Origin of the sequence: Rathayibacter sp. AY1C6 (assembly GCF_002931535.1) — a bacterium.
In the GTDB taxonomy this organism is placed as follows: Bacteria; Actinomycetota; Actinomycetes; order Actinomycetales; family Microbacteriaceae; genus Rathayibacter.
On the sequence record NZ_PSWC01000025.1, the window covers coordinates 1 to 53,427 of the forward strand.

The following is a 53,427-nucleotide window of genomic DNA, read 5'->3' on the forward strand; positions in this document are numbered from 1 at the left end:
TGACGACGAAGGAGGAATCCGCCCGATCGAGCACCGCCCAGCTCACCGCCGAATCGCGTTCCAGCGATTCGCCGTAGCGGTACGCTCCCCGCTCCACGAAACGCCCCACCTCGTACAGCCGACCGCGGAGCGGATGACGACGAAGGAGGAATCCGCCCGATCGAGCACCGCCCAGCTCACCGCCGAATCGCGTTCCAGCGATTCGCCGTAGCGGTACGCTCCCCGCTCCACGACACGCCCCCACCTCGTACAGCCGACCGCGGAGCGGATGACGACGAAGGAGGAATCCGCTCAGTCGAGCAGCAGCGCCGGTTCCTCCAGCACGCTGGCGACGTCGGCGACGAAGCGGCTGACCACGTCGCCGTCGACGACGCGGTGGTCGAAGGAGCCGCCGACCGTGGTGACGAAGCGGGGGCGGACCTCGCCGTCGACGACCCAGGGCTTCTGCTTGATCGTGCCGAGGGCGATGATCGCGACTTCGCCGGGGTTCAGGATCGGGGTGCCCGTGTCCATCCCGAAGACGCCGATGTTGGTGATGGTGATGGTGCCGTTCTGCATGTCGGCGGCGGTGGTCTTGCCGTCGCGGGCGTCGAGGGTGAGCTTCTCGAGGGCCTGGGCCAGTTCGAGGAGGCTCATCGACTGGGCGTCCTTGACGTTGGGGACGAGCAGTCCGCGCGGGGTGGCCGCGGCGATGCCGAGGTTGACGTAGTGGCGGACGACGATCTCGGTGTCGGTCCAGGCGGAGTTGACGGTGGGGTTGCGGCGGACGGCCCAGATGATGGCCTTGGCCATGATGAGCAGCGGCGAGACCTTGACGCCGGCGAAGTCGGGCGAGTTCTTGAGGCGCTTGACGAACTCCATGGTGCGGGTCGCGTCGACGTCGACGAAGACGCTGACGTGGGGCGCGGTGAACGCGCTCGTCGACATCGCGGCGGCGATCGCCTTGCGGACGCCGCGCACGGGGATCCGCTCCTCGCGGTCGTCGCCCCAGGCGGGGGTCTGGATGTTGCGGAAGACGCTGGCCTGGGAGGCGTGGCGGATGACGTCGTCGCGGGTGACCTCGCCGGCGAGGCCGGTGGCCTGCACCTCGAGGAGGTCGACGTCGAGGTCCTTCGCGAGCTTGCGGATCGGCGGCTTCGCGATGACGGGGAGCGCGGCGGCGGCCGGCACGGAGGCGGGCCGGGCCGGGGCCGTCGGGCGGGCGGCGGGCGCGGCGGCCGAGGCGGTGGCGCCCGGTCGGCGGCGGCGGGTCTGGACGTGTCCGCCGGCGGTGCCGTAGCCGACGAGCGCGGCTCCAGAGCCCTCGCCCGGCTCGGTGGTGGAGGGCGAGGGCGTCGCTCAGGCGGGCGGCGACGCGGGCGCCGCGGACGCTGGTGCCCTGGGGGTCCAGCGGCGGGCTGACGACGGCGGCGCCGAGGCGACCGGGAGCGGAGAGGACGAGGGCGCCCGAGACGCTCGACTTGGCGGGGACGCCGACCGCGCGCATCCAGCGGCCCGAGCCGTCGTAGACGCCGCACGTCGCCATGACCGCGACCACGTCGCGGGCGACCGAGGCCGGCACGACCCGCTCGCCGGTCCCCGGGTGCACGCCGCCGAACGCGAGCGTCGCGCCCATCGCGGCCAGGTCGCGGACGTCGACCAGCACGGCGCACGCCCGGGCGTACGCGGAGACGGCGTCGTCGGCGCTGCGGTGCAGGGTGCCCTCCGCGCGCATCAGGTGCGCGAGGGCGTGGTTCCGGTCGCCGAGGAGGTGCTCGTCGGCGGCGACGCTCTCGTCGACGGAGAGCGGGCGGCCGGCGAAGGCGGAGAGGCCGCGGAGGATCCGCTCGCTCCGGCCGTCGGCGTCGCCGCCGTCGACCAGGGCGGCGGTCAGCAGCGCTCCCGCGTTGACCATCGGGTTCGGCGGGCGCCCGGTGCCGCTCTCGAGCTTGAGGGCGTCGAAGGCCTCGCCGGTGGGCTCGGTGCCGACGCGGTCGAGCGCGTCACCGCCGGTGTCGAGGAGCGCGAGCGCGAACAGGAACGGCTTCACGGCCGACTGGATGCTGAACCGCGACTCCGCGTCGGCGCTCGCGCGGACGGACCCGTCGGGCAGGACGAGCGCGATCGCGCACAGACCCGGGTCGGCGTCCGCGAGCGCGGGGATGCTGTCGTCGACCTCGCCCCCGTCGTCCGGCAGCACCTCCCGGCGCAGCGCCTCGAGGTCGAAGGCCAGGGGATCGGGGAGGGGGCTCATCCGTCCACTCTGTCAGGGCGGGGAGCCCGTCGCGTCCCGGGCCTCAGACGAGCCCGAACTCCGCGTCCAGCGCGTCCAGCTCCGCGGCGAACGACGCGCGCAGACTCTCCTTCTCGGCGGCGGGCAGCCAGGAGGCCTCCGCTCCGGTGAGCGCCATCTCGCGCAGCTGACCGGCGGTCGCGCCGATCGGGCCGGCGGCGAGGCGGTACTCGTCGGCGAGCGTGGTCGGGAACATCCCGGGATCGTCGGAGCACGGTACGACCCGCAGTCCCGCGTCCAGCATCGCCCGGATGGACGCGCGCCGCCAGGGCCGCCAGGAGCGGCGCGAGGTCGTCGAGGCGACGGTGAACACCACGCCCTGCTCGCGGACGCGCTCGACGACGGCGGGGTCCTCGAGGACGAAGTAGCCGTGGTCGATCCGGTCGCAGCCCAGCAGATCGAGGCAGGTCGTCGTGTTGGCCGCGGTCGGGGCGTGCTCGGAGGAGTGGGCGGTCCGGCCCAGGCCGGCCTCCCCGGCGAGGCGGTAGGCGTCGGCGAAGCGCTCGGGCGGACCCGCCGTCTCGAGGTTGTCGAGCCCGATCCCCGCCACGTACTCGTGGGGGTGGCGGACGACCTCGCGGACCAGCTCGAGCGCCTCCTCCCCGCTGCGGCCCGCGGCCTGAGCCGGGACGGTTCCCGACGGGACCCGCGGGTCCGCGCGGCTCCGGGAGGCCGGACGCGGTCCCGCGGGTGGGGCGCCGCTACGCCGTGAGCGCGACCGCCGTCCACGAGACGGGCGGGAGGGTCAGCGTCAGCACGCCGTCCTCGAGCGTCGCCGGGGCCTCGCGCAGGCGCACGCGGTCCTGGTCGTCACGCGTGTTCTTCGCGTAGGGGTCCTCGTCGAACAGGGCCACCGCCTCCGCGATGCTCGAGACTCCGAGGCCGCTGACGTCGACGGTGACCTCGATCGGCTCCGTCTGCGAGCGGTTCACCAGGAAGACGGCCGCGCGGCCCTCGTCGACGGTGGCGACGGAGTCGATGAGCGGAGCGTCGCCGTGACGGGCGGTCGAGTAGGTCCCCGCGTCGATCCGGGGGCGCAGCACCGAGCCGGAGGCCAGGCGCGCGGTGGTCGAGAACGGGAAGAACGTGGTCTGGCGCCACGCGGCTCCGCCCGGCTCGGTCATGATCGGCGCGATCACGTTGACGAGCTGCGCGAGGGAGGCGGAGGTGACCCGGTCGGAGTTCTTCAGCAGCGTGATCATCAGGTTGCCGAGGACGACGGCGTCGGCGACGGAGTAGACGTCCTCGAGCAGGCGCGGGGCGTAGGCCCACTCGCGGGTGCTCTGGTCGCCCTCGGCGTCGGCCTTCTCCTTCGCCTGCCACTCCTCGAGGTACCAGACGTTCCACTCGTCGAAGGAGAGCTTGATGTCCTTCGTCTTCTTGAGCTTGAACTTCACGTGGTCCACGGTCGCCGCGACGGTGGCGATGAAGTACTCCATGTCGAGGGAGGAGGCGAGGAAGGAGCCGAGGTCTCCGTCGTACTCCTGGTAGTAGGCGTGGCACGAGACGTACTCGACGTCGTCGTACGCGTGCTCGAGGACCACGCGCTCCCACTCGCCGAAGGTCGGCATCGACGAGCTCGACGAGCCGCAGACGACCAGCTCGAGCGAGGGGTCGGCGATCTTGAGGGCCTTGGCGGTGCGGGAGGCGAGCTTGCCGTAGTCGTCAGCGCTCATGTGGCCGACCTGCCAGGGGCCGTCCATCTCGTTCCCGAGGCACCACATGCGGATGTCGTAGGGCTCGGTCCCGCCGTTGGCGATGCGCTGGTCGGCGAGAGCGGTGCCGGCCGGTCCGTTGGCGTACTCGAGGACGTCGAGCGCCTCGAGGACGCCGCGGGTGCCGAGGTTGACGGCGTACATGATCTCGCTGCCGGTCAGCTCCGCCCACTTCGCGAAATCGTCCAGCCCGACCTCGTTGGTCTCGAGCGAGTGCCAGGCCAGGTCGCGGCGGCGGGGGCGCTCGGAGCGCGGGCCGACGCCGTCCTCCCAGCGGTAGCCCGAGACGAAGTTGCCGCCGGGGTAGCGGATCGTCGTGGTGCCCAGCTCCTTGACCAGCTCGACCACGTCGAGGCGGAACCCGTCCTCGTTCGAGGCGGGGTGGCCGGGCTCGTAGATGCCGTCGTACACGCAGCGGCCGAGGTGCTCGACGAACGAGCCGAAGAGGCGCGGAGTGACGGGGGCGACGACCGCGGCGGGGTCGAGGCTGATGCGCGCGGTGGCGGCGGGGGCGTCGGTCATGAGGGCCTTTCGGGCTTCGGGCTCCCGCAGCGGGCTCGGCGGCGAGCGGTCTTTCTAACGTTGTACACGATGGTCCGCCCCGGCTCGGCCGCTGTCAAGAGCGGCACGGGCCCCTCCTGCCTCGCTGCTCGCCGCTGCCGACGGCGGCAGACCTCTTCGGGCGTCGCGTCTCCCCGCCGCCGCTCAGCGCACCTGTGCTCGACTGGGCGGGTGCCCTCCTCCGATGCCGTCACCGACGCCTGCTCCGAGCTCGCCGACCGCGCCGACGCCCTCGCGGCGTCGCATCCCCGCCCGCGGGCGTTCCTCGCGGCCGTCGCGAAGGACGTCGCCGGCATCCGCAGTGCCCCGCTCGGCGCCCTCGACCTGGCGCACGGCGGCCGCAACCGGGTCCGGGGGAAGGGCTTCCGCCGCCCCTACGACGACGGCACCCGCGGCCAGGCCCGCCACTTCGCCGGCGTCGCGGGCGCCACGCTGTACCTCGGCGGCCCGCTCGCGCACCTGTTCCTCCGCACCGTCGGCGGCGACGTCCGCGGCTCGGCCGACGACCGGCTGACGACGCGGGCCGTGGAGTGGAGCCGGCTCCTCCGCTGCGGCGAGCTGGCCGTCGCGGACGCGGGAGCGTGGATCCGCCGCGAGATCTGCGGCAGCGGGACCTGCGCCTAGGCCCCGGCCGACGCCCGTCCGACGGCCGGGTCCTCCGCGATCGGCCGGCCCGCGGTCGACTCCCGGGCGACCACGGTGAACGCCGCCTCGTAAAGCGTCCCGGGGCCGGTGCGGGTGCCCTCGATCCGGGCCTGCAGCACCTCGACCGCGGTGCGCGCGATCTCGTCGCGCCCCGAGTCCACGGTGGAGAGGCTGGGGGAGGAGTAGCCCGCCTCGTCGATGTCGTCGAAGCCGATCACCGCCACCTCCTCGGGCACGCGGACCCCCGCCTCCTGGAGCGCGCGGACCGCGCCGAGCGCGAGGGTGTCGTTGAGTGCGAACACGGCGTCGAAGTCGAGCCCGGAGGCGAGCACGCGGCGCATCGCCTCGGCGCCGCCGGAGCGCCGCCACGGGCCCGAGACGCCGATCATCCGCTCGTCGTAGGCGATGCCGGCCTCGGCGAGCGCGGCGCGGTAGCCCTCGAGGCGGAGCGACGCCGAGCTGACGGCGGCGTCGGGGTGGGTCCCGAGCGCCACGATCCGGCGCCTTCCGGAGGCGAGCAGGTGCGCGGTGGCCGCGTGCGCCGCCGCGGTGTTCTGCATGGTGACGTGGTCGACCAGCCCGGTGAAGATCCGCTCGCCGAGCAGCACCAGGGGGAAGCCGACCGCGAGCGCGTCCTCGTCGGCGAGGCCCAGCGGGCTGAAGAGCAGGCCGTCGGTGAGCTGCCGGCGCTCGCTCGCCAGGACGCTCCGCTCGCGCTCGGGGTCGCCGCCGGTCTGCTCGATCAGCACCGTCAGGCCGCGCTCGTCGGCGGCGCGCATCACGCTGTCGGCGAGCTCGGCGAAGTAGGGGAGGCTCAGCTCCGGCAGGGCGAGGCCGATCACGCCGGTGCGGCCGCGGCGCAGGCTCCGCGCGGAGAGGTTGGGGCGGTAGCCCAGTTGCGCGATGGCCGCCTGCACCCGGGAGCGGGTGGCCGGGCGCACGTGCGGATAATCGTTGATCACGTTCGAGACGGTCTTGATCGAGACGTCGGCGGCGCGGGCGACGTCGTGCAGCGTGACGGCCACGGTCCTCCCTCCGCTCGGCCCTCACGCTACCCCGGGGCTCCGCTCCGGCCTGTCGCGGATCGACGCCGGGGCGGCGTGCGGGCGGGGCGCGCCGCCGGAGCAGGACGCGCCCCGCGGCCGATCAGGTGTACCAGCTGGGCTCGGGGACGGTGTCGAGCAGGGCGAAGACGCCGACCTCGCGGCGCTTGTAGGGCAGCGGATCGTGCAGGGAGTGGGTGCGGAGGTTCCGCCAGTAGAGGTCGAGTCCGACCGAGCTCGCGGAGGCGCGGGCGCCGGTCAGCTCGAAGACGCGGGTCGCCGTCGCGAGGCCGTCCTCCACGATCCGCGCCTTGGCCGCGGCGATCCGCACGGCGATCTCGCCGCGGCGCCGAGGCGTCAGCTCCTCGCGCGGAGCGTGCAGCGCGGCCGAGAGCGCGGCCCCCGTCGCGTCGATCAGCGCCTCGTCGGCCCAGAGCCGGGACTGCAGGTCGCCGTATCCCTCGAGCACGTACCACTCGTCGCCGGCGCGCTCCTTGTCGTCGCCGCCGTACGGCCAGGCCCGGGTGCGCTCGCGGGTGTACTGCGCCGCGCGCTCGAGAGCTCCCTGCGCGATGCCGAGGTAGAACTCGGCGAAGACCTGCTGGATGACGGGCACGTTGAGGGTGTTGTAGACGAGCGGACGGTAGACCCTGTCGACGAAGCCGGCCGCGGCCGCCCACGGCACGCGGACGCCGCGGATCTCGACGGAGCCGGACTCGGTGAGCCGCTGGCCGAGGCTGTCCCAGTCGCGGCCGAAGACGATCCCCTCCTGATCGGTGGGGACGATCGCGAAGAGGTGGGTGTCCGTCCCCTCGAGCACCCCCTCGAGCACGGTCAGGTCGCTGACCACGCCGCCGGTCGAGAACGACTTGCGGCCGGTGAAGACCAGCTCGTCGCCCTCCTCCCGCACGGTGAGGTCGGAGTCGCGCGGGTTCACCGCGCCTCCGTAGAGGAGGTCCCCCTCGGTCGCGAGCTGCTCGACCGCGATGATCTGCTCAGGGGTCCCCACGAGGCGGGCCGCCCAGGCCCAGAGGTAGTGGTAGCCGAGCAGCTGGCCGATCGAGCCGTCGCCGCGCGCGACGGTGCGGACGACGCGGAGGGCGGTGGTCCACTCCTGGGCACCGCCGCCGTGCTCGGCGGGCCCGAGCAGCGTGACGAGGCCGGCCGCCTTGAGCAGGGCGACCTCGGCGAAGGGGGCGGCGCCGGCGCGGTCGCGCTCGAGGGCGTCGGTCGCGAGCACGGCGGCGACCTCCTCGGCGCGGACGAGCCAGGCGTCAGGGGAGTCGGGCCGGGGTGCGGCCGACCAGTGCTCGGCGGCGGCGTCGATCGTCGTCGCGGCGTCGGCGCCGGCGGTCGTGGGTGCGGTGGTGGTCACGGTGTCCTCGTCTCGTCGGGGGCGGTGTGCAGCGACTGTGCCAGGGGCGAGGTGTCCGGAGCGAGGCGTATGTCGCCCCGTGTCCGCGTGTGTCCGCGGATGACCGGCGGGCGCCTCCGCACGATTTTGACAATCGTTATCAATAGCCGTTAGCGTGGGGGCACCCGCCCGGCCCCTGACCCAGATCGGCTCACCGTGAAGACCCGCCTCCTCGCCCTCACCGCCCTCCTCGGCGGCACCGCGCTCGCCCTGAGCGGCTGCTCCGGAGCGGGCAGCGCCTCCGACAGCTCCGCCGCCGCCGCCGCGGGCGGGCCCGTGAAGGTCGTCGCGTCGACGAACGTCTACGGCGACCTCGTCTCGAGCATCGGCGGCGACCTGGTCGAGGTGACCAGCATCATCGACAGCCCGGACAAGGACCCGCACGAGTACGAGGCCACCGCCCGCGACCAGCTCGCCGTGTCCGGCGCGACCCTCGTGATCGAGAACGGCGGCGGCTACGACCACTTCCTCGACACCATGATCAGCGCGGCCGGCACCGAGGCCCCCGTCATCACGGCCACCGTGATCGCCGGCCTGGAGGACGTCCACGACCACGCGGAGGAGGAGGAGTCGGAGGGCGGGCACGAGCACGCGGAGTTCAACGAGCACGTCTGGTACGACCTCTCGGTGATGAAGGAGGTCGCGGGGCGGATCGGCGACGAGCTCGCCGCGCTCGACCCCGACAACGCCTCCGCCTACTCCGCCAATCTCGCCACCCTCGACGAGGGGCTCGACGCCCTGATCGCCCGCGAGGGCGAGCTGAAGGGCGCGCTCTCCGGCCGCTCCATCGCGATCACCGAGCCCGTCCCGCTGTACATGACCGATGCGCTCGGCCTGACCGACGCGACTCCCGAGGCCTTCAGCGAGGCGGTCGAGGAGGGCACCGACGTCCCCGCGACCACGCTCCAGGAGACGCTCGCCCTGTTCTCCGGCGAGGCCGTCGACGCGCTGATCTACAACGAGCAGACCGAGGGCGCGCAGACGGACGCGGTGCTCGACGCCGCGAAGGCCGCCGGGATCCCGGCCGTCCCCGTCACCGAGACGCTGCCCGAGGGCGACGACTACATCGGCTGGATGACCGCCAACCTCGACGCGATCGAGGGAGCCCTCTCCCAGTGAGCCACGACTCCCCGACCAGGCCCGTCTCCCCGGAGGCGGGCCCTTCGGCGTCCGTGCTGCGGCTGCGCGGCGCCGGCCTCCGCTTCGGCGACCGCGAGCTGTGGAGCGGCGTCGACCTCGACGTGCGCGCCGGCGAGTTCGTCGCGGTGCTCGGCGCGAACGGCTCCGGCAAGACGAGCCTCCTGCGCGCGGTGCTCGGCCAGCAGCAGCTGAGCGCGGGGGAGCTGCAGGTGCTCGGCGAGCCCGTGCACCGCGGCAACCGGCGCATCGGCTACATCCCGCAGCAGAGGCTCGCCGACGAGGGCACGCCGCTGCGCGCGCGCGATCTGCTCGGGCTCGGGATCGACGGCCACCGGTTCGGCCTGCCCCTGCCCTCCCGCTCCCGGCGCGCGGCCGTCGACGCGCTGCTCGAGGCCGTCGGCGCCACCGCCTTCGCCGACGCCCCCATCGGCAGCCTGTCCGGCGGCGAGCAGCAGCGCGTCCGCGTCGGCCAGGCGCTCGCGGGCGACCCGGCGCTCCTGCTCTGCGACGAGCCGCTGATCGCGCTCGACCTCGCCCACCAGCGCGCGGTCAGCGAGCTGATCGACCGGCACCGCCTTGAGCGGAACCTCGGCGTCCTCTTCGTCACGCACGACGTGAATCCGGTGCTCGGCATGGTGGACCGCGTGCTCTACCTCGCCGGCGGCCGGTTCCGGATCGGCACCCCCGACGAGGTCCTGCGCTCGGAGGTGCTCAGCGAGCTCTACGATGCACCCGTCGACGTGATCCGCGCCCGGGGCCGGGTCATCGTGGTCGGCGCCCCCGACCACTCGCACGTGCACGAGCACGAGGAGGGGCAGTCGTGACGGACGTCTGGTCGCAGATCTTCGACTTCTCGGACTACGGAGCGCTGCTGTCGCTCCTGATGAACTCGGTGATCGCCGGCGCGGTCCTCGGAGTGGTCGGCGGGCTCATCGGCGTCTTCGTGATGTCGCGCGACATGGCCTTCGCGGTCCACGGCATCAGCGAGCTCTCGTTCGCGGGGGCGTCCGCGGGGCTGCTGCTGGGCGTCGGCGTCGTCGAGGGATCGATCGTCGGCTCGCTGATCGCGGCGGTCCTGATCGGCGTGCTCGGCTCGCGCGCCCGCGACCGCAACTCGATCATCGCGGTGCTGATGCCGTTCGGACTCGGCATCGGCATCCTCTGCCTGGCCCTCTACCCGGGCCGCAGCGCGAACAAGTTCGGCCTGCTCACGGGTCAGATCGTCGCGGTCGACGACCCGCAGCTCGGGTGGCTGATCGGCATCTCGGTGGTCGTCCTCGTCGGTCTCGCGCTGATCTGGCGCCCCCTCACCTTCGCGAGCGTCGACGCCGACGTGGCGGCCGCGCGCGGCATCCCCACCCGGGCGCTCTCGATCGCGTTCATGCTCCTGCTCGGCCTCGCGGTCGCCGTCTCGGTGCAGATCGTCGGCTCGCTGCTCGTGCTCGCGATCCTGGTGACGCCGGCGGCCGCGGCGCTGCGCCTCTCCGCCTCGCCGGTGGTCGTGCCGCTGCTGAGCGTGCTCTTCGCCGTCGGCGCGCTGGTGGGCGGCATCCTGCTCGCGCTGGGCGGATCGATCCCGATCAGCCCCTACGTGACGACGATCTCGTTCGCGATCTACGCGGTCTGCCGGATCATCGGCCGGAAGGGCGTCCGGCGCTCCCGGCTCGCCGTCGGCGGGGGGCGGTAGCGTGGCCCGGGACGTGCGGAGTGGAGGTGGTCCAGTGGTCAAGCGCAACACGTGGCAGCGCGAGGCGGTGCGCGAGGCCCTCGGGCGTCGCGAGGACTTCGTCAGCGCCCAGGGCCTGCACAGTGCGCTGCACGCCTCCGGCTCGCCGATCGGGCTCGCGACGGTCTACCGCGCGCTCTCGGACCTGGCCGTTGAGGGCGAGGCCGACTCGCTGCAGTCGCCCGAGGGCGAGAGCCTCTACCGCGCCTGCACGCCGGGGACGCACCACCACCACCTGATCTGCCGCCGCTGCGGGCTGACGGTCGAGATCGCGGCCGACGAGGTCGAGGAGTGGGCGCGCTCGGTCGCGTCGCAGAACGGATTCACGGACGCGCACCACGTCGTGGACGTCTTCGGGCTCTGCGCGGCCTGCACCACGGAGCTCGCCGAGGCCTGAGGCCGGTCCGGCCGGGAGCCCGTCCGCGGGCGACCGTCGATCCTGGTCCGGCTCAGGCCGGGAGGAACACGCCGATCGACCGGTCCTTCACCACGGAGCCGGCGGGCAGCACCCGCCCGCTCATCGCGAGGTAGACGCCCGGCGGCAGCAGCTGCACGGCGGCCACCGCGGTGCCGAGGTTGAACGCGGCATCGCTGTCGAGCATCCGTGCGGGCTGCATCGCGCCGGTGAGGACGACCACCCGATCGCGGACGACGCCGAGGGCCTCGGCCGTCGCGGTCATCGTGTCGGTGCCGTGGGTGAGGACGATCCGATCCTCCTCGGCGGCGAGCACCCGCTCGCGGATGAGGGCCCGATCGGCGTCGTCGAGCTCGAGGCTGTCCTTGGCGAGGACCTCCTCGACGCGGAACTCGAGCGTGGTGAGCACCGGGGCGAGCAGGCGCGGCACCATCGGGGCGCCGATCTCGAGCTCGCCCGCGAGCGAGTACTCCTTGTCGACGGTGCCACCGGTGGTGAGGACGAGGATGCGGTCAGTCACGCGATCAGACTAGGCGCCGCCTCCGACACCGGCACGTTCGTGCGCAGTGGCCGCGCCACGGCGGCGACGGCGGCCCGCATCGGGAACGATGGAGGGCATGACATCCTCCTCCCCGTCCCTCCTCCGCACCGGCGCCAAGGTGCTCCTCGGCTCCGCCCTCCTCTTCGCGGGGGTGAGCCACCTCACCCGCAAGCGGGAGGAGTTCCAGGCGCAGGTGCCCGAGTGGGTGCCGCTGGACAAGGACGCGGTCGTGCTCGCCTCGGGCGTGGTCGAGATCGGCCTGGGCGCCTCGCTGGTGCTCGCGCGCCGACGGGCGCCGCTGGTCGGAGCCGCGGCCGCCGCCTTCTTCACCGCGATCTTCCCGGGCAACGTCTCGCAGTGGGTGACGCGGACGAGCGCCTTCGGCCTCGACACCGACCGCAAGCGCGCCGTGCGCCTCGCGTTCCAGCCGCTGCTGGTGGCGTGGGCGCTCTGGTCGACCCGTCGTCCGCGGGGCTGATCCCTCTCATCGGATCCCGCTCGCCGGGCGGCACGACGCCGGCCGTGAGCGCGTGCCGCCCGCCGCCCGCCTCGGAGCATCCCCCTCAGCCGCCGCCCTGCTGCGCCTCGGCCAGCAGCGGCGCGAGCAGCTCCTCGATCCGGCGCCGCGCCCCCTCGGCGTCGCCTGCGGCGATCGCCTCGACCAGCTCGGCGTGCTGCCGGGCGTGCACGTCCTCCTCGCCGACGACGTCCTCCTCCAGCACCGACTCGAACATGCCGGTGAGGCCGTCGTAGAGCTCGACGAACAGGTCGTTGTGGGTCGCGACGACGACGGCCCGGTGCAGCGCGGTGTCCGCGGCGATCCGCTCGGCGAGCTCCGGCGCCTCCCACGAGCGGGCCCGGCGGGCCAGCAGGGCGCGGAGGGAGGCGACGTCCTCCCCGGTGCGGCGCTCGGCCGCCAGCGCGGCCGTCGCCCCGTCGATCGCGAACCGCAGCTCGAGGCCCTCCCGGCGGGCGGCGCTCGGGATGCGGCGGCGCAGCGATTCGGCGAGCTGCGAGCGCGCGGTGACGAACGTGCCGCGCCCCTGCTCCCGCCGCACGAGGCCCGCCTGCACGAGGGCCTGGACGGCCTCGCGGACGGAGTTGCGTCCGGCGCCGGTCCAGCGGGCGAGCTCGGCCTCCACCGGGATCCGCTCGCCGACGGCCCAGCGGCCGGAGCGGATCTCCTCGTGGAACAGCGCCGTGACGTGGTCGATCACGCTCTCGCGCTGGAACGGCGCCGCGGGGCTAGACTCGCCAGGATTCATCCCATCATCCTATCTCTCGGGGACTCCATGACCGCAGCACCGATGCTCCGCGCCACCGCCCTCCTGGCCCTCGCCGCCATCGCGATCACCGCGCTGAACCTCCGCACCGCCGTCACCGGCTTCAGCCCGCTGCTCGACACGATCGGCGCCGATCTCGGCTTCGGGCCCTCGCTCTACGGGGCGCTGGGGACGATCGTCACCGCCTCCTTCGCCGTCTTCGGCTTCGTCGCCGCGGCCGTCTCGCGCCGGATCGGCCTGGAGCGCACGCTCGCGATCGCGACGCTGGTGACCACACTGGGCATCGCCCTCCGCGCGCTCAGCCCGAGCCCGGTCGCTCTGGTGCTCTCGACCGTCGTCGCCTTCGCGGGCGTGGGCACCACGAACGTGCTCATCGTGCCGATCGTGAAGCGGTACTTCGCCGAGCGGATCAAGACGGTCAGCTCGCTCTACCTGGCGCTGCTGCAGGTGGGCCAGTTCGTCGCTCCGCTGGTCGCGGTGCCGCTGGCCTCGACGGCGGGGTGGCGCTGGGCGATCGGGATCTGGGCCGTGATGACGGCCGCGGCCTGCCTGCTCTGGGCGGCGCTCGCGGCCCGCGGAGGAGGCGGGGCGGCTCCGGCCGCCGCCGGCGGCCGCGTGGACGGGGCGTGGCGCACGCCGCTGCTCTGGGCGATGGTGCTGATGCTCGGGGTGACCGGTCTGCACACCTACGGGATCATCACCTGGCTGCCGACGATCCTCGTCGACGCGGGCGCGGATCCGGCGCAGGGCGGGGCGCTGCTGGCGCTGTTCTCGGTGTTCGGCCTCGCCGCCGCCTTCGTGGTGCCGCCGCTGACTCTCGGGATGCGCAACCCGGTCGTGGTCGTGGTGGTGTGCTGCGTGCTGCTCGCCGTCGGCTACGCGGGCCTCGTCGTCGCTCCGCTGGAGGGTGCCGTGGCGTGGGTGGTCTGCCTCGGGCTCGGCGTCAGCACGTTCCCGATGACGCTGACGCTCGTGAACGCGCGGACGCGGACGACCACCGGCTCCTCGACCCTCTCCGGCGCCACGCAGGGGCTCGGCTACGGGCTCGCCTGCCTCGGTCCGCTGCTGATCGGCGTGCTCTACGAGGCGCAGGGGGACTGGAGCGGCGCGTACGCGCTGCTGTTCGCCGGAGTGGCGGTGCTGCTGGTCAGCGGGATCGTCGCGTGCCGTCCGCGGTTCCTCGAGGACGAGGCGGCGCTCCGCCGGGCCTGAGCGGCGGCGCTCAGCGCGACGCGGCCGGAGCGAGGGCGGAGACGATCCGCCCCAGCCCGAAGCGCCAGGCGCTCTCCACGTCGCCGCCGAGGGTGAAGGCGCCGGTGATCTCCATCCCGATGAACCCCGTCGCCCAGGCGGTCAGCGTGCGCGCCGCCTCGAGGGCGTCCTCCTCGCCCGCCAGCTGCGCGGTGAGGTCCAGCAGGCGGGCGCTCGCCGCGTCGCGGTACTCCTGGGCGGTGACGGGCGTGCCGGGAGCGGGGGCCATCACGAGGAGGAACGCGGCCGGCCGCTCGTGGCCGAAGGCGCGGAGGCGGTCGGCGAGCGCGGCGGCGTCCGGGGCGTCGGCGAGGCGGTCGGCGAGCACGGTCAGGGCGTCCGCGGCGACGAGGCGGATCAGCGTCTCGCGTCCCTCGACGCGCTTGTAGAGGGAGGGGGCGCGGACTCCGACGCTCTGTGCGACGGCCTGCATCGTGACCCCGGCGAGCCCGTCGCGCTCGAGGAGCTCGCCGGCGGCGCGCACGATCGCCTCGAGGGAGGTGCGGTCGGGAGTGGGCATGCGCCGAGTATAGCTATTGACAGTAGCCATGATGGCTAACTAGCGTAGCCATCATGGAACTCGGACCCCACCTGCGCCGCATCGGCACCGACATCGTCGCCGTCCACCTCGTCCACACCGACGAGGGCGTCACGCTCATCGACGCCGGCCTGCCCGGTCTCTGGCCGGAGCTCCTGGCCGAGCTGCGCGCGATGGGCCGCACCCTCGACGACGTGCGCGGCGTCGTGCTGACCCACGGCGACTCCGACCACGTGGGCTTCGCCGAGCGCCTGCGCCGCGACCACGGCGTGCCGGTCCACGTGCACGCCGCCGACGCCGAGCGGGCGAAGGGCGGGGCGAAGCCGAGGACCGCGACACCGCGGCTGCGCGTCCTGCCGCTCCTCGGCTTCGCGGCCTACGCGCTGCGGAAGGGCATCGCGACGGTCCCGCCGCTCACCGAGGTCGTCGAGGTGCACGACGGGCAGACGCTCGACCTGCCGGGCGCTCCCCGCGTGATCGCGCTCCCGGGCCACTCCCCGGGGAGCATCGCCGTGCACGTGCCGCTGGCCGACGCGGTCTTCGTCGGCGACGGGCTGACCACCCGCCACGTGCTCACCGGCCGCACGGGTCCGCAGCCCGCGCCCTTCACCGACGAGCCGGAGCAGGCGCTCGCGTCGCTCCGGGCGCTCCTGCCCACCGGGGCGCGCTGGGTGGTGCCGGGCCACGGAGCGCCGTGGAGCGGCGGGATCGAGGCGGCGGTCCGGCTGGTCGAGAGCGCCTGAGGCGCGGAGCCGTTCAGGAGGCGGGGACGAGCTTCCAGCGGTCGGCGAGGATCTCGAGGCCCTTGTCGAAGGTCGCCGACCACGCCGTGACGTCGTGGGCGCTGTCCGGCACCTCGAGGTAGGTGGCGCTCATGCCGGCGGCGACGGCCGCGGCGTAGACGGTCTTCGCTCCGGGGAGGAACGAGGTGTCCTCGGCGCCGACTCCGAAGATCGCGACGGTGCCGGTGTAGGGGGCGTTCGCCGCGAGGACGTTCACCGGCTTCGCGGCCTCGTAGGCGGCCTGGTCGCCGCCGAACCCCTGCGCGACCGTCGCCGCCTCGCTGCCGAGGGTCGGCGCGAGCTCGCCCGAGGCGTCGACGATGTTGCCGAAGAGCGACGGGTGGCCGGCGCCGAGCTGGATCGAGCAGGTCCCGCCCTGCGAGAGGCCGCCGATCGCCCAGTGCTGCGCGTCGCCGAGCACGGGCAGGTTGGCGCGGATCCAGTTCGGGACGTCGACGGTGAGGTACGTGGCCGACTTCCCGAGCGGCGAGTCGACGCACATCGGGTTCCTGTCCGGATCGCCCAGCTGGTCGGGCGACACGACGATCGGCGCGAGGCCGGCGTGCGCGGCGGCGTAGGCGTCGAGGGTCTGCTGGAACTTCTCGGTCGAGAGCGGATCGGAGGGCGACCCCGGCTGCCCCGAGAGCATGATCATCACCGGCAGCAGCGGCGGGGTCGCGGTGAGGGCCGCGGGCGGGAGGTAGACCACGGCGTCGCGGGCCGGGAAGCCCGACGCGGTGGCGGGGATGGCGACCGTCGAGACCGAGCCGACGGCGGGCATCCCGGCCGGGGCCGTCCAGGTCGCGAGGTCCGAGTGCGGTCCGTCCGCGGCGGCGACCGGCACGGAGGAGTCGGAGTACGCGCTGATCCCGAGCGCGCTGCGCACCGTGGGGTACTGGCCGAAGTCGATGTTGACGGTCATCGCGGCCGCCGCGACGACGAGCACTCCGGCCGCGAGCGATGCGAGAACCCCCCGCGCGCGGCGGCGGGCGATCGCGTGCCCGAGGACGACCAGGGCGACGCCCAATCCGCCGATCCCGAGGCCGATCGCGACCCGGGTGACCGGCGTGAAGTCGACGCCGAACGGGCCGTCGGGCCCGTCGACGAGGGCGGCCAGGGCGGCGCCGCCGATCAGGCCCAGGAGGAGGACCGCGACGGCGATCCCGCCGCGTCGGGAGCGCCCGCGGCGGGGAGCGCGGACGTGGGCGGCGAGCAGGAGGAGGAGCGCTCCGATCGCGAGCACGTAGACGGCGACGACGAGGGGGCCGGAGACGAGGCTCAGGTCGAGGAGAGAGGTCATGCGTCGATCCGGTCGGAGGGTGCTCGGGCGGGCGTCAGTCTGGCGGCGGTCTCTGGAGGAGAGCCGGGAGCTGTCGGGAGCGATTCTCCTCCCCGGGCGCGGATCCACCGAGCTCTCCACCGATCGGGCGCAACCCCGCGCGCCGCGCCGCCGCTCCCGCCTAGCGTGGGACTCCCGACGCACACCGCGCCCTCACGAAGGAGCCCGCACCATGACGCAGCAACCCCGCCTCGAGACCTCCTCCCGCGAGGCCCGCGCATGAGCCGCGGAGTCGCCGTCGTCACGGGCGGCACGGCCGGGCTCGGACGCGCCACGGTCCGCGAGCTCGCCTCCCGCGGCTGGGACGTCGCCGTGCTGGCGCGCGGCGAGGACGGACTGGCGGCCACGGTGGCCGAGATCGAGCAGAAGGGCCGGCGCGGGCTGGGCATCCCGACCGACGTGGCCGACCGCGAGGCCGTCGAGTCGGCGGCCGACCGGGTCGAGGCCGAGCTCGGCCCGATCGAGCTGTGGGTCAACGACGCGATGGTCGGCGTCTTCGGCGAGTTCCTCTCGACCGAGCCCGCCGACTTCGAGCGCGCCGTGGGCGTCAACTTCTTCGGCTTCGTCAACGGCACCCGCGCAGCCCTCTCCCGGATGACCCCGCGCGACCGCGGGCACGTCATCCAGGTCGGCTCCGCCCTCGCGCACCGGGGCATCCCGCTGCAGGCCGCGTACTGCGCCTCCAAGTTCGGCGCCCGAGGCTTCACCGAGGCCGTCACCGCGGAGCTGCTGCACGCGAAGAGCCGCGTGCGCCTGTCCGAGGTCGACATGCCGGCGCTCAACACCATCCAGTTCAACTGGGTGAAGTCGCAGCTGCCGCACCACCCGCAGCCCGTGCCGCCGATCTACGAGCCCGAGGTGGGCGCGATCGCGATCGCCGACGTGGCCGACAAGCCGCGCCGCCGCACCTGGGTCGGCGAGCCGACCGCGGGCACCATCCTCGGCGACCGCTTCGCCGGGCGCTTCATGGACTGGTACCTCGCCCGCAGCGCCTTCGACGGTCAGCAGGCCCCCGACAAGACGGAGCCGATGCTCCCGAACAACGTGTACGAGCCGGTCCCCGGCGATCACGGCGCCCGCGGCCTCTTCAGCGACCGCGCGCACACCATGACGCCCCAGATCTGGATGATCCGCCACCGCGCCCTGAGCTACGCGGGGGCCGCCGCGGCCCTCGCCGCCGGCGCCGCGGGCGTCGTCTCGGCCCTGCGGAGGAAGTGACCGTGGTCGACGCCGTCGTCATCGGGGCGGGGCCCAACGGCCTCGCCGCCGCGGTCACGCTCGCGCGGGCCGGGCTCTCGGTCACCGTGCTCGAGCGCAACGAGACGATCGGCGGCGGCGCGCGCACGGCGGAGCTGACGCTGCCCGGCTTCCACCACGACGTCTGCTCGGCGGTGCACCCGATGGCGCTCGCGTCCGGCTTCTTCCGCGCCTTCGGGCTCGACCGGCGCATCGAGCTGGTCGTCCCCGAGATCTCGTACGCGCATCCTCTCGACGGCGGCCGCGCGGGCATCGCCTACCGCGACCTCGACCGCACGGTCGAGGCGCTGGGGCGCGACGGAGCGGCGTGGCGCGCCCTGATGGGACCTCTCTCCGAGCGGGCCGACCGCGTCGCGGGCTTCACCAACGACGCGCTGCTGCGGATCCCGACGGACCCGAGCGTGCTGATCCGCTTCGGGCTGCGGGTGCTCGAGCAGGGCACCCCGGTGTGGAATCTGCGCTTCCGCGAGGACGTCGCCCCGGCGATGTTCTCCGGGGTCGCCGCGCACTCGATCCGCCCGATGCCGAGCCCGTCGACGGCCGCGGCCGCCCTGGCGCTCGGCGCCTACGCCCACGCGCGCGGCTGGCCGGTGCCGATCGGAGGCAGCCAGTCGATCGTCGACGCGCTCGCCGACGACCTCCGGGCGCACGGCGGCACCATCGAGACCGGCGTCGAGGTGACCTCGCTCTCGGAGCTGCCCCCGGCCCGCGCCGTGCTCGTCGACGGCACGCCGACGGCGCTGCTCGCGATGGCGGGGGACCGGCTGCCCCCGGCGTACGCCGCGGCCCTCCAGCGCTTCCGCTACGGCAACGGCGTGGCCAAGGTCGACTTCGCCCTCGACGGGCCGGTGCCGTGGACGAACCCGGAGCTCGCCGGCGCGGGCACGCTGCACGTCGGAGGCAGCCGCGCCGAGATCGCGGCCGCCGAGCGCGACGTGAAGCGCGGCCGGCACAGCCGCAGCCCCTACGTGCTGGTGGCGCAGCCCTCGATCGTCGATCCGACCCGGGCGCCCGAGGGCAAGCACGTCCTCTGGGCGTACACGCACGTCCCCCGGTACTCGCCCGCCGACCAGCAGGAGGCGATCACCGCCCAGATCGAGCGCTTCGCCCCCGGGTTCCGCGACCGCGTGATCGGCGCCTCCTCGATGACCGCCCGCGACATGCAGGCCTACAACCCGAACTACCTGGGCGGGGACATCGCCGCCGGAGCCGCGAGCGTCGCGCAGCTGCTCTCGCGCCCGGTCCCCACGACCGACCCGTGGCGGACGCCCGCGAAGGGGCTCTACCTCTGCTCCTCGTCCACCCCGCCCGGGCCGGGCGTGCACGGCATGGCCGGCTGGCACGCCGCCCGCAGCGCGCTGCGGCACGAGTTCGGGGTGCGCGAGTCGCCCGACCTGTCGCCGGAGGCGCACCCGGCCTGAGCCGCCGCCGATGCGCTGCGCCCGTCGCCGCCCCCGGCCTGCCAGGCTGAGGGACGGCGCCGCCACGCGCCCCACCACCACTCGAAGGAGCCCGCGATGTCCCGCACCACCCGCGTCGTCCACTGCCCGCCCGAGTCAGTCTTCGCGGTGCTCGCCTCCGGCTGGCTGTTCCCGAGCTGGGTCGTCGGCGCGTCGCGGATGCGGAAGGTCGACGCCGACTTCCCGCACGTGGGCTCGCAGCTGCACCACTCCTTCGGCCTGTGGCCGCTCGTGATCGACGACCGCACCACGGTCCTCGAGTGGGACCCGCCGCGCCGGATGGTCATCCAGGCCGCCGGCTGGCCGCTCGGCGAGGCCCGGGTGCGCGTCGAGGTCGAGCCGCACGCGCGCGGCGCGAAGGTGCGGATGCACGAGGCGCCCGTGAAGGGCCCGGGCACGCTCGTCCCGAAGCCGCTGATGCACTCGTTCCTCTGGATCCGCAACCGCGAGGCCGTGCGCCGGCTCGCCCACATGGCCGAGGCGGGAGCCGCGGGCCGCACGCTCGCGCCCGCCTCGCTCCCCTCGCCCGCCGACCGCGCCGGGATCGACCGGCCGAAGCACGTCTGGGCACGCCTGACCGGAGCGATCGGGTCGATCGCGGTCGGGACGCTCGTGGTCCGCGGGGTCCTCGCGGCCGTGCGGCGCGCCCGGAGCTGACGGGCCCGGACCCGACGGCGCCCGGAGTCGGCGGCGCCCCGGAGACGACGGCGCCCGGGTCGGACGCCGCTCGGCTCGGACGCCGCCCGGGTCAGACGATCCGCTCGACCAGCCGCACGTGCTGCACCGCGACGCGCTTCGGCTCGCCCGCGAAGGCGGCGTCGCGCTCGGGCGAGGCCAGGTACGCCCGCTCGACCTCGGCGAACGCGTCGGCGTCGCCGGCCGTGCTGACCGCCCAGACGAACTCGTTCACCTCGCGGTCGGCGTAGGCGAACTCGATCCGGAAGCCGTGGGCCTCGCGCGCCGGCACGATCCGCTCGGGGAACCAGGCGAGGAAGTCGTCCATCACCCCGTCCATCAGCTCGTAGCGTCGGAGTTGGATCGTCCTGGTCTCGGCTGCAGCGCTCATGCTGCGACGGTACCCGTCCGGCGGCCGCGCCGTCGCCGCGCTACGCTCGCCGCCGACAGCCCCACGACGAGGAGGACAGCACGGACCCCCGCCACCGCTCCCTCGCGCTGCTCGTCGCCGGCTGCTTCTTCATGGAGAACCTCGATGCCACGATCGTGACGACCGCCGCGCCCGCGATCGCCGCCGACCTGGGCGTCGACTCCGCCGCGGTCTCGATCACCGTCACCGCGTTCCTCCTCACCGTCGCCGTCCTCATCCCGGCCTCGGGCTGGCTCAGCGAGCGCTTCGGCGTGCGCCGCGTCTTCACCAGCGCGATCGCCGTCTTCACCCTCGCCTCCCTGCTCTGCGCGCTCAGCCCCACGCTGCCGCTTCTGGTCGGCGCCCGGGTCCTGCAGGGCGTCGGCGGCGCGCTGATGGTGCCGGTCGGCCGGCTCGCGGTGCTGCGGGCGACTCCGCGGGAGGGGATCATCCACGCCATCGCGATCCTGGTCTGGCCGGGACTGGTCGCCCCCGTGATCGCGCCGTTCCTCGGCGGGCTGCTCACGACCGTCGCCTCCTGGCACTGGATCTTCCTGATCAACCTGCCCCTCGGGGTCGTCGCGTTCGCGATCGCGCGCCGGATCGTCCCCGCCACCGCCGAGAGCGCGCCGCCCCCGCTCGACGTCACGGGGCTGGTGCTCGTCGCGGTCGGGCTCGGCGCGCTGGTCGGAGCCGCGGGGCTCCTCACCGGCTCCGAGCTCGACGGGCGGGCGGTGGCGCCGCTGCTCGTCGGCGCGGCCGCGACGGCGCTCGCTGTGCGGCACCTGCGCCGCGCCGAGCATCCGCTCGTGCGGCTCGACGCCTTCCGCTTCCGCACCTTCCGGGTCGCCAACGCGAGCGGATCGCTCTACCGGGCGACCGTGAACGCGGTGCCGTTCCTGCTCCCGCTGCTGTTCCAGGACGCGTTCGGCTGGAGCCCGGTGCAGGCCGGCTCCGTGGTGCTGGCGCTCTTCGCCGGCAACCTGGCGATCAAGCCGGCCACGACTCCGCTGCTGCGGCGCCTCGGCTTCCGCGGGGTGCTGGTCGCGGCGAGCGCGGTCGGGGCGGCGTGCATGGCGGCGATGGCGTTCCTCGAGCCGGCGACTCCGGTGGCGCTCGTGGTCGCGCTGCTGGTGCTGAGCGGAGTGGCCCGCTCGGCGGGCTTCACGGCCTACAACACCGTCACGTTCGCCGAGGTCCCGCAGGAGGGGATGTCGGGCGCGAACACCCTCAACGCCACCACGCAGCAGATCGCGGCCGGCCTCGGAGTCGCGGTGGGCGCGGTGGCGCTCGCCGTCGGCACCGCGATCGGGCCCGGCCTCGTCCCGTACCGCGTCGCCTTCCTCGCCCTCGCGGTGCTGACCCTCGTGCCGCTCGCCGCCGCCGCCCGGCTCCCGCGCGACTCCGGGAGCGCCCTCACCGCCTGACCCGCGCGGGCGTCAGGCGAGGCCGAGCGCGATGCCGTCGAGGATGTCGTGCGCGGTCGAGTGGACCCGGTCGACGCCCGGCGACGCCTCGTGGACCGCGCGGAGGACCTCGCCCCAGACCAGCGCGCCGGCCGCCAGCACGTCCTCGCGCCCCGGGCGGACCCAGGGGAGGGCCGCCGTCCCCTCCGGAGACAGCGCGGCGAGCTCGTCGCAGGCGGCGAGGACGTCGGAGAGGGGGAGGGACGTCTCGAGCGCAGCGCGGTCGGTGGTGCGGAGGACGTGCGCGGTGATCGTGAGCACGGTCGCGGCGACGCCGACGACGCTCCGGGCCTGCGAGAGGTCGACGGAGGAGGCGGCCAGCGCGGCGCGCACGTCCGCCCGGATCGCCGCGCGCTCGCCCTCCGTCGGTGCGGCGGCCCGGCGGTGGCGCTCGGTCAGGCGGACGCTGCCGACGTCCATCGAGTGCGCCTGCTCCGGCTCCGCTCCGCCGAGCACGAGCTCGGTCGAGCCGCCGCCGAGGTCGACGACCAGCACGGGCCGGGCGGAGTCGACGGCCGAGACCGCGCCGCGGAAGGAGAGCCGCGCCTCCTCCTCGCCGGAGATCGTCTCCGGGGTGACGCCGAGGATCCGCTCGACGGCGGCGAGGAAGTCCTCGCGGTCGGCGGCGTCGCGGGTGGCCGAGGTGGCGACGAAGCGGAGGCTCTCGGCGCCGGCCTCCTGCGCGGCGGCCGCGTACTCACGGGTGACGGCGAGGGTCCGCTCGAGCGCGGCCGGGTCGAAGCGGCCGGTGCGGTCGACCCCGCGGCCCAGCCGCACGAGCTCGGTGCGGCGCTGGACGTCCCGGAGGCGGCCGCCCTCCACGTCGGCGATCAGCAGGCGGAGGGAGTTGGTGCCGCAGTCGAGCGCCGCGACGCGCGTGGGGGAGGACATCCGCCCATTCTGCCCGCGCGGCCGGGGCCGGAGGCGGGCGATAGCCTGGGGGAGAGACGAAGGAGCCGCCCGTGCACGAACACCACGTCCGCGTCCACCGCAGCGACGAGGAGCTCCCGCGACACGGGCAGCTCGCCCACGCGCTCGCCGAGGTCGCCGCCGATCCGGTCGAGATCGACGACGAGGTCGCCGAGATGGTGGTCAACCGGGTCATCGACAACGCCGCCGTCGCCACCGCGTCGCTCCTGCGCCGCCCGGTCGTCGCCGCCCGCGCGCAGGCTCTCGCGCACCCCGCCTCCATCGGCGGCCAGGGCTCGGTCGTCCTCGGCGTCGACCCGGCCCGCCGGGTCTCGCCCGAGTGGGCGGCCTGGGCCAACGGAGTCGCCGTGCGCGAGCTCGACTACCACGACACGTTCCTGGCGGCCGAGTACTCGCACCCGGGCGACAACATCCCTCCGCTGATCGCCGTCGCCCAGCACGCGGGCATCGGCGGGGCGCAGCTCGTCCGCGGCATCGTCACCGGCTACGAGGTCCAGGTCGACCTGGTGCGCGCGATCAGCCTGCACCGGCACAAGATCGACCACGTCGCGCACCTCGGCCCCTCGGCCGCCGCCGGGATCGGCACGCTGCTCGGCCTCGACGTCGCGACGATCGAGCAGGCCGTCGCGCAGGCCCTGCACACGACGACCGCCACGCGGCAGTCGCGCAAGGGCGAGATCTCGAGCTGGAAGGCGTACGCGCCGGCCTTCGCGGGCAAGATGGCGATCGAGGCGGTCGACCGGGCTATGCGCGGCGAGACCAGCCCGTCGCCGATCTACGAGGGCGAGGACGGCGTCATCGCCTGGATGCTCGACGGCGCCGACGCGAGCTACGACGTCCCGCTGCCCGACCGCGGCGAGGCCAAGCGCGCGATCCTCGACACGTACACGAAGGAGCACTCGGCCGAGTACCAGGCGCAGGCGCTGATCGACCTCGCCCGCCGCCTGCACCGCACGCACCCCGAGGCCGCCGATCCCGAGCGCGTCGAGCGGATCGTCCTGCACACCTCGCACCACACGCACTTCGTGATCGGCTCGGGCGCGAACGACCCGCAGAAGTACGACCCGGCCGCGTCCCGCGAGACGCTGGACCACTCCGTGCCGTACATCTTCACGGTGGCGCTGCAGGACGGCGCCTGGCACCACGTGCACAGCTACGCCCCCGAGCGGGCCGCCCGCGCCGACACCATCGCGCTCTGGCACCGGGTCACGACGCAGGAGGACGCGGAGTGGACGCGCCGCTACCACTCCACCGATCCGGGCGAGAAGGCGTTCGGCGCGCGCGTCGAGATCCTGATGACGGACGGCACGACGATCGTCGACGAGATCGCGGTGGCGGACGCGCATCCGCTGGGCGCGCATCCGTTCAGCCGCGAGCAGTACGTGTCGAAGTTCCGCACGCTCGCCGCCGACGTGCTCGAGGAGTCCGAGATCGAGCGCTTCCTCGACCTCGCGCAGCGCCTGCCCGAGCTGACCCCGGAGGAGGTCGGCCGCCTCAGCGTGATCGCCGCTCCCGGCGTCCTCGCCTCGATCGAGCCCCCGCGCGGCCTGTTCTGATCCCTCCGCGGGAGGGTCGTCCGCACGCACGGTGACGCGCGCACGGACGGCCTCCCGCGGCGGGGAGCGCCGTCGTCAGGCGGTCTGCTCGGCGACCCAGTCCTGGATCTCGGCGATGAAGCGCCGGCGCGAGAAGACCCGGGTGCGAGCCCGGAAGGAGTCGACGTCGAGCGCGAGCGCACGGCGCAGCAGGTCGCTCCAGTCGGGATCGCCCTCGAGGTCGGCGATGACGCCCCCGCCGGCGAGGGACACGCTCTCGCGCACTCCGCCGATGTCGGTCCCGATGACCGGCGTCCCGCAGGCCATCGCCTCCACGGGCATGATCCCGAAGTCCTCGACCGCGGGGAAGACGTACACGAGCGCCTGCGCGTAGAGCGCGCGGATCAGCTGGTCGGAGGGCGAGATGACGAAGGTCACGTCGGCCCGGATCTCCTCGGCGTAGGCGCGGAGCCGCGCCTCCCAGGGGCCGTGCCCGGCGATGACGACCGGCAGCCCGGTGCGGGCTCCGGCGTCCATGACCTTCTCGAGGCGCTTGTAGGGGACGAACCGCGAGGCGCCCAAAATGAACGGCCGCGCGAGCGAGTCGAGGAGGCGCAGCTCGTCGTCGTCGAGCGGGGAGCGCCAGTCGGTGATCGTCGAGAGCAGCTCGGTGTTCACCGGCGGGTAGATGACCCTCGACGGCTGGTGCCACGCGTCGCGCACCCGCTGCCCGGTGAAGAGGCTGTTCACCGCGATGGAGGAGGCCTCGGCGGCGCGGAGGCGGTCGATCGGCTTGAGGAGCAGGCTCGCGGTGCGGGCGGCGAGGCTGCTGCCGCGGCCGTCGCGGTCGGGCTCCCAGATGTAGCGGGCCGGGGTGTGCGCGTAGACGAGCTTGCGGGTCGGTCCGCTGGTGCGGACGTGGTGGGCGAAGAGGTGCGAGCTGACCAGCACCCACTCGCGGGAGGCGCCGACCGGGAGCCTCCACGTGGGCAGCATCGCCGGCAGAGCGAGGACCTTGTGGCGGCGCAGCGGCGTGCGCGCCAGCCAGGACTCCGAGACGGGCCTGCCGACGACCTCGGCGCAGTCGCTCCAGAGGACGCGGACGTCGGCGTCGGCGAAGGCCTCGGTCATCGCCTCGAGCACGCGCTCGGCGCCTCCGCGGCGCTCGACCCACTCGTGCACGATCAGGCCGGGACCGACCGGGGGGACGGATCGGGAACGGGTGGTCGCGTCGATGACGGCAGTGATGATGGGCCCCTTCCCCCGGGCGTGCGGTGAGGATCGGGCGGCCATCCGGAGACGGGAGCGGCTCCGAATGCTTATCCGTCGTCGGTGACCGATCAGCAGTGCAGTAGAAGCTAACCGGCTCGTGGAGAAGGAATCGAAAGGCGAGTACGAGTCGTCGCAGAACGACGGGGAAAGGAGAGTCCGATAATTCGGATAAGCCGCGAGAGGAATGGCGAGGATCGCCTGGAGTGCGTCGCGGAGGCGCTATTCCCTTGGAGATCACAACGATGGAGGAGAGTCGCGGAGAAGAAGAAGTCACTCTTTCAGTGACGCCGTGCCGAAAGGATCAGGAGACGCCGATGCGCTGCAGGGTCTGCCACCGCCACTGGTCGCGGACGCCCTCGCGCACGGTGCGCACCGCCCGCCAGCCCAGCTCCCGCTCGGCCCGTCCCGGGTCGGCCCAGCTCGCGGCGAGGTCGCCCGGCCGGCGCCCCACGACCCGCCACCGGACCGTCTCCCCGCTCGCCCGCTCGACCTCGTCGATCAGCTCGAGGACGCTCGTCGGCGAGCCCGTGCCGAGGTTGTAGACGCGGTGCCCGGGCCGCGCGCGCTCGAGTGCCGCGACGTGCCCGGCCGCGAGATCGCAGACGTGGATGTAGTCGCGCAGCCCCGTGCCGTCGGGGGTCGGGTAGTCGTCGCCGAGGACGTCGACGCACCGGGAGGGGTCGCCCGCGGCCCGCGTCAGCACGGGCAGGAGGCTCCCCGGCGCCGTGGCCGGATCCTCGCCGATCCGCCCCGACGGGTGCGCGCCGATGGGATTGAAGTAGCGGAGGCTGACCGCGCGCAGGAGGGGATCGGCGCGCGCGGCGTCGCCGAGGATCTCCTCGATGACGCGCTTGGTCGCGCCGTAGGGGCTCGCCGCGCTCAGTCCGGCGGGGGAGTCCTCCCCGACCGGCATCACGCCGCCCGGGCTGTAGACGGCCGCCGAGCTCGAGAAGACGACGGTGCGGATCCCCGATTCCGCCGCGACCGAGAACGCCGCGGTGGCGAGCCCGACGTTGACCGTCCAGTACTCGAGGGGCCGCCGCACCGAGTCGCCGACCGACTTGAGCCCGGCGAGCAGGACCAGGGCGTCGACCGGTCCGTGGGCGGTGAGGAAGCGGGTCAGTGCGGCCGTGTCGCGCGCGTCGGCGAGCAGGCGGGGGACCACCGAGCCGGTCAGCTCCTCCACCGCGTCGAGGGTCCGCTCGCTCGCGTGCGAGAGGTCGTCCACGACCAGCACCTCATGGCCGCTCTCGAGGAGCGCGACGGCGGTGTGGCTCCCGATGTAGCCCGCTCCGCCCACCAGAAGGACTCGCATGCGGGGGAGCCTAGATCGGCTCCCGCACGGCGTCGGCGCCGCTGCCGGGCCCGCGGATCCGTCGATCCGCGCCGCCGTCACCCGTGCGCGGGACGCTCTCTGCCGCGGTCGTAGCCCGCGATCGCTGCGGACTCGACGGCGAGCGCGACCAGCTTCTCGCCGACCGGGCGGGGCACCACTCCGAGCGCGGCGTCCGCGAATCCCGCGACCAGTGCCGTCCGCCGCTCGCTCCCGCCGCGGGCCAGGAGGCGCACGGCCGCGTCCCACGCGCCGGCCGCGGGCACCGCCTCCCGCACCTGCTCGGGGTGCAGCCGCTCGAACGTGCGGCGGGCCGCCCCCGAGAGGAACGCGCGCCGGCTGCGGACCGCCGCCGAGACGGAGGCGCCGTGGTGCAGGGCCTCGGCGCCGGGCTCGATCCGCACCGGCACTCCCAGGCGGTGCAGCCGGTAGCCCCAGTCGACGTCCTCCCAGCCGTACTCGCGGTAGTCGGTGCTGTAGCCGCCGACCCGGTCGTAGGTCGCCCGCGTCACCGAGACGTTGCCGCCCCAGTAGCGCCAGGAGGCGTCGGGGCCCGCCGCGTAGGCGCCGCGGCGGAAGCGCTCGCCGGCGGGCCGGCCGTAGGCGCGGGAGTAGGCGGTGCCCTGGTCGACGTCGGGGCAGAGGCCGACGACGCCGGCGACCGCGTCCCGATGGGCCCCGACGTGCGCGGCGGCCCAGCCCGGGCCGGGCTCGAGGTCGTCGTCGCAGCGGATCAGCACGTCGCCCCGCGCGGCGTCGAAGCCGGCGGTGAGCGCGGCGGAGCGCCCCCGGTTCTCGGGGAGCACGACGCGGCGCACGGGCACGGGGGAGGCGTCGAGGGCGCGCTCGCTGGCATCGACGACGCCGTCGAGGACCACGACCACGTCGAGGTCGCGGTGGGTCTGAGCCGCGAGGGCGGCGAGGAGGCGGGGCAGGCGGGCCGCCCCCGCGTAGCTGGGGACGACGACGCTCGCGACACTCATCGGGACTCCTCGCCGCGCGGGCTGCTCTCGACCAGGAGCAGCTCCTCCAGCCCGCTCAGCACGCGCGCCAGGTCGTCGGCGATGGCGCCGGGATCGGTGGCGTGGAGGCGGGCGAGCCGGTCGGCCAGGCCGAAGAAGTCCTGCGGCTCGTCGTCGAGCGCCCGCCAGGTCGCGGCCACGCTCTCGCGCAGCGCGTAGGGGCTGCCCATCGGGGAGACGTCCAGCGGGAGCACCAGGACGCGCCCGTTCAGATCGACGGAGGCCGTGTCCGGGCGGCGCCGCCAGAGAAGGAGCCGGGGGTCCTCTGCCATCTTCTCCGCGTCCTCTCCGCTGATCACCGCCAGTGCGAGTAGAAATCCGCCAGCGCCTCTTATCGCGACGCCTCTCTCGCTATGTTTGCCGCCGACGCGCCAAGGGGTGTACGTCGAGCGACAGCACCGGAGGGCCGCCAATGTCGGAGTCTAATCCGCTCGCATCCAGCGATATCAGCGATAAGAGCGAGAAGAAGAGCGCGAATTCCGCGGGCGTCTTCGCACGGCGGACGGTCGTGGCCGGAGCGGTCTGGTCGGTGCCCGCGGTGATGCTGGCGCAGTCCGCCTCCGCCGTCTCGATCAGCTGCTTCCCGGTGGGCACGGTCTTCCAGGCGGTCGCCCGCGGACGCCTCCTCAGCGGCTTCCTCGGCGGCGTGAACCTCGACAATGTCGCCGGTGTCTCGGGCGTGACGGCGACTGCGCCGGCGTCGGGACCGAATCCGCCCGACCCGGTCGTCGTGACGGGCGGCGTCAACGCCACGGTACTGAACGGCATCGCCGTGAATGCGACCGGGCTGACCGGCACGCTCTCCTCCCTCCTCACGCTGGCGGCTCCCGCCGGCGTCGGCACCCTCAACCAGTACGCGGAGGCGAGCACCACCGGCACCGTCCGCGGAGCCTCCGGTGCGATCACCAATGCCGGCCAGCTGGCGCTGACCCCGACGTCGGGGAGCTACCCCGACTTCGGCACCGTCAACCTGCAGGCGATCCTCGCCGCCGTCGGCGGGCCTGGTCTGTCTGACCTCCTGACCAACGTTGCCGGGCTCACTCTGCAGATCGGCGCCGTCACCGGACGCGCAGCTCTTCAGTCGGCCTGCGTGCCCGGGTCGGACAACCTGCAGCGCGACTACCAGATCACCAGGCTGAACCTGGTGCTCACGTCGACGGCGCTGACAGCTCTCGTCACTCAAGTGACGACCGCCCTGACGACGATCGGCAATATCGGTCTTGTCACCGTCGACACCGCCGCCATCCTCGCGGGGAACCTGCCGGGTGGAGGTCAGCCGATCCAGGCGAGCCTCGGGACGACTCCGGCGACACTGACCATCGATCTCGCCTCCCTCCTCGGGCCGGCTCCCGGGCAGCCCGGGAACACGCAGTTCGGCTCCTACTCCGCCTTCCTCAACAACCTCCCGCCGAACTCGACGCTCCTCGTGGACAGCGGACTCGGCGTTCCGGCGGCGGCCCTGACCGCCTTCACGACGTCGCTGGTCACCGTGCTCACACAGCGGCTGCGCGAGAACATCAGGATCCTCGGGATCCCGCTGAACGGCGCTGGCGTGCTCGCCAGCGTCTTGACCCTGGTCCTGAACGTGCTGAACCCGCTGCTCGCGGCCCTGCCTGCTCTTGTCGGAGCCGTTGTCACCACCGCGATCACCCCGGTCTTCGCCGCCCTGCGGGACGTCATCCAGATCGACGTCAACGCGCAGAACCGCTCGACCAACCCGACCGGGCCCGCCGCCCTCGAGGCGCTCCCCGTCGGCCGCTACGACGTCGCGGCGCTCTACATCCGCGCGGTGGGGCTCGTGAACCTGCTCGACCTGTTCATCGCCCGCGGCTCCGTCGGGCCGAACGTCCGCACGGGCTAGCCGCGCGCTCGGCGCCGTCAGGCGCCGTGGACCACGAGGCCGTGCTCGACCATCGCGTCGAGCACGGCCTCGACGTGCGCCCGGGGGTCGCCCGCGGGCGGGGCGCCGTGCTCGGCGACGACGGCCCCGGTCAGCGCGTCGACCGTCGCGGGCGTCCCGAGAGCACGCCACAGCACCGGGCCGATCCCGGTCAGCGTCTCGACCCGCTCGTCGAGGAGGCAGCTGACCACTCCGTCGCGCTCGACCCACTCGACGCCGGCGGCGCGCGCGAGCAGGCCCGGGCCGGGCGCCGCCGCATCGGCCTCCGGCGCGTCGGCGACGACCGGCGACGGCTCCCCGATCCGCTCCAGGAGCGGCAGCACGGTCTCCGCCTCGCGGTAGCGGAGCACCCGCGCCCCGCCGACGGAATCGAGCAGCCCGGCGAGGTGGTGCAGCGCCGCGGGCAGCCGTGCGAAGTGGCTCAGCTCGGGCAGCAGCACCGAGAGCGCCTCGTCGAAGGCGATCGGCTCGAGCCGGGGCTCCGCCGGGCCGGACGGGTCGCGGGCGATCAGGAGCAGGGCGGCCAGGCGCAGCGGAGCGTCCGGCAGCGGCTGCAGGCCCATCGCGGCGGGGGAGCGGTGCCGCTTCCAGTCGCCGCCGTCGAGGAGGGCGACGGGCTTCCGGAACGGCAGCACCCGCCCGTCGCGGCGGACGGCGAGCGTCTCGTCGGTCACGTACCCGTACCGCCGAGCGGCGAGGCTCACGAGGGTCGACTTCCCGGCACCGGGCCGCCCGACGAACGCGACGACGCGGCCGTCGGGCAGGGCGACCGCGGAGGCGTGCACGCTGAGCAGCCGGCCCTCGCAGGCGTCGGCCGCCGCGAGGGTGAGCGCGGCGCCGATGTGCTCGGCGAGGGCGTCCTCGGTCGGCTGCGCGATCACTCCCGGCTCCCCGACCGGCTCGGTCAGCGACACCCGGTACTCGGAGCCCGGGCGATCGGCGTCGTCGTCCACGTCGTTCCACGACTCCTCCACCTCCGCCACGAAGCGGTCGGGGACGGTGTCGTCGAAGGTGAAGCGCACGCCGAGCCCGAAGGGGGCGCGGATCAGCCGGCGGGTCATGTCAGGTCCTGTCCGTCCGTCGGAGGTGGTCCCACGCGAGCGGAGCCGTGCGGGCGCCGCGTCGCAGCCGCCGCCACCAGCCGGCCGCCACGTCGATCCGGCGCGGGCCGATGGCGGGGTCGGCGGCGCGCAGGGCGTGGGGAGCGGGGAAGACGGCGCGGGCGAGGAGCAGCGGCCGCTGCCGCCAGCCGGCCGCGCGCACGGCCTGCACCCACCCCGCGGAGGCGTGGGGCGAGCTCGCGTTGATCCGCCACGCCCGCAGCTCGGCCGCGGGCACCTCCCCGGCGCGCGCGCGGATGCCGAGCGCGTCGAGGAAGGGCTGCGCGGTCTGGACGGCGCCGAGCTCCTCCGCAGCCGCCCGGAGCGGAGCGTGCAGCTCCGCGCGGGCGGCCACCGCCTCGACGAGCAGGTCGTAGTCGGAGGGCCGCGTGAGGCGCGGGTCGGTGATCTGCCAGGCGTCGCGGAGCGCGTGCAGCGCCAGCACGAGTGCCGAGTCGGCGACGCTGGCGGTCGCGACCGGACGGCCGGCCAGCTCCACGATCCGGTGCCGGCTCCACAGCGCCTCGAAGGCGTCGCGCGGCGGCACGAGGAATCCCGGCCATCGCCAGTGCACGTCGATGTCGACCGGCCACGCGGCGTGCCGGTAGGAGCGCGAGTGCTTGGCCGCGAGCGTCGGTCCGTCCGGCCAGGGCCGCTCGGTCCAGCCGTCGGCGGCCAGGAGGGCCAGGATCCGGGGCAGGTCGTCGGGGGCGACCAGCAGGTCGACGTCGCCGGAGGCGCGGGGCGGCCGGAGCCGGTCGGCGGCGGCGGTCGGTCCCTTGAGCACGAGTGCGCGCAGGCCCGCCGCGTCGGCCCGCCGGTGGACGAACGCCGACACGAGCGGCACGGCCTCGTCGGCCCAGAGAACGCCCACGAGCTCCATCCGGTCAGTATTCCAGCGCTCCCGCGGCCCGCGGAGCCCGGCCGGGCTCGGTGGAGCCGGGCGCTCGTCTCGGTGAGGATGGGCGCGCGGGCCGCGGGGGCGCCGCGCGGAGGCGGGCGGGGCGGCGGATGATCCACGGGGGAGCGGGCGGCGCCGGGCGGCCTCCGGTGGCGCTCGCGACCAACAACGGCGACATCGGCGGCGGCGAGGTGATGCTGCTGAGCATCGCGGAGGCGCTCGAGGCGCTCGAGGTCCCGGTCGTGGTCGTCGGCCCCTCGGAGCCGCGTGCGCTCGTCGTCGCCGCCCTCGCCGCCGGCCACCGGGTCGTCGAGCTCGAGGCCGTGGGCAGACCCGCCTGGATGCGCGCGCTGCGGCGCTGGGACGCCACCTCCCGCGAGGGCGTGCTGTGGTGCAACGGTCTGGTGCCGGCCGTCGCGACGGCAGGGCGTCCGCGGCGGATCGTGCACCTGCACCAGCGCCCGTCCGGCCTGCAGCGGCTGCTCGCGCCCGTCGCCCGCCGCGGCGCCCTGGCGACCCTCGTCCCCTCCCGCTACCTCGCGGGGGTCGTCCCCGGGTCGACCGTGCTGCCGAACTGGAGCCGCCGCGTCGACCTGCCGGAGGCGCGGCCGCGGGAGGACGGGACGACCGTCCTCGGCTTCCTCGGGCGTCCCTCGCTCGCGAAGGGGGTGCGGGTCCTCACCGAGGCGCTGGCGCTGCTGGAGGCCGGGGAACCGGGCGCGTATCGCCTGGTGCTGGCGGGCGAGCCCCGGTTCGTGGCGGAGCGGGAGCGTCGCGAGGTGGAGGCGGCCCTCGCTCCGGTCGCCGCTCTGGTGGACCGGCCGGGGTGGATCGAGCCCGGCGACCTCTTCGCGCGGATCGACCTCCTGGTGGTGCCGTCGGTGCAGCCGGAGTCGTTCGGCCTGGTCGTGACGGAGGCGATGTCGGCCGGCGTCCCCGTGGTGGTGAGCGATGCCGGTGCGCTCCCCGAGGTCGTCGGCCCGTCGATCGACGCCACGTTCCGAGCCGGGGATCCGCGGGCTCTGGCCGAGCTGATCAGAGCCCGGAAGAAGAGAGGACTATCGGAGTCGCGGGAGAGGGATCGTGCCCGCTGGAACGATTCCTACTCCCCGTCCTCCGGAAAGTCGGCTATCGACGGACTTCTGGCGCGGATGGCCCTCTCCGATGATTCCTGATCCTCCCGCCAGGAGACCGATCCGCTTTCCGGGGAATGCCGCGGGGAGCTTCTCCTCCTCCCTCGGGAAAGGACGACGATGACCCCCGAACCGGAAGTCCTCAGAGTGCTCGGACTGTTCCTCAAGCACCCGACACTGCGCCTGGCTCCGGGCGAGCCCTTCGCCCGCGGGAGGCTGCCGTACCGGGCCGACCTCCTCCGGGACGACTCGACGCGGCTCCTCGTCCCCGGTCACGCGTCTCGGCCCGCGCACGTGAAGCTGCGCGACGTCGTGGAGCACCGCACGGGGCTGAACGTGGACACGCAGCTGCGCGCGCTCCGGGCGGTCCGCTCGGCCGACGCGGTGCTCTGCGTGCTCGAGCCGGAGGCGGGCCTCCCCGCGCTGCTCCGGCGCGCGCGGCTCGGGCCGTACGGCCGCACGCCGCTCGTGGTCCTCTCCTGCTGGTGGGCGGAGGAGCTGCTCACCGGCTCGCCGGAGCGGCGCCGACAGGTGGTCCGGCTGCTCCAGGGCGTGGACCGGCTCGTCGTGCTCAGCGAGAACCAGCGCGAGGTCTTCGCTGGCCACGGCGTCGACGAGCGGCGGATCGCACCGGTGCTCTTCGGGGTCGACTCCGACTACTACCGGCCCGTTCCGCCGCGTCCGAAGCGGTTCGAGGTGCTCGCCGTCGGTGTCGACCGCGGGCGCGACTTCGACTCGCTGGTCGCCGCCGCCGAGCGCCTGCCGCACCGGCGGTTCGACATCGTGACCACTCCTGCACGGCGGCCGTCCCGGGCGCTGCCGGCCAACGTCGTCCTGCACGATCCCGTCCCGGTCGGTCGGCACCGCGACAACCTGCGCGACGCCGAGCTCGTCGTCGTCACCAGCCACGACCTCGCCTACCCGACGGGCCAGAGCGTCCTCCTGGAGGCCTCCGGCTGCGGGACCTGCACGGCGGTCACCACGAGCGCCGCGATGACCGGCTACATCCGCGACGGCGAGACGTCCTTCGCGCTGCCCCTGCACGACCCGGCGGGGATCGCGGTGGTGCTGGAGGCGGTGCTGAGCGACGACGGGAAGAGGGCCGAAGTCGCCCGAGCGGGCCGGGAGCGGGTGCTGGCCGAGCTGAACGCGCGGCACATGTGGTCGGGCGTCCGCGAGGTCCTCCGCGATGCGGTCCGCGAGCGCGGCCGCGCCTGAGCGGCGGTCGGCCGGGGCCGCACCAGGCGACCTCCGTCGCGCCGGGAAGGGCCCGCCGACCGGGACCTCCGCGCCCCGGACCCGTGGATCCGCGCCGGATCGGGCGGACGCGGGAGGCGCTACTCCGGCGGCAGAGCGCGGGCGCGGGCGGACTCCTCCGCGAGCAGAGCGAGACCCGCGCCGATCACGACGAACGAGATCGGGGCGAAGAACACCTCGCCCAGCTGCGTCGCACACAGCAGCACCAGGATGCTCGCCGCGCCGACCGCGTGCCCCGGGCGGCTCCCGGCCCCGGCGGCCGTCGTCGCGAAGCCGGCCACGAGCACGGTGCCGACGACGCCGACGAGCAGCACGACGCCGCCCTCGGCCATCAGCGCCAGGTAGGAGTTGTGGAAGAACCAGTCGATCCCGTCGACCCGCGCGGTCGCCTCGCCGAGTCCGGAGCCGGTCCACGGCGAGAGCGCCACCTTGTCGACCGAGGCGTCGAGGATGCGGGCGCGCAGGGCGTCGGAGCCGGCCCGCTCCACCCCGTAGTCGCCCGCCGTCGCCAGGTTCCGCTCGGCCCAGAGGAACAGCAGGACGAGGCCGCCGCCGAGGAGCGCGCGGAAGAGCAGGCGCAGGTACGGCGCCGCGACGAGCCACACGAGCGCGCAGGCGTAGGCCGCCATCGACGTGCGGGAGTCGGTGGCGACGACCGCGGCGGCCCCGAGCGCGAGCACGCCGACCCGCAGCCACAGCCGCGAGCTGAGCGCCGAGACCAGCAGCGCCGCCGCTCCGTAGACGAGACCGGCCACGTTCTTGTCCTGCAGGTAGCCGGTCAGGGCGCCCTGGTAGCTGTCCGGGGCGAGTCCCGCGACGAACAGCGCGGCGTTCAGCGACAGCGCCGCGGCGAGTCCTTTGAGCCCCGAGACCACGTCGATCCGCCCGCTCGCGAGGAAGCCCGCGGCGAGCATGACGAGCGCGATGTTCGCCGCCCGGCGCAGGGCGTCGAGGCCGTCGAAGGACGAGCCCGCGAGGACGAAGGCGAGCAGGGCGAGGCACAGCCACGGGTACCACGCGGCCCGTCCGAGACGGCGGGTGGGCCGCCGGAAGAGGCTGACGAGGACCAGGGCGGCCAGGGCCGTCTGCGCCAGCGGGACGCTCCCCGGGAGGAAGGGGGTGGGGAGCCGGTAGACCAGGAGGCCCATCAGGACGGCATCGAGTATCCGAGCGGAATGTGCTATCGGAAAGGCCTCGTGAACGAGCGGGGAACGCCTCTCGACGACGATCTCTCCCCCTGGCGCGGACATGTCGTCATCCTCGCAGAAAGGGCCTCCCGAGGGGTCGGGGACCGCCTAGGGAAAGGCGCTCCGCATTGCTAGCGTGACCGACACCTCAGCATCGTCGTGCGGCGCATGCGCGGCACGCAGAAAGGTGCGCAGTGACTGTCGTCGATCTCATCGCATTCATCCGGCGGAACTGGCGGACTCTCGTGGTCGCCGTGCTCGTCGGAGCTCTGGCGATGGCCGCCTTCTCGTTCCTCACTCCGAAGGTCTACGAGTCGAGCTCGGCCGGATTCGTGATCGCCGCGAGCGACGGCAGCTCGGCCGATGCGATCAGCGGGTCGCAGACCGCGGTGACCCGGGCGAACGCCTACCTGCCGCTGATCTCGAGCAGCGCCGTCTCCGAGCGGATCGAGGCCGACCCGGAGGCGAACCCCGGCGGAGAGGCTCTGAGCGGCCGCCTCACCGCGAGGGTCGCTCCGGGCAGCACCCTGATCGAGGTCACCGCCGCGGCCGGGACCGCGCAGAACGCCGCAGCCCTGGCCAACGGGGCGCTCGCGGCGCTGGCGGCCGTCATCACCGACATCGAGACGCAGTCCACCGCCGACCGCACACCGCAGATCACCGTCGTCCCACTCGAGAACGCGGAGCCGCCCGCCGCCCCGACGAGCCCCGACTGGGTGCGGAACATCCTGCTCGGCGCCCTGGGCGGGCTCGTGCTCGGCTTCGGCCTCGCCTTCCTCCGGCGGGCCCTCGACATCCGCGTGCGGACCGTCGACGACCTCACCGAGCTCTTCGGCGTCGGCGTCCTCGGGCGCATCCCCAAGGCCGGACGCCCGGGCCGGACCGGCGGCCGCCGCGGCACCGACGCGCTCACCGCGGAGGCGTTCCGCTCGCTCCGGACGGGCCTGCGCTTCTCCAGCGTCGACGAGGAGACGCGCAGCGTCGTGATCACCAGCGCCAACCAGGCCGAGGGCAAGTCCACGATCGCCGCCGGACTGGCCCGCGTCACCGCGGAGTCCGGGCAGCGCACCCTCCTGGTCGACGCGGACCTCCGCCGGCCCTCCGTGGCGCGGATGCTGGACATCGACGGCGCCATCGGCCTCAGCGAGGTCCTCAGCCACCAGATCCCTGTGGACGACGCGATCCGCCCCACCGGTACCGCGGGCCTCTACGCCCTCCCGGCCGGGCACATCCCGCCGAACCCGTCCGAGATGCTCGGCTCCGAGGCGATGCGCGCCCTGGTCGCGCGCCTCTCGAAGGACTACTTCGTCATCATCGACGCGCCGCCCGTGCTGCCCGTCACGGACGCCTCCATCGTCGCGACCGTCGTCGACGGCGTCGTCTTCGTCGTCGCCTCGAACCAGACGCGCCGGCCCGAGGTGGTCGCCGCCCGGCGGATCGTCCAGCAGGTCCGCGCCCGCGTGCTCGGCACCGTGCTCAACATGGTCACCGCCCGCGACGGCGACACCGGGTACTACTACTACGACCGGAAGAACGCGTACTACGCCGAGCCGCAGCCGGCGACGGGGCGCAAGCGCGCGGCGGCGGCACCGCGCCGGTCCGAGCTCGCCCCGGTGGAGTCGCGGGCCCTGCCTCCGCAGACGTCCCGCCGGGCGGCTCGATGAGCGGGCGCCTGCTCCTGCTCTGCCATGCGAACGTGGCCCGGTCGCCCTCGGCCGAGCTGATCGCGGCGCGCCTGCTCGGCGCCGGCTCCGACTGGCGGGTCGAGAGCGCGGGAACGCACGCGGAGGTCGGCCGCGGGCTCGACCCCGAGCTCAGCGATGCGCTGCGGGCCCGCGGACTCTCCACGGCCGGGCACCGCGCGCGCCAGGCCGACGGCCGGATGCTCGCCGGCACCGATCCCGTGCTGGTGTTCGAGGCGGGCCAGCGGGAGTGGGTCACCCGCCACTTCCCGGCCGCCGCGCGCCGCACGACCACGGTCCACCGGGCGGCCCGGTTGGCGGGAGCCGCCCCCGGCGTCCCGCTCCTGCGGCTGCTCGCCGACGACACCGCCCCCTACGGCGCCGAGGACGACTTCGCCGACCCGTTCGGGCGCGGCCCGGACGTCGCCGCGGCGGCCGTCGAGGACATCGACGCCCTGCTCCGGGTGATCCTCCCCGCTCTCGGTGCTCTGCCCGTCGGCGCGGAGCCCCCGGCCGCCACCGTCCGGAGCACCCGCCGCTCGCTCCGCCGGGACCGCGCCGCCGAGACGGTCGCGAGGTGACCGCCGAGGGGGTGAGCGTCGTGATCCCGCACTACGGCGACCCCGCGCCCGCGCTCGCCCTCGTCGAGCGGCTCCGCAGCCAGGAGTCGCCCCCCGCCCTCGAGATCGTCGTCGTCGACGACGCCTCCCCGGTCCCGTTCCCGGCCGGGATCGACGGAGTGGAGGTCGTGCGGCGCGAGCGGAACGGCGGCTTCGGCGCCGCGGTGAACACGGGCGCCGCTCGGGCGCGCCACCCGCTGCTCCTGGTGCTCAACAGCGACCTCGTCGTCGGACCCTCCTTCCTCCGCGACCTGCTCGAGGCGGGACGGCCGTGGCTGCCCGCGGTCGTCGCTCCGGACCTCGTCGACGCGGGCGGGGAGCGGCAGTGGGTCGGCCGGCGCTTCCCGCGGCTGCACCACTACGTCGTGGAGTGGCTCACTCCGCTCGCGCGCTGGCGCCCGCGGCTGCACGCGGCCGTCGGCCACGACACCCGGTGCGCCCCGGGCGCGACGGTGCCGGTGGACTGGGTGGTGGGCGCCGTGATGCTGCTGCCGGTGGCCGAGTTCCGCGCGGTCGGCGGGTTCGACGAGTCCTTCCACATGAACTGCGAGGAGGTCGACCTCCAGCGTCGGCTGCGCGAGCGCGGCGTGCCCTCGGTCTTCGCCGGCTCCGTCGTCGCCGAGCACACGGGAGGCGGCTCCTCCGACCCCGCGCGCCGGCTGATCTGGCTGGTCGCCTCGCGCCTGCGCTACGCCCGCAAGTGGGGCGGACGCCCCGCCGCCCTCGCCGCGGCCCTGCGCGCCGCCTCCGCCGTGAACCTCGCCGCCAACGCGGTGCGCGCCGCCGCCGGCAGCGACGTGCGCCCGCTGGCCGTCCTCCAGCGCGAGCTCCGGCTCGTCGCCGCCGCCGAGGCGGCGTCCCGGTGAGCGGGCCCGTGCTCGTGGTGAGCCCGGTCTTCCACGGCTACTGGGAGGCGCTCGAGTCGGCGCTGGCCCACCTGGGCGACGACGTGGTCGTCCACCGCTACGACGCCGCGACCGGGCTGGCCCACGTGCGCGACGCGCTCGGCCACCGGCTCCCCGGGGGCCGGCTCCGGCGCTCGTCGATGCGCGCCGAGACCGACCGCGCGATCGCGGCGCTGCGCACCGTCCGGCCCCGGGCCGTCCTCGTGGTGAAGGGCGACTCCCTCGGCGACGCCTGGTGGGAGGAGGTCGGCCGTGCCGGCGTCCCCGTGGTGCTCTGGCTCTACGACGAGCTCCGCAACATGGGACACCCCGTGGACCGCCTGCGCTCCCTCGCCGGGGAGGCGGTGTCGATCGTCAGCTACTCCGCCGCCGACGTCGCCGAGCTCGCCCGCGCGGGGGTTCCGGCCGGGCACCTGCCCGACGCCTTCGACTCCCTCCTCTCCTTCCGCCCCCGCCCCTCCGCCGCGGTGACCTTCGTCGGCGCCCGCTACCCCGAGCGCGAGCGCGTGCTGCGGGAGCTCGCGGCCGGCGGTGTCGCGGTCGAGGCGTACGGGCGGCAGTGGTCGCGGCACCCCTGGGACGTGGCGCGCACCGGCCGCTGGCGCTCGGCCGGCGTCCCCGCCCGCCGCGACGTCCCGCGGGCGGGCTACTACGGAGTGATGGCCGGCTCGACCGCGACCCTGGCGCTGCACGGCGCGGGCCACGGCGGACTCTCGATGCGCGCCTTCGAGGCGCCGGGCGTCGGGGCGCTGACCCTGATCGACCGCCCCGAGGTGGCGGAGTTCTACGAGGTGGGCAGCGAGGTGCTCGTCTTCGAGGAGCGGGACCAGCTCGTCGAGCACGTGCGGCGGGCGGGCGCGGACCCCTCCTGGGCGCGGCGCATCCGCGAGGCGGGCGCGCGACGCACCGGCGCCGAGCACACCTTCGTGCACCGGATGCGGGAGGTGAGGGCCCTGTGGCGCTGACGCACCCGACCGATCTGGAGGCCTGGCGCCGCTGGCAGCGCGGCCGCGACCCGCTGCGCACCGCTCGGGCGGCGCTGCAGCGCTCCGAGCCGACCCGCCTGGTGCTGCACGTGCGCGGCGACCGGCCCGCCGTCCTGCTCGCGGTGGAGGCGTCGACGGCGAGCGCCCTCGCCTCGACCGCGGCCTCGCTCGCTCCTCTCGGCGGGGCTCCCGCGGCGGTCCTCGCTCCCTCCGGAGCCGGCGACGCGCTGTCCGGGCTGCTGCCGGGCCGCTGGAAGGCGCACCCGGTCGACCCGGAGGCGGACCCGCCCGCCGAGCTGCGGAGCCTCCGCGCCGTGATCGCCACCGGCCACTTCCTCGCGGCGGGAGCGGCCGCCCACCGCTGGTCCGGAATCCTCGGCGCCCGCTTCCTGGTCGTGCAGCACGGCCTGCTCACCCCCTCCGCCCCGCCGCTCCCGCCCGGAGCGACGCTGCTGGCGTTCTCAGAGGAGGACGCGGCCTTCTGGACCTCCGGCCGCAGCGACGTGGAGACCGAGGTCGTCGGCAGCCAGCTGCTCTGGACCGCGTCGCGCCGCCCGCGCCCCGAGCGGCTCGAGGAGCGGCCCCTGTTCCTCGGCCAGCTGCACGGCGCGGAGCTGCCCCGGCGGACGGCCGCGGCCACCGCCTCCCGCTTCTGCCGCGAGGCGGGCGCCGACTACCGCCCCCACCCCGCCGAGGTCGACCGCCGCTCGCGCTGGCAGCACGCGCGGTGGGAGCGCCGCGGCATCCGGGTGCTCCGCGGCGGCGACCTCGCCGCGCAGGCCCGGCCGGTCGCCTCGATCTTCTCGACCGGGGTCCTCGAGGCCGCGGCCGCCGGGATCCCCGCGTGGGTCGTCTGCGAGGACCCGCCCGCCTGGGTGCTCGAGTTCTGGAGCCGGTACCGGCTCGCGCGCTGGGGCGGGGAGACGCCGACCGCGGCTCCGCCCGTCCCGTCCGTCGAGCCGGCCGTCGCCGTCGCCCGCCGGGCACTCGCCATCGCCGAAGGAGGCACCCCGTGACCGTTCTCTGCGTCATCCCCGTGCGCGGGGGCTCGAAGGGCGTCCCGCGCAAGAACGCCCGCCCCGTCGCGGGCCGCCCGCTGGTGGTCTGGAGCATCGAGCAGGCGCTCGCCGCCGGACTCGACGTGCTCGTGTCGACCGACGACCCCGAGCTGGCCGCGATCGCGGAGGGAGCGGGAGCGGACGTGCCGTTCCTCCGGCCCGCCGAGCTGGCGCGCGACGAGACGGCGACCGAGCCCGTCGTGCTCCACGCGATCGAGCACCGGGCCGCGCTGGGCCGCCGCCCGGACGCGGTGATGCTGCTCCAGGCGACCTCGCCGATCCGGCTCCCGGGCACCCTCGCCCGCGCGCTCGAGCAGTTCGCCTCGACGGGGGTCGACTCGCTGGTGGGCGTCGTCCCGCAGACGCCGTTCCTCTGGCGGCTGCAGGAGGGCGCCTCCGTGCCGCAGTACGACGTCACGGCCCGGCCGCGGCGCCAGGACCTCGCCGAGGCCGACTTCTTCTACCGCGAGACCGGGTCCCTCTACCTCACCCGCACCGAGGTCTACGAGCGCGAGCGCAACCGGATCGGCGGCCGGGTCGGCCTGTTCGTCATGGACGAGGCGGAGGGCGGGGACATCGACACCGAGGCGGACCTCGCGGTGGTCGAGCAGACCCTCCTCGGCCTCGCGGCGGGAGGCGGCGCATGATCATCGACCGGCACCTCGCCCCGTTCATCGTCTTCGCCGAGGACCCGGTGCTCACCGCGCTGGCCAAGATCAACGTGAACAAGCAGCGGATCGTCTTCTGCGTCGACGGGCACGGGATCCTCCGCGGGTCGGTGTCCGACGGCGACTTCCGCCGCTGGATCATCGCGAACCCGACGGCCTCCCTCGACGTCCCGGCCCTCGCCGTCGCGAACACCGCCGTCCGCACGGCGGGAGCGGACGAGCCGGCCACCGCGATCGCCGCCCGGCTCGGCCGCGACGGGATCAGCCACCTCCCGCTCGTCGACGACCGCGGGCACCTCGTCGCGATCGCGGTCGAGGGCGATCGGGCGCTGCGGATCGGCCGCCACGAGGTGGGCGACGGCCACCCGGCCTTCCTGATCGCGGAGATCGGCAACAACCACAACGGCTCGGTCGATCTGGCGCGGCGGCTGGTCGACCTCGCGGTCGAGGCGGGAGCCGACGCGGTGAAGTTCCAGCTGCGCGACCTCGACTCCCTCTACCGGCGCGCCGGCGGGGCCACCGCGGGGGAGGACCTCGGCGCCCAGTACACGATCGACCTCCTGCGCCGCTTCTCGCTGCCCGCCGAGCCGCTCCTCCGGGTCTTCGACCACGCGGCCGAGGCCGGGATCGACGTCCTCTGCACCCCGTGGGACGCCCCGAGCGTGCAGGCGCTCGTCGACTACGGGATCCCGGGCCTCAAGATCGCCTCGGCGGACCTCACCAACCACGGGCTGATCGAGGACGCCGGCACCCGGGGACTGCCCCTGCTGCTCAGCACCGGGATGTCCCGCGAGTCCGAGATCCTCGAGTCGGTCGCGCTGCTGCGCTCACTCGGCACCTCCTTCGCCCTGCTGCACACCCAGTCGACGTACCCGGCGCCCTACCGCGACCTCAACCTCGCCTACCTCGACCGGCTCGCCGAGATCGGCGGCGGCGTCGTCGGCTACTCCGGCCACGAGCGGGGCTGGCACGTCCCGGTCGCCGCGGTCGCCCGCGGGGCCCGCATCGTCGAGAAGCACTTCACGGTCGACCGGGGGATGGAGGGCAACGACCACACGGTGTCCCTGCTCCCGGACGAGTTCCGCCGCATGGTCGGCGAGATCCGCGACATCGAGGACTCGCTCGGCACGCGCGACGCCCGATCGGTCTCGACGGGCGAGTCGATGAACCGCGTCTCGCTCGCGAAGTCGCTGGTCGCCTCCCGCGACCTCTCGATCGGGGACGTGGTGCGCGCCGCCGACGTCGTCGTCCGCAGCCCCGGCCGGGGCCTCCAGCCCAACGAGCTGCCGCAGCTGCTCGGCCGCGCGCTCCACCGCGACGTCGAGGAGGGCGGGTTCTTCTTCGCCGGCGACCTGCGCGAGAGCACGCCGTCCGGCCGGCCGTTCCGGTTCCGCCGCCCCTGGGGCCTGCCGGTGCGGTACCACGACCACGCGGCGCTCGCCGCAGAGTCGAACGCCGACTTCCTCGAGTTCCACTTCTCGTACCGCGACCTGGAGATCGAGCCGGACGACGTGTTCACCCGCCGCCTCGACTCCGGCTTCACCACCCACCTGCCGGACCTGTTCGCGGGCGACTTCCTCGTCGACCTCGCCTCCTTCGACGACGACGTGTGGGAGCGCTCGATCGCGGAGGTGCAGCGCACCGTCGAGACCACCCGGAGCCTCGCGCGCTGGTTCCGCCAGGAGGAGGACCCGATGATGGTCGTCACGATGGGCGGCTTCACCCGCCACGCGCACGTGGCTCCGGATCAGCGCGCTCCCCTCTACGAGCGCGTCGCCGACGCCCTCGAGCGCATCGACACGAGCGGCGTCCGCGTGCTGGCGCAGACCCTCCCGCCCTACCCGTGGCTCATGGGCGGGCAGCAGTTCCACAACCTCTTCGTGGACCCGCGCGACACCGCGGAGTTCGCGGCCGCCACCGGCACGCCGCTCTGCCTCGACGCCTCGCACACCAAGCTCGCGGCGAACCACCTCGGGCTCGCCTTCTCGGAGGCGGTGGCGCTGCTCGCTCCGCTCAGCGCGCACCTGCACCTCGTCGACGCGACGGGTGTCGACGGCGAGGGGGTGCAGATCGGCGAGGGCGAGATCGACTGGCCGGACTTCGCGGCGTCGCTCGACGAGCTGGCGCCCGGGGTGCCGTTCATCCCCGAGATCTGGCAGGGGCACGTGAACAGCGGCGAGGGCTTCTGGACCGCGCTCGAGCGGCTGGAGGAGTGGCTGTGACCCCGCTCGCGCTCTGGGCGGTGCCGGTCGGCGAGTTCGGCGGGGTGGCCCGCCACGTCCTCGACGCCGCCCGGAACGGGATCCCCGGCCACCGGCTCGTCGTGCTCTGCCCGGAGGGAGTGCTCGCCGAGCGGCTGCGGGAGCAGGGCTCGGCCGTGACGACCGGGCGCTTCGGAGTGTCCGCCGGTGCCGCCGCCTCCGTGGCGACCCTGCGCGCGACCGCGGCGGCTCTCCGCCCGGCGGTCGTCCACTCCCACCTCGCCCACGCCGACCTCGTGACCGCGGCGACCCCGCTGCCCCGCGGGGTCCGCCGCGTCACGACGGAGCACGGCATCGCCGGGCCCGACGTCTACCACCGCACCGCACTGCGGGCGCGGACGACCGCGGCGGCGCACCACGCGCGGCTGCGGTCCTTCGACGGCGCGATCGCCGTCTCGGAGGCCACCCGCCGCACCATGATCGAGAAGTGGCGGCCGAGCCTGCCGGTGCAGGTCGTGCTCAACGGAGTCGACGCCGCGCCCTTCGACCGCGAGCCGGGGGAGCCGGGCTCCCTCCGGGTCCTCTCGCTCGCGCGCCTGGCGCCGGAGAAGCGCCTGGACGCGCTGCTCGAGGCCTTCGCGGTGCTGCACCGGCGCGTCCCCGGCGCCACGCTGACCGTCGCGGGCGAGGGACCGCTCGACGGCGCCCTGCGCGCCCGGGCCGAGCGGCTCGGCCTCGGCGACGCGGTGTCCTTCCCCGGCTTCGCCGATCCGGAGGCGGCGCTCGCCGCGGCGGACGTCGTCGCCCAGCTCTCGGTCTGGGAGAACTGCTCCTACACGCTGCTCGACGCGGCCGCCCGCGGGATCGGCGTGGTCGCCTCCGCGGTGGGCGGGAACCCCGAGATCGTCGAGCGGGACTCGCTGGTCGACGCCGACGACCCGGAGGCGGTGGCCGCGGCGCTGGAGCGGCAGGCGTCGAGGGCGGTGGCCCCCCTCGCCGTGCGGGACGTCGCCGCCATGTGCGGCGGGATCGCCGCCGTGTACGAGGGGGTGGCGGCGTGAGCGGCGGGTCCCTGCGGCCGGGGCTGCGCACCCTCCTCTCGCTGGCCGGCGCCGCCTCTCCGGGCTGGATCACCGCCGCCGTCGCGGGCTCCCTCGCGCTCGCGGTCCTCGACACCCTGGGCGTCGCCGCGATGGTGCCGCTCATGGCGCTGCTCACCGGGACCGACACCACCACGGGCGCGCTCGGCGTCCTCTCCGGCGTCCTCGGCTCGACGGACGTCCAGACCCTCCTCCCGATCATCGCCGGCTTCGTCGCGGTCGTCTTCGTGCTCAAGAGCGCCGGGACGATCGTCTTCCGGTGGTGGCTGCTCGGCCGCACCACGCGGATCTCGGCCGACGCCGCGACGGAGCTGCTGCGGCGGTACGTCCTCGCGCCCTACGCCGTCCACCGCTCCCGGCGCCTCGCCGAGGTGTACCGGACCATCAACGACGCCAGCGCGCAGGCGGCCGGCGTGCTGCTCGGCGTGATCGGCATCGCCTCCGACCTGCTGGTGCTCGTCGCGATCGTGGCGATCCTGCTGGTCGCCTCGCCGGTCGCGACCCTGTTCGCGGCCGTCTTCTTCGCGCTGCTGCTCGGCGGTGTCCAGGCCCTCCTGCGGCGGCGGCAGGGCCGGATCGGCGAGGAGATGGCGGAGGCCGCGCTGGAGTCGTGGCAGTTCCTGCTCCCCTCGCTCGACGGGTTCCGCGAGGCGCGCCTGACCTCGAGCGCGGCGAGCCTGGTCGCCGGCTTCAGCGGGGCCAAGCGCCGCAGCGCCCAGGCTCTGCGCTCCCTCTCGCTCGTCTCGGAGCTGCCGAAGTACCTGCTCGAGATCGGCTTCGTCGTCGCCGTCGTGGGCGTCTCGGGGATCCTCGTCGCCACCGGCTCCGGCGCCGAGGCGCTCTCCGTCCTGGGCGTCTTCGCGGCCGCCTCCCTCCGCGCCCTGCCGACCCTCAACCGCGTCTCGGCCACCTTCGCGATCGTGCGCAGCGGGCAGGCGGGCCTGCGGATCGTCTCCGAGGCGGCCGAGGAGCTCGCCTCCGAGGGGGCGCACGACGAGAGGCCCGGGCCGGGCGGCCGCTACTCCGGCGACATCGCGCTCGAGCACGTCACGTACCGCTACGCCGACTCCGACGTGGACGTGGTGCGGGACGTCTCCCTGGTGATCCAGCGGAACGCCACGACCGCCTTCGTCGGATCCAGCGGCGCCGGCAAGAGCACCCTCCTCGACCTGGTCCTCGGCCTGCTCCCGCCCACGAGCGGCCGGATCCTCTGCGGCGGGCGGCCGATCGACGAGGACCCCGCGGCCTGGTACGCGGGGCTCGGCGTGGTGCCGCAGGACGTGTTCCTCCTGGACGCGACCGTCGCCGCGAACGTCGCCTTCGGGGTGCCGGCGGCCGAGGTCGACCACGAGCGCGTGCGCGAGGTGCTGCGGACGGCGCAGCTCGAGGAGTTCGTCAGCGGGCTGCCGCAGGGTCTGGACACCCGCGTGGGCGAGCGCGGCGTCCGCCTCTCCGGCGGCCAGCGCCAGCGGCTCGGCCTCGCCCGAGCGCTCTACCGGCGCCCCTCCGTCCTCGTCCTCGACGAGGCGACCTCGGCGCTCGACAACCGCACGGAGCACGAGATCTCGCGGGCCGTCGCCGAGCTGCACGGCAGCATGACCGTCCTCGTGGTCGCCCACCGGCTCTCGACCGTGCGCGGCGCCGACCGGCTGCTCTTCCTCGACGGCGGCCGGATCGAGGGGGCCGGCACCTTTGAGGAGGTGCGGGCCGCGCACCCCGGCTTCGCCCAGCTCGTGGCGCTCGGAGAGCTCTCGTGAGCGGGGGAGGCCCGCGGTGGTGACGCTCGGCGACGTCCGCTCGGCGCTGCTGGCGCCCCTCCGCCGACGGGGCACGACGGTGCTGCTGCCCGGCGAGTCGTTCGGGGTCGGGAACCTCGCCTACTTCTGGCTGCAGGCCCACGCCCGCCGGAGCCGCGGGGTGCCGACCGCGGTGCGCGCGACGCGGAGGACCGCGGAGTGGGCGGAGGTCTTCCCGCGGGTCCTCGAGGAGCTCGTGGTGCCCCCGGCGGAGATGTCGTTCTTCAGCCCCCGCGAGCTCGGGAGCGTCCACCAGGATTTCGGCGTGGAGTTCACGGCGGACGAGCTGGCGGACTTCGTCGCGACGATGCTGCTCCCGCCCGGCGGCCCGTTCACCGCTCTGGCGGCGGCGGCGCGACCGGAGGCGGACCTCACCGTGAACATCCGGCGCGGCGACTACTACAGCGTCCCGGCTTTCCGCGGCCGCTACTCCTTCGACGTGGTCGAGTACGTCGACGCGGCGCTCGCCCTGGCCCGCGAGCGGGAGCCCGTGCGCAGCGTCCTGATCGTGTCGGACGACCTCGACTGGTGCCGGGTGAAGCTGGCCCGCGTCCTCGAGGGCGTCGAGGTGCGCTTCCCGGGGGCGGGGACGCCGGTGCCGCAGCAGCTCGCCCTGCTGGCCGCGTCCCGCCGCCTGGTGCTGACGAACTCGACCTTCTCGTACTGGGGCGCGCATCTCGGCGACCACGTGCACGGCGGCGCCGACGTGATCGCGCCGTGGTTCCACAGCCGCGCGTGGAACGGAGGGGCGGCGACGCAGCTCGACCCGCGCTGGCGGGTGGTCCGCGACCTCCCCGGCGGCTGGGACGGCTGACGCGGCGGGTCGGAGGCGGGCGGCTCCGGGGGCGCGACCGGGCATGGACGGCTGCGGGCAGGCGGATGTGCGAGGACGGCTCCGGGCTCGCGGCTCCGGGCCTCAGCGCAGGACGTGGCCCTCGACGTCGACGGGAGCCCGGGCGGTGAGGCGCTTCAGCCGCATCGCGGGGCGCTCGACCAGCAGCCAGCTCGCCCACGCGAGGGGGACCGTCGCTGCGACCGAGAGCACGATGTACGCCCAGAGCGGCACGGCGGCTCCGGCTCCGACGATCGCCAGCGAGAGCAGCTGCTGCACGGGGAACGCGTAGATGTACATCCCGTAGGAGACGTCGTGGGTCGCGCCCACCCGACGCAGGGGGAGCCGGGCGCCGAGCGCGACCATCAGATAGGCGAGGGGGAGGCCGGCGAGCACGCGGTAGAGGCCGGTCGCGATCACGAGGACGAGCAGCACGGCCGCGACGGCGGTGAGCGCGCCCGTCAGGGGGAGGCGGTCGCGGTACAGGTGCACGAGCGCACCGGCGAGGAAGTACCCGACGAGCGTCACCGTCTGGTTGAGGGGCGCCGGGAACGGGACGAGGTCCGTCGCGAGCACCGCCGCGACGAGGGTGAGGCCCGCGAATCCCGCGACCACGAGGGGGCGCACCCAGCGCGCGGGCGCTAGGGAGACGAGCAGGCCGATCACGACGTAGCTGACGAACTCGTAGAACAGGCTCCAGAGCGAGCCGTTCCACGCGCCCGGGTAGGGCACGGAGCCGAGCATCCCCGCGATGCCGTACTCCCGGATGTAGAGGGCCGCATTGGCGACCACGAAGCGCACCGCCCCGGCCGCGCTGTACTCGCCGGCTCCGAGGAGGAGCGACGCGAGCGGTGCGGCGACGAAGGCCACGACCAGGAGCGAGACGAGGAAGGCGGGATAGATGCGGAGGAAGCGCCGCCAGAGGAAGTCGACCAGCGATCGCGAGCGCAGCCGGCTCGCGGTGATCAGGAAGCCGGAGGTGGCGAAGAACCCGCCGACCGCCCAGGCGCCGAGGGTCGAGCCTCCGAACCCGGGGTCGTCGCCGTAGCCGCCGAGGGGGAAGGAGTGCGACACGATGACGAGGACCGCCAGCCCGAGCCGCAGGGCGTTGATGCTGTTCGACCGCGGGTCGAAGGCGGAGCCGACGGTCGGGCGCGTGCGTGGCGCGCGGGCGGGCGCGGCGGTGCGCCGGCCGTTCTCCTGGCGGGTCATGCGCACATCCTGCTGACCCCGGCCGCCGCCGTCGATCGGGCGGGGGACGCGCCGCGCTCCTCCCGGAGGGCCCGCGCACCAGCAACGACGCGCGCTCCACCCCTGCGGCCCCGTCGCGGAGCTGACGCGGACTGACGTGCGGCCTGCGGCTGATCCCTCTCCGCCCCGTCGTCGCTCCGTCGCCCTCTCCCGCGAGACGCCGCTCCGTTACGCGACACGCGGGAGGGGGCGTACCGGAGCGGGCGTACCGGAGCGGCACCTCGTGGCAGCCGGTCGGATCACGCCGGTCGGATCACGCCGGTCAGAGCAGCCCGTCCGTGAGGTGGTCCGGCGTGCCGAAGCGGTGGGCCGTGATCGACACGGCCTGCTCGCGGAGGAACGGCAGCAGCTCCAGCCGGCCCGCCTCGGTCGCCGGGCCGGCGTAGACCGCGAGGTCGGGGCGCCCGCCCGTCACGGCCGTCACCGTCGCGGCGGACGCGCCCAGCAGGCGCACCCGTCCGGCGCCGTGCGCGCGCACCCGCGCCTCCCACGCCGCGTCGTCCTCGACCACGACGGCGCCGGCCGCCTCGTCGAGACCGGCGGCGAGCTGCGGAGGCAGCGCCGCGGCGCTCGAGACGACCACCCGTGCCTGCGCGGTCGCCGCCGCGACGGCCACCCGCACGAGCGAGCCCAGCGGCTCCCCGGCGGCCAAACGCACCAGCACGGCGGAGTCGTAGGGCAGGCGGCGGAAGACGTTGCGCTCCGCCTCCAGCCCCGTCACGTCGCGAGGAGCGCCCGCGGCCCACGCCGCCGCGCAGCTGCGCGCCGTCCGCTCCACCGCGGCCTGCTCCTCCGCCGAGAGCTCCGCGCGCGACGCGGCGAGCAGGCGGGCGGCCGGTCCGACGACCGGAGCGGTCGCCTCCGACGGCGCCGCGGTCCAGGAGCCCAGGCCGAGCAGGTAGTCCGGTCCGCCCGCCTTGGTGCCCGGGCCGACCGCCGACTTCTTCCAGCCGCCGAACGGCTGGCGCTGCACGATCGCCCCGGTGATCCCGCGGTTCACGTAGAGGTTGCCCGCCTCGATCCCGTCGAGCCAGGTGCCGATCTCCTCCGGGTCGAGCGCGTGCAGGCCCGAGGTGAGCCCGTAGTCGACCTCGTTGACGATCGCGATCGCCTCGTCGAGGGTCGCCGCCGTCATGATCCCGAGGATCGGCCCGAAGTACTCGGTGCGGTGGAACTCGGAGCCGCGGCGCACGCCGTCGCGGACGCCGGGGCTCCACAGGCGTCCGGAGTCGTCGAGGCTCCGCGGCTGCAGCAGCCAGGTCTCACCGGCGCCGAGCACGGTCAGGCCGCGCAGCAGCTTGCCCTCGGCGGGTTCGATCACCGGCCCCATCCGCGTCGCGGGGTCGGTCGGGTAGCCGACCGTGAGGGAGGAGACCGCGTCGAGCAGCTGCGCGCGGAACCGCTTCGAGCGCGCGACGGAGCCGACCAGCACCACGAGCGAGGCGGCGGAGCACTTCTGGCCCGCGTGCCCGAAGGCGCTCGCCACCACGTCCTTCACCGCCAGGTCGAGGTCGGCCGAGGGGGTGACCACGATCGCGTTCTTGCCGCTCGTCTCGGCGAGCAGCGGGAGGTCGTTCCGGAAGGAGCGGAACAGCTCCGCCGTCTCGTAGGCGCCGGTGAGGATCACGCGGTCGACCTGCGGGGAGGCGATCAGGTCGCGACCCAGCTCCTCCTCCGGCAGGCGGAGCAGGCGCAGGGCCTCGCGGGGCACGCCCGCCGCCCACAGCGCCTCGGCCACCACGGCGCCGCAGCGCGCGGTCGGACCGGCGGGCTTGAGCACCACGGCGGAGCCGGCCGCGAGCGCCGCGAGGACGCCGCCGGCCGGGATCGCGACCGGGAAGTTCCACGGCGGAGCGACCAGGGTCAGCGCGGCCGGGTGGAAGCGGGCGCCGTCGACCGCGTCGAGCTCGAGGGCGCGCTCGGCGTAGTAGTGGGCGAAGTCCACGGCCTCCGAGACCTCGGGGTCGCCCTGGTCGAGGGTCTTGCCGCCCTCGGCCGCCATGACCTCGAGCAGCTCGGCGCGGCGCGCCTCCAGCTCGTCGCCCGCGCGGTGCAGGATGCGGGCGCGCTCCTCGGCCGGGACGTCGCTCCAGCCGCTGCCGCGGGCGCCGGAGAGCACCGACTCCAGCTCGTCGAGGGTGACGATCGTGGCGGCCTCGATCGCGTCGGCGCCGGCCCGGGAGGAGGGGACGCGCGCGAGGATCGCCTGCGCCCACTCGCGGTTCGCGGCGACGGACGGGTCGGTGTCGGGGGTGCTGCGGAAGTCGCCCGGTCCCGGACGGCCGCTCGCGGCGAACCGGTCGGGCACGCGGTGCGCCGGGGGGACGGCCCCGTCGAGGGCGGCGACGGAGGCGCGGAACCGCTCCTCCTCCCGCGCGAAGAGCGCCGGGTCGGCCTCGAGCTCGAAGACGGCCGACATGAAGTTCTGGCTCGACGCGCCCTCCTCCAGCCGGCGGATCAGGTAGGCGATCGCCACGTCGAACTCGGCCGGCGCGACGACCGGCGTGTAGAGCAGGAGCGAGCCGACCGTGCGGCGCACCGCCTCCGCCTGGCCCTGGGCCATGCCGAGGAGCATCTCGTACTCGATCCCCTCGCGGACGCCGCGGGTGCCGGCGAGCAGCCACGAGTACGCGACGTCGAAGAGGTTGTGCCCGGCGACGCCGACCCGCACGTTGCGGATCCGCTCCGGGTGCAGCGCGTAGTCGACGACGCGCTTGTAGTTCGTGTCGGAGTCCTGCTTGCTGCTCCAGGTCGCCAGCGGCCAGCCGTGGACCGAGGCCTCGACCTGCTCCATCGGCAGGTTCGCGCCCTTGACCAGGCGCACCTTGATGCCGGCGCCGCCGCGGGCCCGGCGGGCGGCGCTCCACTCCTGCAGGCGGATCATCGCCGAGAGCGCGTCCGGCAGGTAGGCCTGCAGCACGATGCCGGCCTCGAGGCCGAGGAACTCCGGCCGGTCGAGGATGCGGGTGAAGACCGCGATGGTGAGGTCGAGGTCCTTGTACTCCTCCATGTCGAGGTTGATGAACTTCTGCGGCGAGGACGCGGCGGCCCGGGCGAACAGCGGCGCCAGCTCCTCCACGATGTCGTCGACCGCGGCGTCGAAGGCCCACGGGTTGTGCGGGGCGGTGCTCGAGGAGACCTTGATCGAGACGTAGTCGACGTCGTCGCGGGCGAGGAGCCGGTGCGTCCCCTCCAGGCGGCGGTGGGCCTCCTCGCGGCCGAGGACGGCCTCGCCGAGCAGGTTCATGTTGAGCCGGACGCCGTCGCGGCGGATCGCGGCGATGGCCGGGCCCAGGCGGGAGTCGGTCGCGTCGATGATCAGGTGGCCGACCATCCGTCGCAGCACCCGGCGCGCGATCGGCACCACGACGTCCGGGAGGAGCGGCGCCATGACGCCGCCGAGGGCGACCGCGCCGCGCATCGGAGCCGGGAGGAAGGACGGCACGCCGCCCGCGATCGCCTTCAGCGCCGCCGCCGCGACGCGGGTGTCCTCGGGGCGGACGACGCCGTCGACGAAGCCGACCGTGAAGTCCAGGCCGGCCGGGTCCTTCAGCACGCCCGCCAGCTGCGCCCCGGAGGCGTCGATCGGGATCGCGGACGCCTCGCGCAGCCAGCGCCGCACCAGCGCGACGCTCTCGTCGACCAGGCGGGGATCGATCGAATCGGCGGACGGACCGTCGGCGGCGGGGCCGGTGGCGAGAGCGGGGCTGGCGAGATCCGTCATGGTGCGGTCCTTCTGCTCTGAGGTGGGTGCCTTCAGTATTCGACCGACTACCGTTGAGCAGAAGCGACCGTTCCTTACCGGTACCGGTCAGCTCAGCTGAACGATCGGAGAGACGCCGTGCTCGATGTCCGCCGCCTGGTCCTGCTCCGCGAGGTGGCCATCCGCGGCACTCTCGCCGCCGCGGCCGAGGCCCTCGCCTACAGTCCCTCCGCCGTCTCGCAGCAGCTCGCCGTGCTCGAGCGCGAGGCCGGCGTCGAGCTGCTGCGGAAGGCGGGCCGGCGCGTGCAGCTCACACCCCAGGCCGAGATCCTGGTCGAGGCAGCCGGCGAGGTGATGGCCCTGCTCGAGCGGGCGGAGGCGGCGCTCGCGGCCTCGGGGGAGTCGGTGACCGGGCGGGTGCGCGTCGCGGTGTTCCAGTCGGCCGCGCTCGCGCTCATGCCGGGCGCGCTCCGGGCCGTCGCCGACCGCTTCCCGGAGGTGCGCGTCGAGATGGTGCAGCGCGAGCCCGAGGGTGCGCTGCACGAGACGTCGTGGGCGCGGGAGTTCGACCTCGTCGTCGCCGAGCAGTACCCCGGCCACTCGACCTCCTGGCTGCCCGGACTGGTGCGCAGCGACCTGACGACCGACGCGATCCGCCTCGCCGTGAGCCACGACTCCGCCGTCGTCGACCTCGCCTCGGCCCGCGACTCCGCCTGGGTGATGGAGCCGCGCGGCACCGCGAGCCGCCACTTCGCCGAGCAGACCTGCCGGGTCGCGGGCTTCGAGCCGGACGTCCGCTTCGAGACCGCCGACCTGCAGGCGCAGATCCGCCTCGCCGCCTCCGGCCACGCCGTCGCCCTGATGCCCGACCTGGTCTGGGCGGGCGAGGCGCCGGACTGCCGCCTCCTCGAGCTGCCCGGCACGCCCCGCCGCACGATCTTCACCGCCCAGCGCGAGGCGCAGCTGGCGTCGCCGGCCGTGCGGGTGTTCCGGGAGTGCCTGGCGGAGGTGGCGGGACGTTTCGCGTGAGGCTGGGGGCGTGCGGGGGTGCGGGACGACGGGCGAGGTGCTCCTCCGCGTCGCCGACTGAACGCGCGGGCGTGCCCGGACTGCGCGCCCGGAC

At 74.7% G+C, this 53,427-nt stretch carries 47 protein-coding genes and 2 pseudogenes; 28 read left to right on the forward strand and 21 right to left on the reverse strand.

Annotated features, from left to right (window positions below; all coding sequences use genetic code 11):
* A partial coding sequence (locus C5D36_RS17050) for a hypothetical protein (protein WP_219812604.1) occupies positions 1 to 211 on the forward strand: 211 nt, incomplete at its 5' end.
* 80 nt (positions 212 to 291) lie between these two features.
* On the opposite strand, the pseudogene C5D36_RS13940 reads toward C5D36_RS17050, so the two are convergent.
* The 4 genes and pseudogenes from C5D36_RS13940 to C5D36_RS13955 form a co-directional block, all read right to left on the reverse strand.
* Positions 292 to 1,299, reverse strand: a pseudogene (locus C5D36_RS13940) (dihydrolipoamide acetyltransferase family protein); the annotation flags it as partial.
* 79 nt (positions 1,300 to 1,378) lie between these two features.
* A pseudogene (locus C5D36_RS13945) lies at positions 1,379 to 2,233 on the reverse strand (glutaminase); the annotation flags it as partial.
* 43 nt (positions 2,234 to 2,276) lie between these two features.
* A complete protein-coding gene (locus C5D36_RS13950) occupies positions 2,277 to 2,858 on the reverse strand; it encodes a hypothetical protein (RefSeq protein WP_104296041.1) in 582 nt (193 codons plus the stop codon).
* Positions 2,859 to 2,973: 115 nt separating this feature from the next.
* The gene (locus C5D36_RS13955) at positions 2,974 to 4,509 is read right to left on the reverse strand and encodes an alpha-N-arabinofuranosidase (RefSeq protein ID WP_104233557.1); all 1,536 of its coding nucleotides are present in this window, start codon (positions 4,507 to 4,509) and stop codon (positions 2,974 to 2,976) included.
* Between the two features lie 210 nt (positions 4,510 to 4,719).
* Here C5D36_RS13955 and C5D36_RS13960 point away from each other — a divergent pair, with 210 nt between their 5' ends.
* The gene (locus tag C5D36_RS13960) at positions 4,720 to 5,172 is read left to right on the forward strand and encodes a hypothetical protein (RefSeq protein WP_104296042.1); all 453 of its coding nucleotides are present in this window, start codon (positions 4,720 to 4,722) and stop codon (positions 5,170 to 5,172) included.
* Here the strand turns inward: C5D36_RS13960 and C5D36_RS13965 are convergent.
* Both C5D36_RS13965 and C5D36_RS13970 read right to left on the reverse strand, forming a co-directional pair.
* Positions 5,169 to 6,218: a LacI family DNA-binding transcriptional regulator gene (locus tag C5D36_RS13965; protein WP_104296043.1), complete on the reverse strand. Its 1,050-nt coding sequence runs from the start codon at positions 6,216 to 6,218 to the stop codon at positions 5,169 to 5,171. The two genes, C5D36_RS13960 and C5D36_RS13965, sit on opposite strands and share 4 nt — an antisense overlap.
* Positions 6,219 to 6,339: 121 nt before the next feature.
* Positions 6,340 to 7,611 (reverse strand): acyl-CoA dehydrogenase family protein, encoded by a 1,272-nt coding sequence (locus C5D36_RS13970; RefSeq protein WP_258062949.1) that lies wholly within the window; start codon positions 7,609 to 7,611, stop codon positions 6,340 to 6,342.
* Positions 7,612 to 7,806: 195 nt separating this feature from the next.
* Here C5D36_RS13970 and C5D36_RS13975 point away from each other — a divergent pair, with 195 nt between their 5' ends.
* From C5D36_RS13975 to C5D36_RS13990, 4 genes are read left to right on the forward strand one after another with little or no spacing between them, the layout of a single operon-like run.
* Entirely contained in the window at positions 7,807 to 8,769 is a 963-nt protein-coding gene (locus C5D36_RS13975; protein WP_104296044.1) for a metal ABC transporter solute-binding protein, Zn/Mn family, read from the forward strand.
* On the forward strand, positions 8,766 to 9,614 hold the full coding sequence (locus C5D36_RS13980; protein WP_104296045.1) for a metal ABC transporter ATP-binding protein: 849 nt from the start codon (positions 8,766 to 8,768) through the stop codon (positions 9,612 to 9,614). The genes C5D36_RS13975 and C5D36_RS13980 overlap by 4 nt, the downstream gene beginning before the upstream one ends.
* Before the next feature lie 59 nt (positions 9,615 to 9,673).
* Positions 9,674 to 10,477: a metal ABC transporter permease gene (locus C5D36_RS13985; RefSeq protein WP_104224551.1), complete on the forward strand. Its 804-nt coding sequence runs from the start codon at positions 9,674 to 9,676 to the stop codon at positions 10,475 to 10,477.
* Positions 10,478 to 10,511: 34 nt separating this feature from the next.
* The gene (locus C5D36_RS13990; RefSeq protein WP_104296046.1) at positions 10,512 to 10,913 is read left to right on the forward strand and encodes a Fur family transcriptional regulator; all 402 of its coding nucleotides are present in this window, start codon (positions 10,512 to 10,514) and stop codon (positions 10,911 to 10,913) included.
* Between the two features lie 52 nt (positions 10,914 to 10,965).
* Here the strand turns inward: C5D36_RS13990 and C5D36_RS13995 are convergent, their stop codons facing one another.
* Entirely contained in the window at positions 10,966 to 11,451 is a 486-nt protein-coding gene (locus C5D36_RS13995) for an asparaginase domain-containing protein (RefSeq protein ID WP_104224541.1), read from the reverse strand.
* A gap of 97 nt (positions 11,452 to 11,548) precedes the next feature.
* Between C5D36_RS13995 and C5D36_RS14000 the strand changes: the two genes are divergently transcribed.
* Positions 11,549 to 11,950, forward strand: coding sequence for a hypothetical protein (locus tag C5D36_RS14000; RefSeq protein WP_104224540.1), 402 nt, complete (start codon positions 11,549 to 11,551; stop codon positions 11,948 to 11,950).
* An 85-nt stretch (positions 11,951 to 12,035) separates the two neighbouring features.
* Here the strand turns inward: C5D36_RS14000 and C5D36_RS14005 are convergent, their stop codons facing one another.
* The gene (locus C5D36_RS14005; RefSeq protein WP_104227223.1) at positions 12,036 to 12,737 is read right to left on the reverse strand and encodes a FadR/GntR family transcriptional regulator; all 702 of its coding nucleotides are present in this window, start codon (positions 12,735 to 12,737) and stop codon (positions 12,036 to 12,038) included.
* 27 nt (positions 12,738 to 12,764) lie between these two features.
* On the opposite strand from C5D36_RS14005, the gene C5D36_RS14010 reads away from it, so the two are divergent.
* Complete coding sequence (locus C5D36_RS14010) at positions 12,765 to 13,967, forward strand: MFS transporter (RefSeq protein ID WP_104296047.1); 1,203 nt, start codon at positions 12,765 to 12,767, stop codon at positions 13,965 to 13,967.
* Positions 13,968 to 13,977: 10 nt separating this feature from the next.
* Here C5D36_RS14010 and C5D36_RS14015 read toward each other — a convergent pair whose 3' ends face one another.
* Positions 13,978 to 14,526 (reverse strand): TetR/AcrR family transcriptional regulator, encoded by a 549-nt coding sequence (locus C5D36_RS14015; protein WP_104267833.1) that lies wholly within the window; start codon positions 14,524 to 14,526, stop codon positions 13,978 to 13,980.
* A gap of 53 nt (positions 14,527 to 14,579) precedes the next feature.
* Here C5D36_RS14015 and C5D36_RS14020 point away from each other — a divergent pair, with 53 nt between their 5' ends.
* The gene (locus C5D36_RS14020; RefSeq protein WP_104251043.1) at positions 14,580 to 15,287 is read left to right on the forward strand and encodes an MBL fold metallo-hydrolase; all 708 of its coding nucleotides are present in this window, start codon (positions 14,580 to 14,582) and stop codon (positions 15,285 to 15,287) included.
* Between the two features lie 13 nt (positions 15,288 to 15,300).
* Here C5D36_RS14020 and C5D36_RS14025 read toward each other — a convergent pair whose 3' ends face one another.
* A complete protein-coding gene (locus C5D36_RS14025) occupies positions 15,301 to 16,626 on the reverse strand; it encodes an esterase family protein (RefSeq protein ID WP_104296048.1) in 1,326 nt (441 codons plus the stop codon).
* Positions 16,627 to 16,884: 258 nt separating this feature from the next.
* Between C5D36_RS14025 and C5D36_RS14030 the strand changes: the two genes are divergently transcribed.
* The 3 genes from C5D36_RS14030 to C5D36_RS14040 all read left to right on the forward strand — a co-directional run bounded on the left by C5D36_RS14030 (position 16,885) and on the right by C5D36_RS14040 (position 20,039).
* Entirely contained in the window at positions 16,885 to 17,883 is a 999-nt protein-coding gene (locus C5D36_RS14030; protein WP_104233564.1) for an SDR family oxidoreductase, read from the forward strand.
* A 2-nt stretch (positions 17,884 to 17,885) separates the two neighbouring features.
* Complete coding sequence (locus C5D36_RS14035; protein WP_374953782.1) at positions 17,886 to 19,343, forward strand: phytoene desaturase family protein; 1,458 nt, start codon at positions 17,886 to 17,888, stop codon at positions 19,341 to 19,343.
* A 96-nt stretch (positions 19,344 to 19,439) separates the two neighbouring features.
* On the forward strand, positions 19,440 to 20,039 hold the full coding sequence (locus C5D36_RS14040) for an SRPBCC domain-containing protein (protein ID WP_104233566.1): 600 nt from the start codon (positions 19,440 to 19,442) through the stop codon (positions 20,037 to 20,039).
* Positions 20,040 to 20,130: 91 nt separating this feature from the next.
* Here C5D36_RS14040 and C5D36_RS14045 read toward each other — a convergent pair whose 3' ends face one another.
* Entirely contained in the window at positions 20,131 to 20,448 is a 318-nt protein-coding gene (locus C5D36_RS14045; protein WP_104224531.1) for an NIPSNAP family protein, read from the reverse strand.
* A gap of 131 nt (positions 20,449 to 20,579) precedes the next feature.
* On the opposite strand from C5D36_RS14045, the gene C5D36_RS14050 reads away from it, so the two are divergent.
* Entirely contained in the window at positions 20,580 to 21,893 is a 1,314-nt protein-coding gene (locus C5D36_RS14050; RefSeq protein ID WP_104296049.1) for an MFS transporter, read from the forward strand.
* A 12-nt stretch (positions 21,894 to 21,905) separates the two neighbouring features.
* Here C5D36_RS14050 and C5D36_RS14055 read toward each other — a convergent pair whose 3' ends face one another.
* The gene (locus C5D36_RS14055) at positions 21,906 to 22,823 is read right to left on the reverse strand and encodes an exopolyphosphatase (protein ID WP_104296050.1); all 918 of its coding nucleotides are present in this window, start codon (positions 22,821 to 22,823) and stop codon (positions 21,906 to 21,908) included.
* Between the two features lie 71 nt (positions 22,824 to 22,894).
* Between C5D36_RS14055 and C5D36_RS14060 the strand changes: the two genes are divergently transcribed.
* Complete coding sequence (locus C5D36_RS14060; RefSeq protein ID WP_104251037.1) at positions 22,895 to 24,418, forward strand: MmgE/PrpD family protein; 1,524 nt, start codon at positions 22,895 to 22,897, stop codon at positions 24,416 to 24,418.
* 75 nt (positions 24,419 to 24,493) lie between these two features.
* Here the strand turns inward: C5D36_RS14060 and C5D36_RS14065 are convergent, their stop codons facing one another.
* The 4 genes from C5D36_RS14065 to C5D36_RS14080 form a co-directional block, all read right to left on the reverse strand.
* On the reverse strand, positions 24,494 to 25,690 hold the full coding sequence (locus C5D36_RS14065) for a glycosyltransferase (RefSeq protein WP_104269539.1): 1,197 nt from the start codon (positions 25,688 to 25,690) through the stop codon (positions 24,494 to 24,496).
* 280 nt (positions 25,691 to 25,970) lie between these two features.
* A complete protein-coding gene (galE, locus tag C5D36_RS14070; RefSeq protein WP_104296051.1) occupies positions 25,971 to 26,984 on the reverse strand; it encodes a UDP-glucose 4-epimerase GalE in 1,014 nt (337 codons plus the stop codon).
* Positions 26,985 to 27,061: 77 nt separating this feature from the next.
* Positions 27,062 to 27,985 (reverse strand): glycosyltransferase family 2 protein, encoded by a 924-nt coding sequence (locus C5D36_RS14075; RefSeq protein ID WP_104296052.1) that lies wholly within the window; start codon positions 27,983 to 27,985, stop codon positions 27,062 to 27,064.
* On the reverse strand, positions 27,982 to 28,296 hold the full coding sequence (locus C5D36_RS14080) for a hypothetical protein (RefSeq protein ID WP_146083744.1): 315 nt from the start codon (positions 28,294 to 28,296) through the stop codon (positions 27,982 to 27,984). The genes C5D36_RS14075 and C5D36_RS14080 overlap by 4 nt, the downstream gene beginning before the upstream one ends.
* Before the next feature lie 140 nt (positions 28,297 to 28,436).
* On the opposite strand from C5D36_RS14080, the gene C5D36_RS14090 reads away from it, so the two are divergent.
* The gene (locus C5D36_RS14090; protein WP_146081518.1) at positions 28,437 to 29,885 is read left to right on the forward strand and encodes a choice-of-anchor G family protein; all 1,449 of its coding nucleotides are present in this window, start codon (positions 28,437 to 28,439) and stop codon (positions 29,883 to 29,885) included.
* Positions 29,886 to 29,902: 17 nt separating this feature from the next.
* On the opposite strand, the gene C5D36_RS14095 is transcribed toward C5D36_RS14090, so the two are convergent.
* Positions 29,903 to 30,985, reverse strand: a complete 1,083-nt coding sequence (locus C5D36_RS14095) for a PqqD family protein (protein ID WP_104296055.1) — start codon at positions 30,983 to 30,985, stop codon at positions 29,903 to 29,905.
* 1 nt (position 30,986) lies between these two features.
* A complete protein-coding gene (locus tag C5D36_RS14100; RefSeq protein WP_104248013.1) occupies positions 30,987 to 31,907 on the reverse strand; it encodes a nucleotidyltransferase family protein in 921 nt (306 codons plus the stop codon).
* A gap of 128 nt (positions 31,908 to 32,035) precedes the next feature.
* Between C5D36_RS14100 and C5D36_RS14105 the strand changes: the two genes are divergently transcribed.
* Together C5D36_RS14105 and C5D36_RS14110 are read left to right on the forward strand one after the other, a co-directional pair.
* Entirely contained in the window at positions 32,036 to 33,100 is a 1,065-nt protein-coding gene (locus C5D36_RS14105) for a glycosyltransferase family 4 protein (protein ID WP_104296056.1), read from the forward strand.
* Positions 33,101 to 33,178: 78 nt separating this feature from the next.
* Positions 33,179 to 34,276 carry a glycosyltransferase family 4 protein gene (locus C5D36_RS14110; RefSeq protein ID WP_146083745.1) on the forward strand — a complete coding sequence of 366 codons (1,098 nt, stop codon included), beginning with the start codon at positions 33,179 to 33,181 and terminating at the stop codon, positions 34,274 to 34,276.
* Between the two features lie 119 nt (positions 34,277 to 34,395).
* On the opposite strand, the gene C5D36_RS14115 is transcribed toward C5D36_RS14110, so the two are convergent.
* The gene (locus tag C5D36_RS14115) at positions 34,396 to 35,463 is read right to left on the reverse strand and encodes an O-antigen ligase family protein (protein WP_104296058.1); all 1,068 of its coding nucleotides are present in this window, start codon (positions 35,461 to 35,463) and stop codon (positions 34,396 to 34,398) included.
* Positions 35,464 to 35,696: 233 nt separating this feature from the next.
* Here C5D36_RS14115 and C5D36_RS14120 point away from each other — a divergent pair, with 233 nt between their 5' ends.
* From C5D36_RS14120 to C5D36_RS14165, 10 genes are read left to right on the forward strand one after another with little or no spacing between them, the layout of a single operon-like run.
* Positions 35,697 to 37,166: a polysaccharide biosynthesis tyrosine autokinase gene (locus C5D36_RS14120; RefSeq protein ID WP_104296059.1), complete on the forward strand. Its 1,470-nt coding sequence runs from the start codon at positions 35,697 to 35,699 to the stop codon at positions 37,164 to 37,166.
* Entirely contained in the window at positions 37,163 to 37,765 is a 603-nt protein-coding gene (locus C5D36_RS14125) for a hypothetical protein (RefSeq protein WP_104296060.1), read from the forward strand. Before C5D36_RS14120 ends, C5D36_RS14125 begins: the two co-directional genes overlap by 4 nt.
* The gene (locus tag C5D36_RS14130) at positions 37,762 to 38,670 is read left to right on the forward strand and encodes a glycosyltransferase family 2 protein (protein WP_104296061.1); all 909 of its coding nucleotides are present in this window, start codon (positions 37,762 to 37,764) and stop codon (positions 38,668 to 38,670) included. The genes C5D36_RS14125 and C5D36_RS14130 overlap by 4 nt, the downstream gene beginning before the upstream one ends.
* Positions 38,667 to 39,674 (forward strand): glycosyltransferase, encoded by a 1,008-nt coding sequence (locus C5D36_RS14135; RefSeq protein WP_104251025.1) that lies wholly within the window; start codon positions 38,667 to 38,669, stop codon positions 39,672 to 39,674. The genes C5D36_RS14130 and C5D36_RS14135 overlap by 4 nt, the downstream gene beginning before the upstream one ends.
* Positions 39,665 to 40,711 carry a hypothetical protein gene (locus tag C5D36_RS14140; protein ID WP_104296062.1) on the forward strand — a complete coding sequence of 349 codons (1,047 nt, stop codon included), beginning with the start codon at positions 39,665 to 39,667 and terminating at the stop codon, positions 40,709 to 40,711. The genes C5D36_RS14135 and C5D36_RS14140 overlap by 10 nt, the downstream gene beginning before the upstream one ends.
* A complete protein-coding gene (locus C5D36_RS14145) occupies positions 40,708 to 41,400 on the forward strand; it encodes a cytidylyltransferase domain-containing protein (protein WP_104269529.1) in 693 nt (230 codons plus the stop codon). The genes C5D36_RS14140 and C5D36_RS14145 overlap by 4 nt, the downstream gene beginning before the upstream one ends.
* Positions 41,397 to 43,643: an N-acetylneuraminate synthase family protein gene (locus tag C5D36_RS14150; RefSeq protein ID WP_104296063.1), complete on the forward strand. Its 2,247-nt coding sequence runs from the start codon at positions 41,397 to 41,399 to the stop codon at positions 43,641 to 43,643. The genes C5D36_RS14145 and C5D36_RS14150 overlap by 4 nt, the downstream gene beginning before the upstream one ends.
* Positions 43,640 to 44,683 (forward strand): glycosyltransferase family 4 protein, encoded by a 1,044-nt coding sequence (locus C5D36_RS14155; RefSeq protein ID WP_104296064.1) that lies wholly within the window; start codon positions 43,640 to 43,642, stop codon positions 44,681 to 44,683. Before C5D36_RS14150 ends, C5D36_RS14155 begins: the two co-directional genes overlap by 4 nt.
* Entirely contained in the window at positions 44,680 to 46,479 is a 1,800-nt protein-coding gene (locus C5D36_RS14160) for an ABC transporter ATP-binding protein (RefSeq protein ID WP_104296065.1), read from the forward strand. The genes C5D36_RS14155 and C5D36_RS14160 overlap by 4 nt, the downstream gene beginning before the upstream one ends.
* Positions 46,480 to 46,498: 19 nt before the next feature.
* Positions 46,499 to 47,332 carry an alpha-1,2-fucosyltransferase gene (locus C5D36_RS14165; RefSeq protein ID WP_146083746.1) on the forward strand — a complete coding sequence of 278 codons (834 nt, stop codon included), beginning with the start codon at positions 46,499 to 46,501 and terminating at the stop codon, positions 47,330 to 47,332.
* Between the two features lie 102 nt (positions 47,333 to 47,434).
* Here the strand turns inward: C5D36_RS14165 and C5D36_RS14170 are convergent, their stop codons facing one another.
* Positions 47,435 to 48,562, reverse strand: coding sequence for an acyltransferase (locus tag C5D36_RS14170; protein WP_104296066.1), 1,128 nt, complete (start codon positions 48,560 to 48,562; stop codon positions 47,435 to 47,437).
* A 301-nt stretch (positions 48,563 to 48,863) separates the two neighbouring features.
* The gene (locus C5D36_RS14175) at positions 48,864 to 52,325 is read right to left on the reverse strand and encodes a bifunctional proline dehydrogenase/L-glutamate gamma-semialdehyde dehydrogenase (protein ID WP_104296067.1); all 3,462 of its coding nucleotides are present in this window, start codon (positions 52,323 to 52,325) and stop codon (positions 48,864 to 48,866) included.
* Positions 52,326 to 52,442: 117 nt separating this feature from the next.
* On the opposite strand from C5D36_RS14175, the gene C5D36_RS14180 reads away from it, so the two are divergent.
* Entirely contained in the window at positions 52,443 to 53,333 is an 891-nt protein-coding gene (locus C5D36_RS14180; RefSeq protein WP_104227335.1) for a LysR family transcriptional regulator, read from the forward strand.
* Positions 53,334 to 53,427: the final 94 nt, after the last annotated feature.

Excerpts from the sequence above, each read along its gene's own strand:
- C5D36_RS13955 (WP_104233557.1), bottom strand. The coding sequence starts at position 4,509 with ATGACCGACGCCCCCGCCGCCACCGCGCGCATCAGCCTCGACCCCGCC.
- C5D36_RS13985 (WP_104224551.1), top strand. The coding sequence starts at position 9,674 with ATGAACTCGGTGATCGCCGGCGCGGTCCTCGGAGTGGTCGGCGGGCTC.
- C5D36_RS14000 (WP_104224540.1), top strand. The coding sequence starts at position 11,549 with ATGACATCCTCCTCCCCGTCCCTCCTCCGCACCGGCGCCAAGGTGCTC.
- C5D36_RS14005 (WP_104227223.1), bottom strand. The coding sequence starts at position 12,737 with ATGAATCCTGGCGAGTCTAGCCCCGCGGCGCCGTTCCAGCGCGAGAGC.
- C5D36_RS14010 (WP_104296047.1), top strand. The coding sequence starts at position 12,765 with ATGACCGCAGCACCGATGCTCCGCGCCACCGCCCTCCTGGCCCTCGCC.
- C5D36_RS14015 (WP_104267833.1), bottom strand. The coding sequence starts at position 14,526 with ATGCCCACTCCCGACCGCACCTCCCTCGAGGCGATCGTGCGCGCCGCC.
- C5D36_RS14020 (WP_104251043.1), top strand. The coding sequence starts at position 14,580 with ATGGAACTCGGACCCCACCTGCGCCGCATCGGCACCGACATCGTCGCC.
- C5D36_RS14025 (WP_104296048.1), bottom strand. The coding sequence starts at position 16,626 with ATGACCTCTCTCCTCGACCTGAGCCTCGTCTCCGGCCCCCTCGTCGTC.
- C5D36_RS14030 (WP_104233564.1), top strand. The coding sequence starts at position 16,885 with ATGAGCCGCGGAGTCGCCGTCGTCACGGGCGGCACGGCCGGGCTCGGA.
- C5D36_RS14040 (WP_104233566.1), top strand. The coding sequence starts at position 19,440 with ATGTCCCGCACCACCCGCGTCGTCCACTGCCCGCCCGAGTCAGTCTTC.
- C5D36_RS14045 (WP_104224531.1), bottom strand. The coding sequence starts at position 20,448 with ATGAGCGCTGCAGCCGAGACCAGGACGATCCAACTCCGACGCTACGAG.
- C5D36_RS14050 (WP_104296049.1), top strand. The coding sequence starts at position 20,580 with ATGGAGAACCTCGATGCCACGATCGTGACGACCGCCGCGCCCGCGATC.
- C5D36_RS14055 (WP_104296050.1), bottom strand. The coding sequence starts at position 22,823 with ATGTCCTCCCCCACGCGCGTCGCGGCGCTCGACTGCGGCACCAACTCC.
- C5D36_RS14065 (WP_104269539.1), bottom strand. The coding sequence starts at position 25,690 with ATGGCCGCCCGATCCTCACCGCACGCCCGGGGGAAGGGGCCCATCATC.
- galE (WP_104296051.1), bottom strand. The coding sequence starts at position 26,984 with ATGCGAGTCCTTCTGGTGGGCGGAGCGGGCTACATCGGGAGCCACACC.
- C5D36_RS14075 (WP_104296052.1), bottom strand. The coding sequence starts at position 27,985 with ATGAGTGTCGCGAGCGTCGTCGTCCCCAGCTACGCGGGGGCGGCCCGC.
- C5D36_RS14080 (WP_146083744.1), bottom strand. The coding sequence starts at position 28,296 with ATGGCAGAGGACCCCCGGCTCCTTCTCTGGCGGCGCCGCCCGGACACG.
- C5D36_RS14090 (WP_146081518.1), top strand. The coding sequence starts at position 28,437 with ATGTCGGAGTCTAATCCGCTCGCATCCAGCGATATCAGCGATAAGAGC.
- C5D36_RS14095 (WP_104296055.1), bottom strand. The coding sequence starts at position 30,985 with ATGACCCGCCGGCTGATCCGCGCCCCCTTCGGGCTCGGCGTGCGCTTC.
- C5D36_RS14100 (WP_104248013.1), bottom strand. The coding sequence starts at position 31,907 with ATGGAGCTCGTGGGCGTTCTCTGGGCCGACGAGGCCGTGCCGCTCGTG.
- C5D36_RS14105 (WP_104296056.1), top strand. The coding sequence starts at position 32,036 with ATGATCCACGGGGGAGCGGGCGGCGCCGGGCGGCCTCCGGTGGCGCTC.
- C5D36_RS14110 (WP_146083745.1), top strand. The coding sequence starts at position 33,179 with ATGACCCCCGAACCGGAAGTCCTCAGAGTGCTCGGACTGTTCCTCAAG.
- C5D36_RS14115 (WP_104296058.1), bottom strand. The coding sequence starts at position 35,463 with ATGGGCCTCCTGGTCTACCGGCTCCCCACCCCCTTCCTCCCGGGGAGC.
- C5D36_RS14125 (WP_104296060.1), top strand. The coding sequence starts at position 37,163 with ATGAGCGGGCGCCTGCTCCTGCTCTGCCATGCGAACGTGGCCCGGTCG.
- C5D36_RS14150 (WP_104296063.1), top strand. The coding sequence starts at position 41,397 with ATGATCATCGACCGGCACCTCGCCCCGTTCATCGTCTTCGCCGAGGAC.
- C5D36_RS14170 (WP_104296066.1), bottom strand. The coding sequence starts at position 48,562 with ATGACCCGCCAGGAGAACGGCCGGCGCACCGCCGCGCCCGCCCGCGCG.
- C5D36_RS14175 (WP_104296067.1), bottom strand. The coding sequence starts at position 52,325 with ATGACGGATCTCGCCAGCCCCGCTCTCGCCACCGGCCCCGCCGCCGAC.